Source organism: Catellatospora chokoriensis, from assembly GCF_011297315.1.
GTDB lineage: Bacteria > Actinomycetota > Actinomycetes > Mycobacteriales > Micromonosporaceae > Catellatospora > Catellatospora citrea.
The window spans coordinates 1-56915 of sequence record NZ_JAAOTI010000043.1 but is presented as its reverse complement, the minus strand read 5'-3'; the positions used below and the strand labels follow the sequence as shown (position 1 = coordinate 56915).

General features: G+C 72.0%; 54 protein-coding genes and 2 pseudogenes (1 of these 56 running past the window's edge). 48 read left to right on the top strand and 8 right to left on the bottom strand.

Annotated features, from left to right (window positions below; all coding sequences use genetic code 11):
• Positions 1-950, bottom strand: partial view of a sensor histidine kinase gene (locus HAV39_RS39360; RefSeq protein WP_191844188.1) — the 5' portion only. It extends 319 nt beyond the left edge of the window; only the first 950 of its 1269 coding nucleotides appear in the window; it begins with the start codon at positions 948-950; the stop codon falls past the left edge of the window.
• A 121-nt stretch (positions 951-1071) separates the two neighbouring features.
• Positions 1072-1740 (bottom strand): response regulator transcription factor, encoded by a 669-nt coding sequence (locus HAV39_RS39355; RefSeq protein ID WP_191844187.1) that lies wholly within the window; start codon positions 1738-1740, stop codon positions 1072-1074.
• 183 nt (positions 1741-1923) lie between these two features.
• On the opposite strand from HAV39_RS39355, the gene efp reads away from it, so the two are divergent.
• Entirely contained in the window at positions 1924-2481 is a 558-nt protein-coding gene (gene efp, locus HAV39_RS39350) for an elongation factor P (RefSeq protein ID WP_120320098.1), read from the top strand.
• Between the two features lie 54 nt (positions 2482-2535).
• Positions 2536-2949 carry a transcription antitermination factor NusB gene (gene nusB / locus HAV39_RS39345; protein WP_191844197.1) on the top strand — a complete coding sequence of 138 codons (414 nt, stop codon included), beginning with the start codon at positions 2536-2538 and terminating at the stop codon, positions 2947-2949.
• A gap of 72 nt (positions 2950-3021) precedes the next feature.
• Here nusB and bldD read toward each other — a convergent pair whose 3' ends face one another.
• Complete coding sequence (gene bldD / locus HAV39_RS39340; protein ID WP_120320100.1) at positions 3022-3510, bottom strand: transcriptional regulator BldD; 489 nt, start codon at positions 3508-3510, stop codon at positions 3022-3024.
• A gap of 346 nt (positions 3511-3856) precedes the next feature.
• Between bldD and pyrR the strand changes: the two genes are divergently transcribed.
• The 24 genes and pseudogenes from pyrR to HAV39_RS39220 all read left to right on the top strand — a co-directional run bounded on the left by pyrR (position 3857) and on the right by HAV39_RS39220 (position 30755).
• Positions 3857-4429, top strand: coding sequence for a bifunctional pyr operon transcriptional regulator/uracil phosphoribosyltransferase PyrR (gene pyrR / locus HAV39_RS39335; RefSeq protein WP_191844196.1), 573 nt, complete (start codon positions 3857-3859; stop codon positions 4427-4429).
• Positions 4426-5334: an aspartate carbamoyltransferase catalytic subunit gene (locus tag HAV39_RS39330; RefSeq protein WP_191844186.1), complete on the top strand. Its 909-nt coding sequence runs from the start codon at positions 4426-4428 to the stop codon at positions 5332-5334. The genes pyrR and HAV39_RS39330 overlap by 4 nt, the downstream gene beginning before the upstream one ends.
• Positions 5331-6656: a dihydroorotase gene (locus HAV39_RS39325; RefSeq protein ID WP_191844185.1), complete on the top strand. Its 1326-nt coding sequence runs from the start codon at positions 5331-5333 to the stop codon at positions 6654-6656. Before HAV39_RS39330 ends, HAV39_RS39325 begins: the two co-directional genes overlap by 4 nt.
• Positions 6653-7792, top strand: coding sequence for a glutamine-hydrolyzing carbamoyl-phosphate synthase small subunit (gene carA / locus HAV39_RS39320; protein WP_191844184.1), 1140 nt, complete (start codon positions 6653-6655; stop codon positions 7790-7792). Before HAV39_RS39325 ends, carA begins: the two co-directional genes overlap by 4 nt.
• A 1-nt stretch (position 7793) precedes the next feature.
• The gene (gene carB, locus HAV39_RS39315; protein ID WP_191844183.1) at positions 7794-11132 is read left to right on the top strand and encodes a carbamoyl-phosphate synthase large subunit; all 3339 of its coding nucleotides are present in this window, start codon (positions 7794-7796) and stop codon (positions 11130-11132) included.
• Positions 11133-11247: 115 nt separating this feature from the next.
• Positions 11248-12309, top strand: coding sequence for a quinone-dependent dihydroorotate dehydrogenase (locus HAV39_RS39310; protein WP_191844182.1), 1062 nt, complete (start codon positions 11248-11250; stop codon positions 12307-12309).
• Between the two features lie 68 nt (positions 12310-12377).
• Positions 12378-13637 (top strand): adenosylmethionine--8-amino-7-oxononanoate transaminase, encoded by a 1260-nt coding sequence (locus HAV39_RS39305; RefSeq protein WP_203736620.1) that lies wholly within the window; start codon positions 12378-12380, stop codon positions 13635-13637.
• Between the two features lie 67 nt (positions 13638-13704).
• Positions 13705-14550 (top strand): orotidine-5'-phosphate decarboxylase, encoded by an 846-nt coding sequence (gene pyrF, locus HAV39_RS39300; RefSeq protein ID WP_191844180.1) that lies wholly within the window; start codon positions 13705-13707, stop codon positions 14548-14550.
• Positions 14551-14762: 212 nt separating this feature from the next.
• Positions 14763-15077, top strand: coding sequence for an integration host factor, actinobacterial type (mihF, locus tag HAV39_RS39295; protein WP_120320109.1), 315 nt, complete (start codon positions 14763-14765; stop codon positions 15075-15077).
• Between the two features lie 323 nt (positions 15078-15400).
• Complete coding sequence (gmk, locus tag HAV39_RS39290; protein ID WP_191844179.1) at positions 15401-16015, top strand: guanylate kinase; 615 nt, start codon at positions 15401-15403, stop codon at positions 16013-16015.
• Between the two features lie 35 nt (positions 16016-16050).
• Positions 16051-16317 carry a DNA-directed RNA polymerase subunit omega gene (rpoZ, locus tag HAV39_RS39285; RefSeq protein WP_120320111.1) on the top strand — a complete coding sequence of 89 codons (267 nt, stop codon included), beginning with the start codon at positions 16051-16053 and terminating at the stop codon, positions 16315-16317.
• A gap of 10 nt (positions 16318-16327) precedes the next feature.
• Entirely contained in the window at positions 16328-17521 is a 1194-nt protein-coding gene (coaBC, locus tag HAV39_RS39280; RefSeq protein ID WP_191844178.1) for a bifunctional phosphopantothenoylcysteine decarboxylase/phosphopantothenate--cysteine ligase CoaBC, read from the top strand.
• Positions 17522-17655: 134 nt separating this feature from the next.
• Entirely contained in the window at positions 17656-18846 is a 1191-nt protein-coding gene (gene metK, locus HAV39_RS39275) for a methionine adenosyltransferase (protein ID WP_120320113.1), read from the top strand.
• A gap of 254 nt (positions 18847-19100) precedes the next feature.
• On the top strand, positions 19101-21002 hold the full coding sequence (locus HAV39_RS39270) for a primosomal protein N' (protein ID WP_191844195.1): 1902 nt from the start codon (positions 19101-19103) through the stop codon (positions 21000-21002).
• Between the two features lie 213 nt (positions 21003-21215).
• Positions 21216-21773, top strand: coding sequence for a peptide deformylase (gene def, locus HAV39_RS39265; protein ID WP_191844177.1), 558 nt, complete (start codon positions 21216-21218; stop codon positions 21771-21773).
• Between the two features lie 3 nt (positions 21774-21776).
• Positions 21777-22703: a methionyl-tRNA formyltransferase gene (gene fmt, locus HAV39_RS39260; protein WP_191844176.1), complete on the top strand. Its 927-nt coding sequence runs from the start codon at positions 21777-21779 to the stop codon at positions 22701-22703.
• The gene (locus HAV39_RS39255; RefSeq protein WP_239120905.1) at positions 22700-24157 is read left to right on the top strand and encodes an RsmB/NOP family class I SAM-dependent RNA methyltransferase; all 1458 of its coding nucleotides are present in this window, start codon (positions 22700-22702) and stop codon (positions 24155-24157) included. Before fmt ends, HAV39_RS39255 begins: the two co-directional genes overlap by 4 nt.
• A 234-nt stretch (positions 24158-24391) precedes the next feature.
• Positions 24392-25099, top strand: coding sequence for a ribulose-phosphate 3-epimerase (rpe, locus tag HAV39_RS39250; RefSeq protein WP_191844175.1), 708 nt, complete (start codon positions 24392-24394; stop codon positions 25097-25099).
• Positions 25100-25101: 2 nt separating this feature from the next.
• Positions 25102-26043, top strand: a pseudogene (locus tag HAV39_RS39245) (GGDEF domain-containing response regulator); the annotation flags it as partial.
• 254 nt (positions 26044-26297) lie between these two features.
• Positions 26298-27386, top strand: a complete 1089-nt coding sequence (gene ribD / locus HAV39_RS39240) for a bifunctional diaminohydroxyphosphoribosylaminopyrimidine deaminase/5-amino-6-(5-phosphoribosylamino)uracil reductase RibD (protein ID WP_191844174.1) — start codon at positions 26298-26300, stop codon at positions 27384-27386.
• 40 nt (positions 27387-27426) lie between these two features.
• Positions 27427-28029, top strand: a complete 603-nt coding sequence (locus HAV39_RS39235) for a riboflavin synthase (RefSeq protein WP_191844173.1) — start codon at positions 27427-27429, stop codon at positions 28027-28029.
• Between the two features lie 2 nt (positions 28030-28031).
• Complete coding sequence (locus HAV39_RS39230; protein WP_191844172.1) at positions 28032-29264, top strand: bifunctional 3,4-dihydroxy-2-butanone-4-phosphate synthase/GTP cyclohydrolase II; 1233 nt, start codon at positions 28032-28034, stop codon at positions 29262-29264.
• Positions 29264-29737 carry a 6,7-dimethyl-8-ribityllumazine synthase gene (gene ribH, locus HAV39_RS39225; protein WP_155389914.1) on the top strand — a complete coding sequence of 158 codons (474 nt, stop codon included), beginning with the start codon at positions 29264-29266 and terminating at the stop codon, positions 29735-29737. The genes HAV39_RS39230 and ribH overlap by 1 nt, the downstream gene beginning before the upstream one ends.
• Before the next feature lie 109 nt (positions 29738-29846).
• Complete coding sequence (locus HAV39_RS39220; RefSeq protein ID WP_191844171.1) at positions 29847-30755, top strand: GerMN domain-containing protein; 909 nt, start codon at positions 29847-29849, stop codon at positions 30753-30755.
• Positions 30756-30792: 37 nt separating this feature from the next.
• Here HAV39_RS39220 and HAV39_RS39215 read toward each other — a convergent pair whose 3' ends face one another.
• Positions 30793-31740 carry an NADP-dependent oxidoreductase gene (locus HAV39_RS39215; protein ID WP_191844170.1) on the bottom strand — a complete coding sequence of 316 codons (948 nt, stop codon included), beginning with the start codon at positions 31738-31740 and terminating at the stop codon, positions 30793-30795.
• A gap of 93 nt (positions 31741-31833) precedes the next feature.
• Here HAV39_RS39215 and HAV39_RS39210 point away from each other — a divergent pair, with 93 nt between their 5' ends.
• The 11 genes from HAV39_RS39210 (at position 31834) to HAV39_RS39160 (ending at position 41659) form a co-directional block, all read left to right on the top strand.
• Positions 31834-32097 (top strand): phosphoribosyl-ATP diphosphatase, encoded by a 264-nt coding sequence (locus tag HAV39_RS39210; RefSeq protein ID WP_120321946.1) that lies wholly within the window; start codon positions 31834-31836, stop codon positions 32095-32097.
• 113 nt (positions 32098-32210) lie between these two features.
• Positions 32211-33056, top strand: coding sequence for an ATP phosphoribosyltransferase (gene hisG, locus HAV39_RS39205; RefSeq protein WP_191844169.1), 846 nt, complete (start codon positions 32211-32213; stop codon positions 33054-33056).
• A 202-nt stretch (positions 33057-33258) separates the two neighbouring features.
• On the top strand, positions 33259-33702 hold the full coding sequence (locus tag HAV39_RS39200) for a PH domain-containing protein (protein ID WP_373311851.1): 444 nt from the start codon (positions 33259-33261) through the stop codon (positions 33700-33702).
• 345 nt (positions 33703-34047) lie between these two features.
• On the top strand, positions 34048-34623 hold the full coding sequence (gene infC / locus HAV39_RS39195; RefSeq protein ID WP_120321948.1) for a translation initiation factor IF-3: 576 nt from the start codon (positions 34048-34050) through the stop codon (positions 34621-34623).
• A 72-nt stretch (positions 34624-34695) separates the two neighbouring features.
• Positions 34696-34890: a 50S ribosomal protein L35 gene (gene rpmI / locus HAV39_RS39190; protein WP_120320124.1), complete on the top strand. Its 195-nt coding sequence runs from the start codon at positions 34696-34698 to the stop codon at positions 34888-34890.
• Between the two features lie 40 nt (positions 34891-34930).
• On the top strand, positions 34931-35302 hold the full coding sequence (gene rplT, locus HAV39_RS39185) for a 50S ribosomal protein L20 (protein ID WP_120320125.1): 372 nt from the start codon (positions 34931-34933) through the stop codon (positions 35300-35302).
• Between the two features lie 8 nt (positions 35303-35310).
• The gene (locus tag HAV39_RS39180) at positions 35311-36129 is read left to right on the top strand and encodes a TrmH family RNA methyltransferase (protein ID WP_239120904.1); all 819 of its coding nucleotides are present in this window, start codon (positions 35311-35313) and stop codon (positions 36127-36129) included.
• 342 nt (positions 36130-36471) lie between these two features.
• Positions 36472-37563: a phenylalanine--tRNA ligase subunit alpha gene (gene pheS / locus HAV39_RS39175; RefSeq protein WP_191844167.1), complete on the top strand. Its 1092-nt coding sequence runs from the start codon at positions 36472-36474 to the stop codon at positions 37561-37563.
• Between the two features lie 2 nt (positions 37564-37565).
• Complete coding sequence (pheT, locus tag HAV39_RS39170; RefSeq protein WP_191844166.1) at positions 37566-40046, top strand: phenylalanine--tRNA ligase subunit beta; 2481 nt, start codon at positions 37566-37568, stop codon at positions 40044-40046.
• On the top strand, positions 40046-40936 hold the full coding sequence (gene folP, locus HAV39_RS39165) for a dihydropteroate synthase (RefSeq protein ID WP_191844165.1): 891 nt from the start codon (positions 40046-40048) through the stop codon (positions 40934-40936). The genes pheT and folP overlap by 1 nt, the downstream gene beginning before the upstream one ends.
• 9 nt (positions 40937-40945) lie before the next feature.
• A complete protein-coding gene (locus tag HAV39_RS39160) occupies positions 40946-41659 on the top strand; it encodes a pyrimidine reductase family protein (protein ID WP_191844164.1) in 714 nt (237 codons plus the stop codon).
• A 222-nt stretch (positions 41660-41881) separates the two neighbouring features.
• Here the strand turns inward: HAV39_RS39160 and HAV39_RS39155 are convergent, their stop codons facing one another.
• Both HAV39_RS39155 and HAV39_RS39150 read right to left on the bottom strand, forming a co-directional pair.
• Entirely contained in the window at positions 41882-43147 is a 1266-nt protein-coding gene (locus HAV39_RS39155) for an MFS transporter (protein ID WP_191844163.1), read from the bottom strand.
• Positions 43144-43734 (bottom strand): ArsR/SmtB family transcription factor, encoded by a 591-nt coding sequence (locus tag HAV39_RS39150; protein WP_191844162.1) that lies wholly within the window; start codon positions 43732-43734, stop codon positions 43144-43146. The genes HAV39_RS39155 and HAV39_RS39150 overlap by 4 nt, the downstream gene beginning before the upstream one ends.
• A 109-nt stretch (positions 43735-43843) precedes the next feature.
• On the opposite strand from HAV39_RS39150, the gene HAV39_RS39145 reads away from it, so the two are divergent.
• The 9 genes and pseudogenes from HAV39_RS39145 to argH all read left to right on the top strand — a co-directional run bounded on the left by HAV39_RS39145 (position 43844) and on the right by argH (position 52340).
• Positions 43844-44524, top strand: coding sequence for a TNT domain-containing protein (locus HAV39_RS39145; protein ID WP_203736616.1), 681 nt, complete (start codon positions 43844-43846; stop codon positions 44522-44524).
• Positions 44521-44772 (top strand): hypothetical protein, encoded by a 252-nt coding sequence (locus HAV39_RS39140; protein ID WP_120320133.1) that lies wholly within the window; start codon positions 44521-44523, stop codon positions 44770-44772. The genes HAV39_RS39145 and HAV39_RS39140 overlap by 4 nt, the downstream gene beginning before the upstream one ends.
• Positions 44773-44859: 87 nt before the next feature.
• Positions 44860-45873 (top strand): N-acetyl-gamma-glutamyl-phosphate reductase, encoded by a 1014-nt coding sequence (gene argC / locus HAV39_RS39135; RefSeq protein WP_191844160.1) that lies wholly within the window; start codon positions 44860-44862, stop codon positions 45871-45873.
• A 73-nt stretch (positions 45874-45946) separates the two neighbouring features.
• On the top strand, positions 45947-47104 hold the full coding sequence (argJ, locus tag HAV39_RS39130) for a bifunctional glutamate N-acetyltransferase/amino-acid acetyltransferase ArgJ (protein ID WP_191844159.1): 1158 nt from the start codon (positions 45947-45949) through the stop codon (positions 47102-47104).
• The gene (argB, locus tag HAV39_RS39125) at positions 47101-47991 is read left to right on the top strand and encodes an acetylglutamate kinase (RefSeq protein ID WP_191844158.1); all 891 of its coding nucleotides are present in this window, start codon (positions 47101-47103) and stop codon (positions 47989-47991) included. Before argJ ends, argB begins: the two co-directional genes overlap by 4 nt.
• Positions 47988-49268: an acetylornithine transaminase gene (locus HAV39_RS39120; RefSeq protein ID WP_191844157.1), complete on the top strand. Its 1281-nt coding sequence runs from the start codon at positions 47988-47990 to the stop codon at positions 49266-49268. The genes argB and HAV39_RS39120 overlap by 4 nt, the downstream gene beginning before the upstream one ends.
• Positions 49265-50212, top strand: a complete 948-nt coding sequence (gene argF / locus HAV39_RS39115; protein ID WP_191844156.1) for an ornithine carbamoyltransferase — start codon at positions 49265-49267, stop codon at positions 50210-50212. Before HAV39_RS39120 ends, argF begins: the two co-directional genes overlap by 4 nt.
• A 55-nt stretch (positions 50213-50267) precedes the next feature.
• Positions 50268-50804 (top strand): annotated as a pseudogene (locus tag HAV39_RS39110) (arginine repressor); the annotation flags it as partial.
• A 123-nt stretch (positions 50805-50927) separates the two neighbouring features.
• Complete coding sequence (argH, locus tag HAV39_RS39105; RefSeq protein ID WP_191844154.1) at positions 50928-52340, top strand: argininosuccinate lyase; 1413 nt, start codon at positions 50928-50930, stop codon at positions 52338-52340.
• Positions 52341-52477: 137 nt separating this feature from the next.
• On the opposite strand, the gene HAV39_RS39100 is transcribed toward argH, so the two are convergent.
• Positions 52478-53395 carry a hypothetical protein gene (locus HAV39_RS39100; protein ID WP_191844153.1) on the bottom strand — a complete coding sequence of 306 codons (918 nt, stop codon included), beginning with the start codon at positions 53393-53395 and terminating at the stop codon, positions 52478-52480.
• Between the two features lie 72 nt (positions 53396-53467).
• Here HAV39_RS39100 and HAV39_RS39095 point away from each other — a divergent pair, with 72 nt between their 5' ends.
• A complete protein-coding gene (locus tag HAV39_RS39095; protein ID WP_239120903.1) occupies positions 53468-54127 on the top strand; it encodes a DNA-3-methyladenine glycosylase in 660 nt (219 codons plus the stop codon).
• 110 nt (positions 54128-54237) lie between these two features.
• Here the strand turns inward: HAV39_RS39095 and HAV39_RS39090 are convergent, their stop codons facing one another.
• Positions 54238-54888, bottom strand: a complete 651-nt coding sequence (locus HAV39_RS39090; protein ID WP_191844151.1) for a hypothetical protein — start codon at positions 54886-54888, stop codon at positions 54238-54240.
• A gap of 205 nt (positions 54889-55093) precedes the next feature.
• On the opposite strand from HAV39_RS39090, the gene tyrS reads away from it, so the two are divergent.
• A complete protein-coding gene (gene tyrS, locus HAV39_RS39085; protein WP_373311852.1) occupies positions 55094-56362 on the top strand; it encodes a tyrosine--tRNA ligase in 1269 nt (422 codons plus the stop codon).
• The last annotated feature ends 553 nt before the right edge of the window (positions 56363-56915 follow it).

Here is a 56915-nt window from a genome sequence, read left to right as displayed (position 1 = left end):
GCGACCGCGGGCCGGGTGTACGCCGTCGCGGTGTGCGGCGGCTGCACCGTGTCGGCCAGCACCTCCTCGGCGAGCTGGTCCAGCCGGAACCGCTGGCGCTCCAGGTGGCGCAGCCCGGCGACGAGCCGGGCCCGGGTGAGCAGCGCGGCGACCGCGTCGGTCAGCCGGTCGGTGGCCGCGATGACCCGGCGCAGCGCGTCCGGTTGCTGGGCGGGCAGGCTCAGCGCGGACTCCGACACCGCCCGGATCACCGTCAGCGGGGTGCGCAGCTCGTGCGCCGCGTCGGCGACGAAACGCTCCTGCTGGGTGAGCGCGTCGGCGATGGGCTGGGTGCCGCGGCGGGCCAGCAGGTAGCCGCCGAGGCAGGTCATCACCGTGAACGCGGTGCCGCCGACGACCAGCGCGACCGCCAGCCGCTGGTGCGCGGCCTGCCCCGGGCCCGGGTCGGCGACCGCGACGACGGTGCCCGCGATCGCCCCCGTGTCGGCATGCCGGAACGGCACCGCGAGCAGGTGCACGACCTCCTGTCGCTCGTCGCGGACCGCCTCGCTCAGCTCGCCGCCCGCGGCGCGCACCTGCCGCGCGGGTCCGAGCAGCGTCGGCGGGGCGATGACGGCCAGCCGCGCGGGGTGCGCGAACACCAGGGTGACATCGGTCCGGTCGGCCTCGTACACGTAGACCGCAGTGGAGCCCTGCGCTATGGCGTTGTCGTACAGCTTGTCCAGCAGCAGCGCACCCGAGTCGTAGTAAAGCAGCGCGACCGCGGTCCCCGCCGTGCGGTGCAGATCGGCCGCGACCGCCTCGCCCCGCTGCCGCTCGTCCACGACCAGCGCCACCGCCCCCATCCCCGCCAACCCGATGATGTTCAGCGCCAGCAACAACGCCGTCAACCGCATCCGCAGCCCCGCCAGCCGCTCCGCGGTCTGCAACTGCCGCGTCTCCCGCCTCACCCCTCCACCCCCGCCCCGCCCGCCAGCATGATCGCGACGATCTTGCGCGAACTGTTGCCGCTTTGCCCGATGTGAGTGTGTCGTACCCGCGGGCCACGCAAGATCGTCGCGATCATGGGGGTCATCGGCCGGCCAGGTCGACGCGGTAGCCGGTGCCGCGGACGGTGGTGATGAGGGGTGGGTCGCCTAACTTGCGGCGGAGTTGGCCTACTACGACGTCTACGACGTTTGAGGTGGGGTCGGCTTGTTCGTCCCAGCAGTGTTCGAAGAGGTCGGCTCGGGTCACGACTGCTGGGCGGCGGACCAGGAGCATCTCCAGGACGGAGAACTCCTTGGGGGTCAGGGTGAGCAGGATGCCGTCGCGGCGGACCTCGCGGCGGGCGGTGTCGACCTCGACGTCGCCGGCGCGCATCACCGGGGGGAGCGTGGTGCCGCGGCGGCGGCACAGGGCGCGGACACGGAGCACGAGTTCGGCGGCGACGAAGGGCTTGACCACGTAGTCGTCGGCGCCGGCCTCGAAGCCGGCGAGGCGGTCGGTGACGTCGTCGAGGGCGGTCAGCATGAGGGCGGGCACGCCGAGGCCGGCCTCGCGGCGGCGGCGCAGCTGCCCGGCGGAGTCGCCCTCGGGCAGGATGCGGTCCAGGACCAGGCAGTCGTAGTCGTTGACGCTCATGTTCACGTCGGCCTGGCTCCAGTCGGCCGCCTGGTCGACGGCGAACCCGACCGCGCGCAGGGCGGTCACGACCACCCCACGCACCTCAGGGTCATCCTCCACCACCAGCACCCGCACGGCGGCGAGGCTAGCAACCAAGATGCTCGCCCGGCTAGCGCGGCCGCTCGGGACGGGTCGCCGGGACGAGTGATCGTCACACCGTGTCCCCGGCCACCCGCGCGGCCGGGGACAGATCACGGGCCGGTAAAGTAGTCAGGTCTGTTCTTTGTCAAGTATCTGATCATGTACGGGAGCCAAGCTGTGGCTAGCACGAACGACCTCAAGAACGGCATGGTGCTCAACCTCGACAAGGAGCTCTGGGCCGTCGTCGAGTTCCAGCACGTGAAGCCCGGCAAGGGTCCGGCCTTCGTGCGGACGACCCTCAAGCACGTGCTCACGGGCAAGGTCGTCGACAAGACGTTCAACGCCGGCACCAAGGTCGAGACCGCGAACGTCGACAAGCGCACCATGCAGTACCTGTACGCCGACGGTGACGACTTCGTCTTCATGGACCTGGACACCTACGACCAGATCCACGTCAGCGGCGTGACCGTCGGCGACAACGTGAACTACCTGCTGCCCGAGGCCGAGGTGGTCGTCGCGACCCACGAGGGCGTGCCGCTGTACGTCGAGCTGCCGACCAGCGTGATGGTCAAGATCACCTACACCGAGCCGGGCCTGCAGGGCGACCGCTCGACCGGCGGCACCAAGCCGGCCACCATCGAGACCGGCGCGACCGTGCAGGTGCCGCTGTTCATCACCAACGGCGAGAAGATCAAGGTCGACACCCGCGACGGCCGTTACCTGGGCCGGTCTTGATGGGCCTGTCGCCCGTCCGGGGGACTGCTCGTGGCTGAGGGACCGAAGTCGCAGATGCCCGCCCGCCGCAAGGCGCGCAAGCGGGCACTCGACGTGCTTTACGAGGCGGATCTGCGCGACCTGCCGGTGCGCACGGTGCTGGCGGCATACCTGGAGCGCATGGAGTCGCCGCGCCCGGAGCACCTGCCGTACGCGATCTCGCTGGCCGAAGGCGTGAACGAGCACCTGGACACCATCGACGAGACGATCGCCACCTTCGCCGAGGGCTGGACGATCGACCGGATGCCGGTGGTGGACCGCAACCTCGCCCGCATCGCGGTGTACGAGCTGCTCTTCGTGCCCGAGATCGACGACCCGGTGGCCATCACCGAGGCCGTCGAGCTGGCCAAGGAGTTGTCCACCGACGATTCGCCGCGCTTCCTCAACGGCCTGCTCGGCCGCATCGCGGACTACGCGCCGCGCCACTGAGCGCGAACCATACGAAAGCGGCCTTTCACCCTTGCCGGGGTGAAAGGCCGCTTTCGTCGGTGCGGGAGGGTGTCAGCTCGCGAAGAACGCGCGCGGGTCGGCCACGAGCACGCCGTGGTCGGCCAGCCGCTCGATCAGCTCGGTGGGGGTGCAGTCGTAGAAGACCGCGAGCGCTTGCAGGTCGACGGCGCGGATGGACAGCACCCGGCCGTTGTAGTCGCCGCGCTGCTGCTGGATGGCACGCGCGTAGCGGGCGACCGACGCCAGATCCTCCTTGGCGCCGTCGTAGAGGCGCTCCAGGTCCAGGACGATCTTGCTCGTCGCCTCCTGGCGCGGGGCGGGGCCGTCGGGCAGGAGCTCGCCGACGGGCACGCGGTAGAAGTCGGCCAGTTCGGCCAGTCGGGACACCGTGACAGCACGGTCGCCGCGCTCGTACGAACCGACGACGACAGCCTTCCAACGCCCGTTCGACTTCTCCTCCACGCCCTGCAGGGACAGGCCCTGCTGCTGGCGGATGGAGCGCAGTCGCGCACCGAGGGACTTGGCGTAATCAGACGGCATTCCGACACTCCCAGCTATATGCCGGGGCGGGTTCCCCGACGATCGCTACGCAGCGTGACGGTACGGCGCGGAAGACACGCGGTCAAGTGCTCGTTGACCACAAGTTGAGACAACCTCATCCGACCAGCTTGATCAACTGAACTGATCCGCCAGTGTCAACGGTATGACCTGCGGATTGACTCACCCCCGCGCGTATAGGCCGCCGTCACACTGCTAAGTTTACTGATCAGATGGCCGTCGGCGACGGCGGCGATCATGACCTTGACATCCTTTAACGACCCGTCCGGTGAGGCGGGGAAGGAGGTCTGCCTTGGCGCGCCCAACGACAGACGAGTCGAACGCTCCAGTGCAGCAGCCGGCCGGGCCGGCTCCCACGAAGATCGTCATCTCCGCCGCGGACGTCTCCCGCGTGCTGGACCGCATCGCGCACCAGATCCTCGAGAAGACCTCCGGGGCCTCCGACGTGGTGCTGATGGGCATCGCCACCCGCGGGGTCCCGATCGCCCGCCGCCTGGCCGAGCGCATCCACGCCTTCGAGGGCGTGCAGGTGCCCGTCGGCATCCTCGACATCACGCTCTACCGCGACGACCTGCGCAGCAGCTCCGTACGCGCGGTCGGGCGCACCGAGGAGCCCGCGGGCGGCGTCGACGGCCGCAAGGTGATCCTCGTCGACGACGTGCTCTTCTCCGGCCGCACCATCCGGGCCGCCCTCGACGCCCTGTCCGACCTCGGCCGCCCCGCGGCCGTGCAGCTGGCCGTGCTCGTCGACCGGGGCCACCGGCAGCTGCCGATCCGCGCCGACTACGTCGGCAAGAACATCCCCACCGCCCTGTCCGAGCAGGTCAAGGTGAAGCTGGTGGAGATCGACGGGAACGACGAGGTGGTCCTGGCCACCAGCGCGAAGGGCGGCACCCGATGAAGCACCTGCTGTCGACGGCCGACCTGGACGCGGCCACCGCGACCGAGATCCTCGACATCGCCACCGAGATGGCCAACGTCTCCGGGCGCGAGATCAAGAAGCTGCCCACCCTGCGCGGCCGCACCGTGGTGAACCTCTTCTACGAGGACTCCACGCGGACCCGGATCTCGTTCGAGGCCGCCGCGAAGCGGCTGAGCGCCGACGTGATCAACTTCTCGGCCAAGGGCTCCAGCGTCGAGAAGGGCGAGAGCCTCAAGGACACCGCCTGGACGCTGCAGGCCATGGGCGCCGACGCGGTCGTCATCCGCCACCCCGCCTCCGGCGCGCCGCACCGGCTGGCCAACTGGGTCACCGGCAGCGTGCTCAACGCCGGCGACGGGACCCACGAGCACCCGACCCAGGCGCTGCTGGACGCGTACACGATCCGCTCGCGGATGGGCCGGATCGACGGCCTGCACGTGGCGATCGTCGGCGACGTGCTGCACAGCCGGGTGGCCCGCTCCAACGTGCTGCTGCTCAACACCCTGGGCGCGAAGGTGACCCTGGTCGGGCCGCCGACGCTGGTGCCCACCGACCTCAACGCCTCGGTCCAGGTCGCCTACGACCTCGACGCGGTGCTGCCGCAGGCCGACGTGGTGATGATGCTGCGGGTGCAGAAGGAGCGGATGACCGACTCCTACTTCCCCTCGGCCCGGGAGTACTCCCGCCGCTACGGCCTCGACGGGGCCCGGCTGCGCCGGATGCCCGCGCACGCGATCGTCATGCACCCCGGCCCGATGAACCGCGGCATGGAGATCACCCCCGAGGTGGCCGACTCGCCCCGCTCCACCATCGTCGAGCAGGTCACCAACGGCGTCTCCGTGCGCATGGCCTGCCTCTACCTCCTCCTGGGAGGAGCCCGATGACCGTCCGGAGGACGCCTGTGACCATCCTGATCCGCAACGCCCGCGTGCTGGGCGGCGAGCCGACCGACCTGCTGCTGCGCGACGGCGTGATCGCCGAGATCGGCGCGGGCCTGACCGCCGAGGGCGCGGAGGTCGTCGACGGCGCCGGCCTGGTGGCCCTGCCCGGCCTGGTCGACCTGCACACCCACCTGCGCGAGCCCGGCCGCGAGGACGCCGAGACGGTGTACACCGGCTCGCGCGCCGCGGCGCTGGGCGGCTACACCGCCGTCTGCGCGATGGCCAACACCTCGCCGGTGGCCGACACCGCGGGCGTGGTCGAGCAGGTTTACCGGCTGGGCCAGGAGGCCGGACTGGTCGACGTGCAGCCGATCGGCGCGGTCACCGTCGGGCTGGCCGGCGAGCGCCTGGCCGAGCTGGGCGCGATGGCCGACTCGGCGGCCCGGGTGCGGGTCTTCTCGGACGACGGCTTCTGCGTGGCCGACCCGCGGCTGATGCGCCGGGCGCTGGAGTACGTCAAGGCGTTCGACGGCGTCATCGCCCAGCACGCGGAGGAGCCCCGGCTCGCCCAGGGCGCGCAGATGCACGAGGGCGACGTCTCGGCCCGGCTCGGCCTGACCGGCTGGCCCGCGGTCGCCGAGGAGTCGATCATCGCGCGGGACGTGCTGCTGGCCGGTCACGTCGGCGCTCGCCTGCACGTGTGCCACGTGTCCACCGCGGGCAGCGTCGAGATCATCCGGATGGCCAAGGCCCGGGGCGTCCGCGTCACCGCCGAGGTCACCCCGCACCACCTGCTGCTCACGCACGAGAAGGCGGAGTCCTACGATCCCGTCTACAAGGTGAACCCGCCGCTGCGCACCGACGCCGACGTCGAGGCGCTGCGCGAGGGCCTGCGCGACGGCACGATCGACATCGTGGCCACCGACCACGCCCCGCACGCCGCGGAGGACAAGGAGTGCGAGTGGGCGTACGCCCGCCCCGGCATGCTCGGCCTGGAGACCGCGCTGCCGATCGTCCTCGACGTGCTGGGTGAGCAGAGCCTCGGCACGCCGGCGGAGCCGGCGATGTGGGCCGTCATCGCCGAGCGCATGTCGTACGCCCCCGCCCGCATCGCGGGCCTGGACGGGCACGGCAATGCGCTGACCGCGGGCGCGCCCGCGAACCTGACCCTGGTCGACCCCACGGTGCGGTGGAGCGTCGACCCGACCGGGCTGGCCAGTCTCAGCCACAACACGCCGTACGCCGGGATGACCGTGCCCGGCCGGATCGTCGCCACCTTCCTGCGGGGCGTGCCGACGGTGCTCGACGGAAAGGTGCAGAAGTGACCGACGCAATTCTGGTCCTGGAGGACGGCCGCGTCTTCCGCGGCGAGTCCTACGGGGCCGTCGGCGAGACCTTCGGCGAGGCGGTCTTCACCACCGGCATGACCGGTTACCAGGAGACCCTTACCGACCCGTCGTACCACCGCCAGGTCGTGGTGCAGACCGCGCCGCACATCGGCAACACCGGCGTCAACGACGAGGACGACGAGTCCGACCGCATCTGGGTCGCCGGCTACGTGGTCCGCGACCCGGCCCGGGTGCCGTCCAACTGGCGCTCGACCGAGGACCTCGGCACCCGGCTGGCCCGCTCCGGCGTGGTCGGCATCAGCGGCGTCGACACCCGCGCGCTGACCCGCCACCTGCGCGAGCGCGGCGCGATGCGCGTGGGCGTGTCCAGCGTCGAGCGCGACCCGCAGGCGCTGCTGGCCCGGGTGCTGGAGCAGCCGCAGATGACCGGGGCAAACCTGTCCCTGGAGGTCTCCACGCCCGAGGCGTACACCGTCGACGCGATCGGCGAGCACCGCTTCACCGTCGCGGCCCTCGACCTGGGCATCAAGCGCAACGTGCCGCGGCGGCTGGCCGCGCGCGGCGTGACCACGCACGTGCTGCCCGCGAACTCCACCCTCGGCGACCTGCTGTCGGTGGGCGCGGACGCGGTGTTCTTCTCGCCCGGCCCCGGCGACCCGGCCACCGCCGACCACGCGGTGTTGCTGGCGCAGGAGGTGATGAAGCGGAGCATGCCGCTGTTCGGCATCTGCTTCGGCAGCCAGATCCTGGGCCGCGCGCTCGGCTTCGGCACGTACAAGCTGGGTTATGGACACCGCGGCATCAACCAGCCGGTGATGGACCGCGGCACCGGCAAGGTCGAGGTCACCTCGCACAACCACGGCTTCGCGGTCGACGCGCCGCTCGAAGGCGTGGCCGACACCGGCTTCGGCCGGGTCGAGGTGTCCCACGTGTGCCTGAACGACAACGTGGTGGAGGGCCTGCGCGCGCTCGACGTGCCCGCTTTCACCGTGCAGTACCACCCGGAGGCGGCAGCGGGGCCGCACGACGCCGACTACCTGTTCGACCGGTTCGTGGAGCTCGTGGAACGCCCCGGCCAGGTCCGTAAGCAACTCATCAACGGAGGCAAGTGAGATGCCGAAGCGGACTGATCTCAAGCACGTGATGGTCATCGGCTCCGGGCCGATCGTCATCGGCCAGGCCTGCGAGTTCGACTACTCCGGCACCCAGGCCTGCCAGGTGCTGCGCAGCGAGGGCCTGCGGGTCAGCCTGGTCAACTCGAACCCGGCGACCATCATGACCGACCCCGAGTTCGCCGACGCCACCTACATCGAGCCGATCACGCCCGAGTTCGTGGAGAAGGTCATCGCGGCCGAGCGCCCCGACGCGCTGCTGCCCACCCTGGGCGGGCAGACCGCGCTGAACACCGCGGTCGCCCTGCACGAGTCCGGGGTGCTGGAGAAGTACGGCGTCGAGCTCATCGGCGCCGACATCGAGGCGATCCGGCGCGGGGAGGACCGGCAGCTGTTCAAGGACATCGTGGCCAAGGCCGGGGCCCGGCTCGGGCTGACCGGTGACCTGGTGCCGCGCAGCCGGGTCTGCCACTCCATGGACGAGGTCCGCGACACCGTCGCCGAGCTTGGCCTGCCGGTCGTCATCCGGCCGTCGTTCACCATGGGCGGCCTGGGCTCCGGCATGGCGCACACCCCGGAGCAGCTCGACCTGATCGCGGGCAGCGGCCTGGCCGCCTCGCCGGTCACCGAGGTGCTCATCGAGGAGAGCGTGCTCGGCTGGAAGGAGTACGAGCTCGAACTGATGCGCGACAAGCACGACAACGTCGTGGTCATCTGCTCGATCGAGAACATCGACCCGATGGGCGTGCACACCGGCGACTCGGTGACCGTGGCCCCCGCGATGACCCTGACCGACCGCGAGTACCAGGACATGCGGGATCTGGGCATCGCGGTGCTGCGCGAGGTCGGCGTCGACACCGGCGGCTGCAACATCCAGTTCGCGATCAACCCGGAGAACGGGCGCATCGTGGTGATCGAGATGAACCCGCGAGTGTCGCGCTCGTCGGCGCTGGCGTCCAAGGCCACCGGCTTCCCGATCGCGAAGATCGCGGCGAAGCTGGCCATCGGGTACACCCTCGACGAGATCCCGAACGACATCACGCTCAAGACGCCCGCCGCGTTCGAGCCGACGCTCGACTACGTCGTGGTGAAGATCCCGCGCTTCGCGTTCGAGAAGTTCCCCGGCGCGGACCCGGAGCTGACCACCACCATGAAGTCGGTCGGCGAGGCGATGAGCCTGGGCCGCAACTTCCCCGAGGCGCTGAACAAGGCGATGCGCTCGATGGAGACCAAGGCCGCCGGTTTCTGGACCGCGCCGGACCGCTTCGGCTCCGTCGAGGAGGCGCTGGACGCGCTGCGCACGCCGCACGACGGCCGCCTGTACGCCGTCGAGGAGGCGCTGCGCCACGGCGCGACCGTCGCCCAGGTCACCCAGGCCTCCGGCGGCATCGACCCGTGGTTCGTGGACCAGATCCTGGGCCTGGTCGAGCTGCGTGCCGAGATCCTCGACGCGCCGGTGGTCGACCTGCGGCTGCTGCGCAAGGCCAAGCGGGCCGGCCTGTCCGACCGGCAGCTCGCCGCGCTGCGGCCGGAGTTCGCGGGCGAGGACGGGGTGCGCATCCTGCGCCACCGCCTGGGCGTGCGGCCGGTCTACAAGACGGTCGACACCTGCGCCGCAGAGTTCGCCGCCGCCACGCCGTACCACTACTCGTCCTACGACGAGGAGACCGAGGTCGCCCCGAGCGCCCGGCCGAAGGTGCTGATCCTGGGCTCCGGTCCGAACCGCATCGGGCAGGGCATCGAGTTCGATTACTCGTGCGTGCACGCGGTCATGGCGCTCAAGGGTCGGTACGAGACCGTCATGGTCAACTGCAACCCGGAGACCGTCTCCACCGACTACGACACCGCCGACCGCCTGTACTTCGAGCCGCTCACCTTCGAGGACGTGCTCGAAGTCGTGCACGCCGAGCACAGCTCCGGCGTGGCCGCGGGCGGGCCCGGCGTGATCGGCGTCATCGTGCAGCTCGGCGGGCAGACCCCGCTGGGCCTGGCGCAGCGGCTCAAGAACGCCGGGGTGCCGATCGTGGGCACCAGCCCGGAGTCGATCCACCTCGCCGAGGAGCGGGGCGCGTTCGGCCGGGTGCTGGCCGAGGCCGGGCTGCGGGCTCCCGCGCACGGCACCGCCATCTCGTACGAGGACGCCAAGCGCATTGCCGACGAGGTCGGCTACCCGGTGCTGGTCCGGCCGTCGTACGTGCTCGGCGGGCGCGGCATGGAGATCGTCTACGACGACGCCACGCTGCGCGACTACATCGGCCGCGCCACCGACATCTCGCCGGAGCACCCGGTGCTGGTGGACCGGTTCCTCGACGACGCCATCGAGATCGACGTTGACGCGCTCTGCGACGCCGACGGCAACGTCTACATCGGCGGCGTGATGGAGCACATCGAGGAGGCCGGCATCCACTCCGGCGACTCGGCTTGCGCGCTGCCACCGATCACCCTCGGCGGGCGGCACCTCGACGTGGTGCGCGAGTACACCGAGGCGATCGCCCGCGGGGTCGGCGTGCAGGGCCTGCTGAACGTGCAGTACGCGCTCAAGGACGACATGCTCTACGTGCTGGAGGCCAACCCGCGCGCCTCGCGCACCGTGCCGTTCGTCTCCAAGGCGACCGCGGTGCCGCTGGCCAAGGCGGCCGCCCGGATCATGCTCGGCGCGACGATCGCCGAGCTGCGCGCCGAGGGCATGCTGCTGGCCGAAGGCGACGGCGGGCTGCTGCCGGAGAACTCGCCGGTCGCGGTCAAGGAGGCGGTGCTGCCGTTCAAGCGCTTCCGCACGCCGGCCGGCAAGGGCGTCGACACCCTGCTGTCGCCGGAGATGAAGTCCACCGGCGAGGTCATGGGCATCGACATGGCGTTCGGGCACTCCTTCGCCAAGTCCCAGGCCGCGGCGTACGGCATGCTCCCCACCAGCGGCAAGATCTTCGTCTCGGTGGCCAACCGCGACAAGCGCGGCATGATCTTCCCGATCAAGCGCCTGGCCGACCTCGGCTTCGAGATCGTGGCCACCGTCGGCACCGGCGAGGTGCTGCGCCGCCACGGCATCGTCTGCGAGGTGGTCGGCAAGCACAGCGACGACGCCGACCGCGACGCGGTCTCCCTGATCGCCTCCGGCGAGGTGAAGATGGTCATCAACACCCCCCAGGGCTCCGGCGCCAAGGCCCGCTCCGACGGCTACGAGATCCGCTCCGCCGCAGTCGCCGCGGACATCCCCTGCTGCACCACGGTCCCCGGCGCCGCCGCGGCCGTAATGGGCATCGAGGCCCTCATCCGCGGCGACATGACCGTCCGCCCCCTACAGCACCTCCACGCCGTCATCCGCCCGGAGCTGTCCGCGTGACCGCCCCTCTCCCCGCGACGATCTTGCGTGGACTGTGGGTGCGACACACTCATATCGCCCACAAAGGCAACAGTTCGCGCAAGATCGTCGCGATCATGACGGGTGGGGGTGCGGGGTGACGGTGTTCGAGAAGGTGGTTCGGCCGCGGTTGTTCCGGATCGGGGGCGGGGATGCCGAGCATGCGCACGAGTGGACGTTGCGGCGGCTGGCGGGGATTTCGCGGCAGCCGGCGGTGTTGAGTCTGCTCAGGCGGCGTTATGCAGTCGAGCGGCCGGTGGACGTGTTCGGGGTGCGGTTCCCGAACGCGGTCGGGCTGGCGGCGGGGATGGACAAGAACGGGGTCGCGCTGAAGGCGTGGCCCGCGCTCGGGTTCGGGTTCGTCGAGGTCGGCACGGTCACCGCACTGGCGCAGCCGGGCAACGACCGGCCGCGGCTGTTCCGGCTGCCGGACAGCCGGGCGATCATCAACCGGATGGGCTTCAACAACGAGGGCGCGGACGCGCTGGCGCGGCGGCTGGCCGCGCTCGGACCGCTGGGCGTGCCGCTGGGCATCTCGCTGGGCAAGTCCAAGGTGACCCCGCTGGAGGAGGCGGTCGCGGACTACCGGGCGTCCTACGACGCGCTGAAGTCCTACGGCGACTACTTCGCCGTCAACGTCTCCTCGCCCAACACCCCCGGCCTGCGCAGCCTGCAGGATCGCGACCAGTTGGACGCGATCCTGGCCGCGCTGACCGAGCCACGGGCGACCGGACAGGACGCGGCGGGCACCGGGGCGGCCAAGCCCGTCCTGGTGAAGATCGCACCGGATCTGACCGACCATGCCGTCGCCGAGCTGCTCGAAGTGTGCCTGGCCCGGGGCGTGGCCGGTCTGATCGCGACCAACACCACGCTCAGCCGGAACGGGGTCGCGCCGGCCGACCAGGCCACGGCGGCGCAGGCGGGCGGGCTGTCCGGCGCGCCGCTGACCGAGCGGGCGCACAAGGTGGTGTCGTTCGTGCACAGCGAGACGAACGGCCGCCTGCCGATCATCGGCGTGGGCGGCCTGATGAGCGCCGACGACGCGGCTCGCATGTTCGACGCGGGCGCGAGCCTGGTGCAGCTCTACACCGGATTCATCTACCACGGCCCCGCCCTCGTCCGCGCCGCCGCAGCACGCGCCCCGGAGGCCACACGGTGACCGAAGAGGTTGAGCAGGGCACCTTCCACAACGGAAACCGTGGGGAAGGTGCCCTTCCTTTCACTGAGCTGGTGGAGCTGGACCGGGCGCACGTGTGGCACCCGTACGGGCCGATGCCGGGGCGCGTAGAGCCGCTGGTGGTGCAGAGCGCCGAAGGCGTCCGGCTGCGCCTGGCCGACGGGCGCGAGCTGGTCGACGGGATGTCGAGCTGGTGGGCGGCGATCCACGGCTACCGGCACCCGGTGCTGGACGCCGCGGTCACCGACCAGTTGGGGCGGATGAGCCACGTCATGTTCGGCGGGCTCACCCACGAACCCGCGGTGCGCCTGGCCAAGACCCTGGTCGACATCACGCCGGACGGGCTGGAGCACGTGTTCCTGGCCGACTCCGGCTCGGTGAGCGTCGAGGTCGCGGTCAAGATGTGCCTGCAGTACCAGGTGTCGCGGGGCCGCCCGGCCAAGCGGCGGCTGGCGACCTGGCGCGGCGGCTACCACGGCGACACGTGGCAGCCGATGAGCGTCTGCGATCCCGAGGGCGGCATGCACTCCCTCTGGGGCGACGCGCTGCCCCGGCAGGTGTTCGTGGACATGCCCCCGGCGGCGTACGACGAGTCCTATGTGACCGGGCTCAAGCAGGCGCTCGCCACGCACGCGCACGAGCTGGCCGCGGTCATCGTCGAGCCGGTGGTGCAGGGTGCGGGCGGCATGCGCTTCCACGACCCGCGTTACCTGCGCGCGCTGCGCGACCTGTGCGACGAGTTCGACGTGCTGCTGGTGTTCGACGAGATCGCCACCGGATTCGGGCGCACGGGCGAGTTGTTCGCCGCCGACCACGCCGGGGTGACACCCGATGTGATGTGCGTCGGCAAGGCGCTGACCGGCGGATATCTGACACTGGCCGCGGCGCTGTGCACGGCCGGGGTGGCCCGGGGCATCTCCGAGGGCGCGGTGCCGGTGCTGGCGCACGGGCCCACGTTCATGGGCAACCCGCTGGCCTGTGCGGTCGCCAGCGCGAGCATCGAGCTGCTGCTGTCGGGTGACTGGCGGGGCGACGTGCGCCGGATCGAGTCGGGACTGCGCGCGGGGCTCGCGCCGGTGCGCGGCATGCCCGGCGTCGCCGACGTGCGGGTGCTGGGCGCGATCGGCGTGGTGCAGCTCGACCACGAGGTGGACATGGCGGCCGCCACGGCCGCCGCGGTGGAGCACGGCGTGTGGCTGCGCCCGTTCCGCGACCTGATCTACACGATGCCGCCGTTCGTCAGCTCCGATGAGGATGTGTCGGCGATCACGAAGGCGATGCGCGCGGCCGCTGCCGCCTGTTCGTCGTGACGGGATGCCCGCGCGGCCGCAGTGCCGGCCGGGTGGGCGCGGTCACGCCCGAGAGTGAGGAGATTTCATGGAACCGTTCGGTGCGCGCCTGGCGCGGGCGATGGACGAGCGCGGCCCGCTGTGTGTCGGCGTGGACCCGCACAGCTCCCTGTTGAAGGCCTGGGGCCTGCCCGACGACGCGGACGGGGTGGCCTCGTTCTGCCAGACGGTGGTCGACGCGCTGGCCGACAGGGTCGCCGTCTTCAAGCCGCAGTCGGCTTTTTTCGAGCGATTCGGGGCCCGCGGAGCCCAGATTCTAGAGTCAACTATCCGACAGTTGCGCGAGGCCGGAGCCCTTGTGCTTTTGGACGCGAAGCGTGGTGACATCGGCTCGACCGTCGCCGCGTACGCCGACGCGTATCTGAACCCATCGAGGCCCATGTATGTAGACGCGATCACCGCGAGTCCGTTCCTCGGCCTCGGATCGCTCGCGCCGATGTTCGACATGGCGGCTGAGCACGGCGGGGGCGTCTTCGTTCTGGCTCTCACGTCCAACCCGGAGGGTCCGGCCGTGCAGCACGCTCGGGGTATCGACGGCCGTACCGTCGCGCAGACGATCATCGACGAGATTTCCCAGCTCAACAAGGGTGTGGAGCCGATCGGAAGCCTCGGACTCGTGGTCGGCGCGACCATCGGCGAGGCCGGTCACGACCTCTCCCAGGTGAACGGCCCGTTCCTCGTTCCGGGGCTCGGCGCGCAGGGCGGAACGGCCGACGATCTTCGCCGGATCTTCGCCGGCAACCTCGGCGCGGTGCTGCCCTCGTCGTCGCGGGAGGTGCTGGGCGCGGGTCCCGACGTGCAGTCGCTGCGGGACGCGGCATCTCGGACTCTCGATGCCTGCCGGGACGCATTGGGACGTCCGGGCCGGTCGTGACCTTTCCGTGATCATGCGCGGTGACGTTGCCGAAAACGCCGTCGACCGCTAGGTTTCCCGGCGCTGGCCTGATCTGCTCGCGTGGCCCACCAGTCACGCGGGTTGTCACCAGCAACGGGTGCCGAAGGTCAGCCACCGAGTCCGGTGTCCGGCCCGACGCACCACACGCCGGCGATCCCGTCGGCGTGACCGAGAGGACCTGAGGAGAACTGGTGCCGCTCCCGTCACTGACCCCAGAGCAGCGCGCTGCCGCGCTGGAGAAGGCCGCGGAGGTCCGCAAGGCTCGGGCTGAGCTCAAGGAGCAGCTCAAGCAGGGCAAGACCACCCTGGCCGCCGTGCTTGACCGCGCCGAGGGCGACGATGTCGTCGGCAAGCTCAAGGTTTCGGCCGTGCTGCAGGCGCTCCCCGGCATCGGCAAGATCCGGGCCACGCAGATCATGGAGAAGCTGAAGATCGCCGACTCCCGCCGCCTGCGCGGGCTGGGCGACCAGCAGCGCAAGGCGCTGCTGGCCGAGTTCGCGGCCTGAGCCGACGAACCTCGTCAGCAGAACTACCTCGCCGCGGGCGGACGCCCCGTCCGCGGCGAACGGGCAGCGGTGTGCCGAGGCTCCACCGCCTGCCCACCGCAACGGGCCGCCAGCCGGCGTGAGTGAGACTCACACCATCGGGTGAGCGGGGCGTTGCGCAGATCGTCGCCCGGCGGCGCTGTCGTTTCGGCAGCGCCGCTGGTTCGTTTCTGAGGGCAGGAAGGCCCCGTCCGGGCCGGAACCCCCTGTTAAGTCTTGGTGACGTACTGCTCAAACAGGGGCCCGGCTGCCACCGCCGCTCCTTGATTGGGTAGAACTTGAGAATGGAAGACGACGTACCGCTCGCCGCCAGAGCGGCCGCGCCCGCCCGCCTTACCGTGCTCTCCGGTCCCTCCGGTGTCGGCAAGGATGCCGTCATCGAGGTCATCCGCAAGCGTTCACCCTGGGTATGGCTGTCCGTCTCGGTCACGACGCGCAAGAAGCGCGACTACGAGATCGACGGCAAGCACTACACGTTCGTCAACCGCACCGAGTTCGAGCGCCTGGCCGACACCGGCATGCTGCTGGAGTGGGCCGAGTTCGCCGGCAACCTCTACGGCACGCCGCGCGCCGCGGTGGAGGGCCGGCTCGCCGCCGGCATCCCGGCGCTGCTGAAGATCGACCTGCAGGGCGCCCGCCAGGTCCGCGAGACCTGGCCGGACGCCCAGCTCGTCTTCCTCGCTCCGCCCAGCCGGGAGGAGCTGCGCCGCCGGCTCATCGGCCGGGGCACCGAGAGCCCGGACACCATCCGCCGCCGCCTGGCCCACGCCGACGAGGAACTGGCCGCGGAGTCCGAGTTCGACGTGACTGTCGTGAACGACTACCTCGAGCGCGCCGCGGACGAGTTGGTAGGATTGCTCGGTTCGCCGGCGCTCGCCGCTGCACGCCCGCGCGTGTAAGCGCCCCGGCACTCTCTTAGACAAGGACTGGACACGTGGCTGGAACCGTCGCCCACCCCGAAGGCATCACCAACCCGCCCATCGACGAGCTGCTCGAGAAGACGTCGTCGAAGTACGCGCTGGTGATCTTCGCGGCCAAGCGCGCACGGCAGATCAACGCCTACTACAGCCAGCTCGGCGAGGGCCTGCTCGAGTACGTCGGCCCGCTGGTCGAGACCACTCCGCAGGAGAAGGCTCTGTCGATCTCCATGCGGGAGATCAACGCCGGGCTGCTCACCGCTGAGCCGACCAACGAGGCCTGAGCCTCCCGACATGGCTCGCGTCGTCCTGGGTGTAGGCGGCGGCATCGCCGCCTACAAGGCCTGCGAGCTGCTGCGCCTGCTCACCGAGTCCGGCCACTCGGTGCGCGTGGTGCCGACCGCCTCCGCGCTGCGTTTCGTCGGCGCGCCGACCTGGGAGGCGCTGTCCGGCCAGCCGGCCGCGACCGAGGTCTGGTCGGACGTGCCGCAGGTGCCGCACGTCAAGCTGGGGCAGACCGCCGACCTGGTGCTGGTCGTGCCCGCGACGGCCGATCTGCTGGCCAAGGCGGCCCACGGCATGGCCGACGACCTGCTGACCAACACCCTGCTCACCGCGCGCTGCCCGGTGCTGTTCGCGCCGGCGATGCACACCGAGATGTGGGAGCACCCGGCCACCGCTGACAACGTCGCGACCCTGCGCCGCCGCGGCGCGCTGGTGATCGAGCCCGCCGTCGGTCGGCTCACCGGCAAGGACACCGGCAAGGGCCGGCTGCCCGACCCGGAGCAGATCTTCGAGGTGGCGCTCCGCGTGCTGGCCCGCGGTGTCGCACCGCGCGCCGACCTGGCCGGCCGGCACGTCGTGGTCACCGCCGGCGGCACCCGCGAGCCGCTCGACCCGGTGCGTTTCCTGGGCAACCGGTCCTCGGGCAAGCAGGGGTACGCCTTCGCGCGCACCGCGATCGCCCGGGGCGCCCGGGTGACGCTCGTCGCCGCCAACGTATCGCTGCCCACGCCCGCCGGCGTCGACCTGGTCCGCGTCGGCACCACGGCCGAGCTGCGCGACGCCGTGATCGGCGCGGCCAAGGAGGCCGACGCCGTGGTGATGGCTGCGGCCCCGGCCGACTTCCGCCCGGTGGCGTACGCCGACCAGAAGATCAAGAAGTCTGCCGACGGCGAAGCGCCGGTCATCGAGCTGGCCCTGAATCCGGACATCGCGGCCGAAGTCGGCGCGGGCAAACGCCCCGGCCAGGTGCTGGTGGCCTTCGCTGCCGAGACCCACGACGCACTGGAGCACGCCCGCGGCAAGCTGGTGCGCAAACGCGCCGACCTGATCGTGGTCAATGAGGTCGGCGTGGATAAGGTCTTCGGGGCCGACCACAACGAGGCGGTCGTGCTCGGCGCGGACGGTTCGCGCCGCGAGCTGCCCTCCCGGAGCAAGGACGATCTCGCCGACGCGGTCTGGGACCAGGTTGTCACGCTGCTGTGATCACCGTCCCGTCCTGCGGACTCTCGGGCAGGGCTTGCGCCGCCGCGGTGTTGTAGGGAACTAGACTTTTGCCAGGACGCCGATGGGCCTTAGGGTCCAATTCATCGTCATCATGCGCTGTATTGGAGATACGAGTGGCACGTCGCCTCTTCACCTCGGAGTCGGTCACCGAGGGTCACCCGGACAAGATCGCTGACCAGATCAGCGACGGCATCCTGGACGCGCTGCTGGCCCAGGACGCCCGGAGCCGCGTCGCGGTCGAGACGCTGATCACGACGGGGCAGGTGCACGTCGCGGGCGAGGTGACCACCAAGGCGTACGCCGACATCCCGGCCATCGTGCGTGACACGATCCTCGGCATCGGTTACGACTCCTCCAAGAAGGGCTTCGACGGCGCGTCCTGCGGCGTGAGCGTGTCGATCGGCTCGCAGTCGCCCGACATCGCGCAGGGCGTCGACAGCGCGCTGGAGCAGCGCTCGGGCGAGGGCGCCGACACGCTCGACGCGCAGGGCGCGGGCGACCAGGGCATGATGTTCGGCTTCGCCTGCTCGGAGACGCCCGAGCTGATGCCGCTGCCGATCGCGCTGGCGCACCGGCTGGCCCGCCGCCTGACCGCGGCCCGCAAGGACGGCGCGATTCCCTACCTGCGCCCCGACGGCAAGACCCAGGTCACCATCGAGTACGACGGCTTCAAGCCGGTGCGGCTCAACACGGTCGTGGTGTCGTCGCAGCACGCGCCCGACATCTCGCTGGAGTCGCTGCTCACCCCGGACGTCCGCGAGCACGTGATCACGCCCGAGCTGGACGGCCTGGGCCTGGATACCGAGGGCTACCGGCTGCTGGTCAACCCGACCGGCCGCTTCGAGATCGGCGGCCCGATGGGCGACGCCGGCCTCACCGGCCGCAAGATCATCGTCGACACCTACGGCGGCTACGCCCGCCACGGCGGCGGCGCGTTCTCCGGCAAGGACCCGTCGAAGGTCGACCGCTCGGCGGCGTACGCGATGCGCTGGGTGGCCAAGAACGTCGTGGCGGCCGGTCTGGCCGAGCGCTGCGAGGTGCAGGTGGCGTACGCCATCGGCAAGGCCAAGCCGGTGAGCCTGTTCGTGGAGACGTTCGGCACCGAGACGGTGTCGGTCGAGCGCATCGAGCGCGCGATCGGCGAGGTCTTCGACCTGCGTCCCGCCGCGATCATCCGCGACCTGGACCTGCTGCGCCCGATCTACCAGCAGACCGCCGCCTACGGCCACTTCGGCCGCGAGCTGCCGGACCTGACCTGGGAGCGCACCGACCGCGTCGCCGACCTCAAGTCCGCCGTCAGCTGACCCGCCGCGCACCCGCGATCACCGCGTGGCGCGCCCCGCCCGCGCATGCCATAGACGTTGGCCTATCACATCGAATTCGGTTCACGAATTCTCGACGTGATAGGTCAACGTCTATGTGGGCCGGAGTGTGGAGCGCGGCAGCGCGGGGCGGTGAGGGTGGGGGAGTCGGAGGGGTCTGCTAAGACTTCCTGGTGACTCCGCGCCCGAAACGTGATCGTGAGCCGGCCGAGCGCCTGCCCGTGGCGCGGGTGTGCGTGGACGTGCCGCTGCCGCACCTGGACCGCACCTTCGACTACCGCGTGCCGTCCGACCTCGACGTCAAGGCGTGGCCGGGCACCCGGGTGAAGGTCCGTTTCAGCGGGCAGCTCGTCGACGGGTGGCTGCTGGACCGGGTCGAGGACACCGCGCACGAGGGCCGGCTGTCCTGGCTGGAGAAGGTCGTCTCGGCCGAGCCGGTGCTCGACCCGCAGGTGCTGCGCGCCGCCCGCGAGATCGCCGACCGGTACGCGGGCGGCCTCGCCGACGTGCTGCGCCTGGCCGTGCCGCCCCGGCAGGCGAAGGTCGAGGCCGAACCGGCCCCGCCCGCCCCCGAGGGGCTCGTTCCGGAGCCGCCGCACGAGGGCTGGCAGCGTTATCCGGCGGGGGAGGCGTTCCTGCGGGCGCTGGGCGGGGGCCGGGCGCCGCGGGCGGTGTGGTCGGCGCTGCCGGGGGAGCAGTGGCCGGACCGGATCGCCGAGGCGGTCGCCGCGACGCTGCACGCGAGCCGGGGCGCGGTGGTCGTCGTGCCCGACGCCCGCGACCTGGAGCGCCTGGACACCGCCCTGACCGCGCTGCTGGGACCGGACCGGCACGTGGCGCTGGCGGCGGCGCTGGGGCCCACCGAGCGCTATCGCCGCTTCCTGCGCGCCCGGCGCGGCCAGGTCGCCGCCGTCGTGGGCACCCGGTCGGCAGCGTTCGCCCCGGTGGCGGACCTGGGCCTGGTGGTGATCTGGGACGACGGCGACGACCTGCACGCCGAGCCGCGCTCGCCGTATCCGCACGCCCGGCAGGTGCTGCTCACCCGAGCGCAGCAGCAGGACGCCGCGGTGCTGGTGGGCGGGTTCGCACGGACCGCCGAGGCGCAGCTGCTGCTGGCCACCGGCTGGGCCAAGGAGATCGCCGCGAACCGTGACCAGCTGCGCCGGTACGCGCCGGTGGTGCAGCCCGCCGACGACAACCAGCTGGCCCGGGACCCGGCCGCGGCGTCGGCCCGGCTGCCCAGCGCCGCGTGGCTGGCCGCCCGGGACGCGCTGACCGCCGGCGCGCCGGTGCTGGTGCAGGTGCCGCGGCGGGGATACGTGCCGGCGGTGTCCTGCCAGGAGTGCCGGGAGCGGGCCCGCTGTGCCCACTGCGCCGGTCCGCTGGCGCTGGGCAGCGCCAACGGGGTGGCCACGTGCCGCTGGTGTGCCCGGCCCGCCGCGGGGTGGGCGTGCCCGGCGTGCGGCGGGCGGCGGCTGCGGGCCGCGGTGACGGGCGTGCGGCGCACCGCGGAGGAACTCGGCCGGGCCCTGCCCGGTGTGCCGGTGCGGACGTCGGGTCGCGACGCCGTGCTGGCCTCGGTGCCCGCGGAGGCGGCGCTGGTGCTAGCCACGCCGGGCGCGGAGCCGGTGGCCGAGGGCGGCTACGGGGCGGTGCTGCTGCTGGACGCCTGGGCGCTGCTGACCAGGGCCGATCTGCGGGCCACCGAGGAGGCGGCCCGGCGCTGGTTCAACGCCGCCGCGCTGGCCCGCCCGGCGGGGCGGGGCGGCAAGGTCGTCGTGGTGGCCGACAGCGGCCTGGCCACGGTGCAGGCGCTGGTCCGCTGGGACCCGGCCTGGCTGGCCGAGCGGGAGTTGGGCGAGCGCCGCGAGCTGGGCTTCCCGCCGGCGGCCCGGATGGCGACGCTGACCGGCCAGGCCGACGCCGTCAACGACCTGCTGGACCTCGCCAAGCTGCCGGAGGGTGTGCAGGTGCTCGGCCCGCTGCCGGTCGGTGAGGACGAGGAGCGCATGCTGCTGCGCACCGGCCGCGCCGGCGGCCTGGCCCTGGCCAAGGCTCTGCACGACGCCGCAGGCGTGCGCAGCCTCCGCAAGGCCGCCCACCCCGTCCGCATCCAACTCGACCCCCACGAACTCTGACCCCGCGCGGCGGCGGCGCCGCGATCGTCGTTTCCTGTCGGAAGGCGCGGTCCTGCGCCATCTTCCGGCACGAAACAGTGATCTCGCCCCCGGTCGGCGGCGTCGAGAACAGGACAAAGCCCTCGCCGCGCGACCGATCGTGCAGGCGGGCACGGGGCACTCCGTAGACTGATCAGCACTGCCCTTCGTACGACTGCCGAGGAGACGACCCCTGTGACCGTCCAGCCCATCCGACTCTTCGGCGATCCGGTGCTGCGCACCGCCGCCGACGAGGTGGTCACCTTCGACAAGGAACTGCGCGGGCTCGTGCGCGACCTGACCGAGACCATGCGCGACGCCGGAGGCGTGGGACTGGCCGCGCCGCAGATCGGCGTCGGGCTGCGGGTGTTCAGCTTCGACGTGGACGACGTGGTCGGCCACCTGATCAACCCGGTGCTGCACTTCCCCGACGAGGAGGAGATGGACGGCGACGAGGGCTGCCTGTCCGTGCCGGGGCTGTACTACGACACCAAGCGCCGCAAGAACGTCATCGCCAAGGGCTTCAACGAGTCCGGCGACGCGCTGCAGATCGTCGGCACCGACCTGATGTCGCGGTGCATCCAGCACGAGACCGACCACCTCGACGGCATCATCTTCATCGAGCGGCTGGACATGGCGGCGCGCAAGGCCGCGCTGCGCGACATCCGCCGGGCCGAGTGGTACGACCCGGCGAAGACCGTCGTCAAGGTCTCCCCGCACGCCGCCCCGAGCCCGTTCGGCCTGGGGAGGTAGCCCGTGCGCCTGGTCTTCGCCGGCACGCCCGAGGTGGCGCTGCCCTCCCTGGACGCCATCGCCAAGTCCGGCCACGAGCTGCTGGCCGTGGTCACCCGCCCCGACGCGCCCTCGGGCCGCGGGCGGCGGATGGTGCGCTCGCACGTGGCCGCCTGGGCCGACGAGCGCGGCATCGAGGTGCTCACCCCGGCCCGCCCGCGTGAGCCCGAGTTCCTGGACCGGCTGCGCGAGCTGGCCCCCGACTGCGTGCCGGTCGTCGCGTACGGCGCGCTGGTGCCCCAGGCGGCCCTGGACATCCCGGCGCAGGGCTGGGTGAACCTGCACTTCTCGCTGCTGCCCGCGTGGCGCGGCGCGGCCCCGGTGCAGCACTCGGTCTGGCACGGCGACGAGTTCACCGGCGCCTCGGTGTTCCAGCTGGAGGCGGGCCTGGACACCGGCCCGGTGTTCGGCACGCTGACCGAGACGATCCGTCCCCGCGACACCTCCGGCGACCTGCTGGAGCGGCTCGCCGTGGACGGCGCGGGCCTGCTGGTGACGGTGCTCGACGCGATCGGCGCGGGTGCCGCGCGGGCCGTGCCGCAGCCCGCCGACGGCGTCACCCTGGCCCCGAAGATCACCGTCGAGGACGCCGAGGTGCGCTGGGACGAGCCCGCGTTCGCCGTCGACCGGCGGGTGCGGGCCACCACGCCCGGACCGGGCGCCTGGACGACGTTCCGCGGCGAGCGGGTCAAGCTCGGCCCGGTGCTGCCGGTCGCCGACGGCCCCGCGCTCAAGCCCGGCGATCTGCTCGTCGAGAAGCGCCGGGTGCTGGTCGGCACCGCCACCGGTCCGGTGGAGCTGGGTGAGGTACGTGCCGCGGGCAAGAAGCCCATGTCGGCGGTGGACTGGGCCCGTGGGGTCCGCGTCGAGGGTGAGGACAGCTTCTCGTGACATCGTTCCGCGGGGGCAGCAGCTCCGGTGCGGCCAAGCCGCGCCAGCACGACCGCGACGCCCGGGGCGGGCGCGGGCCACGCGCCGGCCGACCGGCCCACGACCCGGCCCGGATGGCGGCGTACCAGGCCCTGCTGGCGGTGCACCGCGACGACGCGTACGCGAACCTGGTGCTGCCGGGGCTGCTCCGCGAGGCGGGCCTGTTCGGCCGCGACGCGGCGTTCGCCACCGAGCTGACCTACGGCACGCTGCGCGCCCGGGGCACCCTCGACATGATCATCGCGTCGGCGGCGGACCGGGACATCTCGCGCATCGACCCGCCGGCGCGTGACGCCCTGCGCCTGGGCGCGTACCAGGTGCTGCACACCCGGGTGCCGTCGCACGCCGCCGTCGCCTCCACGGTCGACCTGGTGCACTCGGTCGCGCCCGGCGCGGCCGGCTTCGCCAACGCGGTCATGCGCCGGATCGCCGAACGCGACCTGGACGCCTGGCTGGCCCAGGTGGCACCGTCCGCGCAGGACGACCCGGTCGGCCACCTCGCGGTCACCGAGAACCATCCGGAGTGGATCGTCCGGGCGTTCCGGGAGGCCCTCGGCGGCGATCTCGCCGAGACCGCCCAGCTGCTCGGCGCGGACAACGATCGGCCCGAGGTGCACCTGTGCGCCCGGCCCGGCCGCGCCGACGCGGTCGAACTCGCCGACGCCGTCGGCGGCCAGCCCGGCGCGTTCTCCCCGTACGCGGTCTACCTCGGCGGCGGCTCGCCGGGCGAGCTGGTCGAGATCAAGACCGGCCGGGCGCACGTGCAGGACGAGGGCAGCCAGCTGGTGGCCAGCGCCCTGATCGACGCCCCGCTGGAGGGCCAGGACGAGCGCTGGCTCGACCTGTGCGCCGGACCCGGCGGCAAGGCGGGCCTGCTGGCCGCGTTGGCCGCCCAGCGCGGCGCGCACCTGACCGCGGTCGAGGTCACCGAGCACCGGGCGAACATGGTCGCCAACGCGGTGCGCGGCCTGCCCGCCACCGTCGTCTGCACCGACGGGCGCAGCGTCGGTGCAGACCGGGACCTGCCCGAGGGCGGGTTCGACCGGGTGCTGGTGGACGCGCCGTGCACGGGCCTGGGCTCGCTGCGGCGGCGGCCGGAGTCGCGCTGGCGGCGGCAGCCGTCGGACCTCCCGCCGCTGACCAAGCTGCAGCGTGAGCTGATCACCGCCGCGCTGCGGGCCGTGCGCCCGGGTGGGCTGGTGGCGTACGTGACCTGCTCCCCGCACCTGGTGGAGACGCAGGTCAGCGTGACCGAGGCGGTGCGACGGTCCGGAATGGACGTCGAGTTCGTCGACGCTCGGCAGTCGCTGCCCGCCGGAATGCCGGGCCTGGGCGACGGCCCGACCGTGCAGCTGTGGCCGCACCGGCACGGCACCGACGCGATGTTCCTGGCCCTGCTGCGCCGCAAGGCCTGAGTGCCAGTCCGGGGGCCTCGGCTCGGCCGGGACCGGGGTGGCCGCCGCGGACCGGCGCGGCCGCCTGGACCGTGCCCGGCATCTCGGGCCAGAGTGCTGCCGGACCTGGCCGGCGGCGAGGGTGTGGAGCCCGCTGTCGCAACGGCCGAATGACTGAGAAGCCCCTCCCGTCGTGTGACGGCGGGAGGGGGACGCGGCGAGCGAAACTCGCTTCACGCTCCGTAAGCTGATCGTGTGACACCGGACATCATCATCGCCCCCAGCATCCTCGCCGCGGACTTCGCGAATCTCGCCGCCGAGGCGCGAGCGGTCGAGGGAGCCGCGGACTGGCTGCACGTCGACGTGATGGACAACCACTTCGTGCCGAACCTGACCATCGGCCCGCCCGTGGTGGCCAGCCTGCGCCAGTCCACCGGCATCCCGTTCGACTGCCATCTGATGATCGAGGACCCGAAACGCTGGGCTCCGGCGTACGCGCAGCTCGGCGCGTACAACGTGACGTTCCACGCGGAGGCCTGCGCCGATCCGGTGGCGCTGGCCAAGGATCTGCGCGCGGCCGGCACCCTGGCCGGGCTCGCGGTGGACCGCGACACCCCGATCGAGCCGTACCTGGAACTGCTGCCGCACTTCGACACGATCCTGGTGATGACCATCAAGGCGGGCTTCGGCGGCCAGGCCTTCATGCCCGAGATGCTGGACAAGGTGCGCACCGCGCGGCGGCACGTGAACGCGGGCCACCTGGACATCCGGATCGAGGTCGACGGCGGCATCGCGGCCGACACCATCGAGGCCGCGGCGCTCGCGGGCGCCGACGCGTTCGTCGCGGGAACCGCGGTGTACGGAGCCGACGATCCGGCGCAGGCCTGTCGTAAACTGCGTGCTCTGGCGGAGGCGGCCCGCGTTCGTCAGACCACATCGGACAGTGGGGGCAGGACAGTTTGACCATCGAGCCGCAGGCAGCCGGCCAGGCCGAATTGATCCTGGTCGTCGACGACGATCCGGACATCGTGCGCGTGGTCGAGGTCAACCTGCGCCTGCACGGGTTCGACGTGATGAGCGCGCACAGCGGCCCGGAGGCGCTGGCGCTGCTGGAGCATCGCCGCCCCGATCTGGCCCTGGTCGACCTGATGATGCCCGAAATGGACGGACTGGAGCTGACCCGGCGGCTGCGCGCCGACCCGATGGTCACCGCGCTGCCGATCATCGTGCTCACCGCCAAGGCGCTCACCTCCGACAAGGTCGCCGGGCTGGCCGCGGGCGCGGACGACTACATCGTCAAGCCGTTCGACACCTCGGAGCTGATCGCCCGGGTGCGCGCCACGCTGCGCCGCAACCAGGAGGCGCGGGAGGTCTCCCCGCTGACCGGGCTGGCGGGCAACACCCGCATCCTGCGCGAGATCGCCGACCGGCTGAAGACGGGCGACGACTACGCCGTCTGCTACGTCGACATCGACCGGTTCAAGAGCGTCAACGACGTGTACGGCTTCGGTCGCGGCGACCAGTTCATCAGCGCGCTGGCCCGGTCGATGCGACGCGCCACGGTGTCGGTGGGCCTGCCGCCCGCCTTCCTGGGCCACGTCGGCGGCGACGACTTCGTGGTGGTCTGCCACCCCTCCCAGGTGCAGGAGATCACCAGCTACGCGATCTACGACTTCCAGCGGGCCTCCGACGCGCTGTACGACCCGATCGACTCGGCCCGCGGCTACCTCGAGGTGGTCGACCGGCGCGGCGTCGTCTTCGAGGTCAACCTCGTCACCCTGTCCATCGGGGTGGCCCTGTCCACCAGCCGCGTGTTCGGCCACCCGGGGGAGGTCGTCGCGGTCGCGTCCGAGATGAAGGCGGCGGCGAAGAAGAACAAGGGCAACTACGTCGCCCTGGACCAGCGCTCGGACCGCCCGCCCGCGCCCGCGGACCCGGCCGGACCGCTGCCCCGGCGGCGACCCGCCGAGGATCACCCGCCGGCGCTGCCACAGCAGCGCGTCACAGAGAGCGACACCGCCGCCGAAACCGGCCCGCACGCGTGACACACTGGCGTGCCGGTCAGGCACACACCGCCTGCTGGAGCGGCCGCTGGGTGCCATCCCGCAACGACGCGGAGGACGGCACCGGCCGAGCATGACACGCAGGGAGGTTTGAGCGGATGGGGCAGTTACCCACGGTCAGCCCGGCCGAGGACAAGGCCATGGCCCGGGCGATCGAGCTCGCCGCGCGCGGACTGGGCACCACCAGCCCGAACCCGGTCGTCGGCTGCGTGCTGCTGGACTCCGCCGGGCACGTCGTCGGCGAGGGCTTCCACGCGTACGCGGGCGGCCCGCACGCCGAGATCGTGGCGCTGGCCCAGGCGGGCGAGAAGGCCCGCGGCGGCACCGCCGTGGTCACCCTGGAGCCGTGCAACCACACCGGCCGCACCGGCCCCTGCGTCCAGGCGCTGATCCGCGCGGGCGTGTCCCGGGTCGTGATCGCCGTGGACGACCCCAACCCCCTCGCGGCGGGCGGCGAGGCGACCCTGCGTGACGCCGGCGTCGAGGTCCTGACGGGGGTGCGCACCGCCGAGGCGGAGGACGGCAACATCGCCTGGCTCACCTCGGTGCGCCGGGGCCGGCCGTACGTGATCTGGAAGACCGCCTCCACGCTCGACGGGCGTTCCGCGGCGGCCGACGGCACCAGCATGTGGATCACCTCCGAGGCGGCCCGCATGGACGTGCACCGGCTGCGTGGCACCGTCGACGCGATCATGGTCGGCGTCGGCACCGTGCTCGCCGACGACCCCCGGCTGACCACCCGTGACCTGCGCACCGGCAGCCTGGCCATCCGGCAGCCGCTGCGCGTGGTGATCGACTCGCACGGGCGTACGCCCGCCGGCGCCCGGGTGCGCGACGGCGCCGCGCCGACGCTGATCGCCACCACCGCGCTGCTCGGCGGGGACGACGAGGGCCGGGTGGATCTGCGCGCGGTGCTGAGTGAATTGCACCACCGGGGCATCCGCAGCGTGCTGCTCGAAGGCGGGCCCCGACTGGCCGGTGCGTTCCTGGCCGCGGGCCTCGTCGACCTGATCATCTCGTACGTCGCGCCGAAGCTGCTCGGCGACGGACCGGCCGCACTCGTCGGTGCCGGGGTGACGACCATCACGGACGCCATCGATCTCGAGGTGCTAGATGTTGACCGTGTCGGGCCGGATCTGCGCCTGACCGCCCGTCCGCGCGTGAGCGCGGACAGCGGCACTTTGTGACACGGCCGGACGCCAGTCGCCGGCACGCGAGGAGGAACGAGTGTTCACCGGCATCGTGGAAGAGCTCGGCGAGATCGTCAGCCTCGCCTGGGAGGGCGACGGGGCGACGGTCACGGTGCGCGGCCCGCTGGTCGTCACCGACGCCAAGCACGGGGACTCGATCGCGGTCAACGGCGTCTGCCTGACCGTCATCTCCACCGCGGGCGACACCTTCGAGACCGAGGTCATGAAGGAGACGTTCGACCGCAGCTCGCTCGGTTCCATCGCCCCCGGTGAGCGGGTGAACCTGGAGCGCGCGGTCACCGCGGCCACCCGCCTGGGCGGGCACATCGTGCAGGGCCACGTGGACGGCGTGGGCACGATCGCCTCGAAGAACCCCGGCGGCGGCTGGGAAGATGTCCGGATCCTGCTCCCGGAGGGCATGTCCCGGTACATCGTGGAGAAGGGGTCGATCACCGTGGACGGCATCTCGCTGACCGTGGTCGCGGTCGACGACGAGTCCTTCACGGTGAGCCTGATCCCGACCACGCTGGAGCTCACCACGCTCGGCCGCAAGCAGCCCGGCGCGCTGGTGAACCTGGAGGTCGATGTGATCGCCAAGTACGTCGAGAAGCTGGTCGCAGCGCAGCGGGGAGCGAAGTGAACATGGGACTCAACACGATCGAAGACGCGATTGCGGCGATCAAGGCGGGCAAACCGGTCATCGTGGTCGATGACGAGGACCGCGAGAACGAGGGCGATCTGATCTTCGCCGCCGAGCTGGCGACGCCGGAGCTGGTCGCCTTCACCGTGCGCTACACCTCGGGCTACATCTGCGTGGCGATCACCGAGGAGGAGGCCGACCGCCTCGAACTGCCGCCGATGTACTACACCAACCAGGACCGCCGCGGCACCGCGTACTGCGTGACCGTCGACGCCCGCGAGGGCGTGTCCACCGGCATCTCCGCCGCGGACCGCGCGCGCACCCTGCGCCTGCTCGGTGAGGCGGCCACCAAGCCCACCGACCTGGCCCGGCCGGGCCACGTGGTGCCGCTGCGCGCCAAGACCGGCGGCGTGCTGCGCCGCCCCGGGCACACCGAGTCCGGCGTCGACCTCGCCCAGCTGGCGGGCCTGCACCCGGCCGCCGCGATGTGCGAGATGGTCAACGACGACGGCACCATGATGCGCCTGCCCGACCTGCAGCGCTTCGCCGAGGAACACGAGCTGGTGCTGATCAGCATCGCCGACCTCATCGCCTACCGCCGCCGCACCGAGCAGCTGGTCAGCCGGGTCGTCGAGGCCCGCCTGCCCACCGAGTACGGCGACTTCACCGCCGTCGGCTACCACGCCACCCACGACAACGCCGAGCACGTGGCGCTGGTCTACGGCGAGGTCGGCGACGGCCAGGACGTGCTGGTCCGGGTGCACTCCGAGTGCCTGACCGGCGACGTGTTCGGCTCGGTGCGCTGCGACTGCGGCCCGCAGCTGCAGGCGGCGCTGCGCAAGGTGGCCGAGGAGGGCCGCGGCGTGGTGCTCTACGTGCGCGGGCACGAGGGCCGCGGCATCGGCCTGCTGCACAAGCTGCAGGCCTACCAGCTGCAGGACGCCGGCCGCGACACCGTCGACGCCAACCTCGACCTGGGCCTGCCCGCCGACGCCCGCGACTACGGCACCGGCGCGCAGATCCTCTACGACCTGGGCGTGCGCACGATGCGCCTGCTCACCAACAACCCGGCCAAGCGCGCCGGGCTGGACGGGTACGGGCTGAAGGTGGTGGGCCGCGAGGCGCTGCCGATCCGGCCGCATCCGGAGAACCTGCGCTACCTGCGTACCAAGCGCGACCGGATGGGCCACGACCTGGACCTGTCCGAGCTGGACGACCTGGAAGGGCTGAGCTGATGGCCGGTCACGGCGCCCCCGAACTGTCGACCGTGGACGCGACCGGGCTCAGCCTCGGCATCGTCGCCACCCGCTGGCATGCCGACCTGGTCGAGCAGATGCTCGACCGGGCGCAGGCCGCGGCCAAGGCGTGCGGCGTGGCCGACGTGCAGGTCGCCCACGTGGCCGGCTCGGTCGAGCTGCCCGTGGTCGCCCAGGCCCTGGCCCGCCGGCACGACGCCGTGGTGGCCCTCGGCGTGGTGATCCGCGGCGAGACCGCCCACTTCGAGTACGTCAGCTCCTCGGTGACCGAGGGCCTGACCCGCATCGCGCTGGACGAGTCCACCCCGGTCGCGCACGGCGTGCTCACCGTGGACACGGTGGAGCAGGCTCGTGATCGCGCCGGGCTGCCGGAGTCCAGCGAGGACAAAGGGTGGGGCGCGGTGGTCGCCGCCCTCGACGCCGCCGTCACGCTCCGCGCCCTGCAGCGCTGACCTACTGCAAGGAAGGGCACCTTCTTAACGGACGTCCGTTAAGAAGGTGCCCTTCCTTGCACCTGAACGGCGGGTGGTGACCTTCCGCAGGCCGACGTACACCTGAGGTATGTCTGCGCTGAGGTTCCGCGTGCTGCTGCCGGTGGCGCTCGTCGCGCTGTCGGCCGCGTGCACCCCCACCACACCCGCACCGGACCCCACGGGGTCAGCGGCGCCGTCGGCCTCGGCCGCGCCGGGCACCACCGCGCCCTCGCCCAGCGCGCCGGGCTCCACCGAAGAACCCGCCCCGCCCGCGAACACTGCCGGGTCGCTGGCCGTCTACTACCTGGCCAACGACCGCGGCGAACCGAAGCTGGTCCGCGAGTTCCACCGGCTGTCCACCGGCGACGGCTCGGCCGCGGCCAAGGTGAAGGCCGCGGTCGCCGAGATGCTCGACGGCCGCACCGCGTACGACTCCGACTACTCCAGCATGTGGCCGGCCAGCGCCCGGGTCCGCGGGGTGACCGTCGCGGGCGACACCGTGACCGTCGACCTGGCCGGGTCGCGGATCAACGGCGACGCCGGTTCCTTCGCCGCCCACCAGGCGGTGCAGCAGCTGGTGTGGACGGCGACCGCAGTCAGCGGCAAGCCGAAGGTGCGCATCCACCTCGACGGCAAGCCCGTCGACGAGCTGTGGGGCCACGTCGGCACCAAGGAGGCGCTGCGCCGCGCCCCCGCGGTGGACACGCTGCTGCCGGTGTGGCTCATCGACCCGCAGGAGGGCACGACCGTGCCCAAGGACTTCACCCTGCACGTGGCGGGCATGGTCTTCGAGGCCACCATGAACTACGAGGTCAGGCGGGGGACCACGGTGGTCCGGGAGGGATTCATCACGCTGGACGCGGGCGGCCCGGCCCAGGGCGAGGCGAAGCTGCGGCTGTCGCTGCCCACCGGCACGTACGTGATCGAGGTCTTCGACATCTCGGAGAACGACGGCACGAGGATGTTCGTCGACAACCACACCGTCACCGTGAAGTGAACGAGGGCGGGGCCGCGCCGGGGTGCGGCCCCACCGCTCAGTCGACCGTGAGCACGATCTTGCCGGAGGTCTGGCCGGTCTCGCCCAGCTCGTGCGCCCGCCCGGCCTCCGCGAGCGGGAACGTCGCCGCCACCAGCGGGCGCAACTCGCCCGCCTCGATCAGCGCGGCGACCTCCTCCAGCCCCGTGTGATCGGGTTCGACGAGCATGCCGGTGCCGCGTACGCCCAGGGCCTGCGCCTTGCGGGCGGTCTCGGCGGCAGTGCCCGCGTTCAGAATGCCGACCAGGATGCCGTCGGGGCGCAGCGTGTGCAGTGAGCGGTCCTCGTACTCCCCGCCGACCGTGTCCAGCACCACGTCGACATCCGTGGCGACCTGGACGAAGTCGTACGAGGTGTAGTCGATCGGCTCGTCCACGCCCAGCTCGCGCAGTAGTTCGTGTTTCGAGGCGCGGGCCGTGCCGAGCACGTACGCGCCCCTGGCCTTGGCGATCTGCACCGCGAGGTGCCCCACCCCGCCCGCGGCGGCGTGCACGAGCACCCGCTGCCCCGCGCTGACCTGCGCCGTGTCGACCAGGGCCTGCCAGGCGGTGAGCGCGGCCAGCGGCAGTGCCGCAGCGTGCACGTGGTCCAGCCCGGCGGGCTTGCGGGCCAGGTGGCGCGACGGCGAGGTGACGTACTGCGCGTAGGCGCTCGCGGCCTGCGGGAAGCGCGGCATGCCGAACACCTCGTCGCCGACCGCGAACCGGGTCACCCCCGCGCCGATCTCGGCGACCTCGCCGGAGACGTCCCAGCCCACCGTGAAGGGCGGGTTGCCGAAGGATCCGCCGCGGGTGCGCACCTTCCAGTCCACCGGGTTGACTCCGGCGGCGCGCACCCGCACCAGCACCTCGGTCGGGCCCGGGGACGGGCGGTCCACCTCGGCCAGCCGGAGCACCTCGGGCCCGCCCAGGCTGTCCTGGCGTATGGCCAGCATGCGTTCGGTCATACCCCCATGATCCTCGTTCGGGGCGTGTCCCAGCATGTGCCGCGCGGCCGGGTGATGCGGGCACCCCGGCCGGGATCGGGCAGAATGGCCCGCGTGAAGACGTTCGAGGAGCTGTTCGAGGAGCTGCAGGCCAAGGTGGCCGCGGGTGACCCGGCCTCCGGCACCGTCAAGGCGGTCACCGCCGGGGTGCACGCGGTCGGCAAGAAGGTGGTCGAGGAAGCGGCGGAGTCCTGGATGGCGGCCGAGCACGAGGGCCCCGAGCGGGCCGCCGAAGAGATCTCCCAGCTCCTCTACCAGACCCAGGTCCTGATGCTGGCCGCAAACCTCACCCTCAAGGACGTCTACCGACATCTGTGATCCCGCCCCGGCCCTCCTCCCGGGTTGATCATGAACTTATGGCCGTGTTCGACGGTGTGTCGCTGCCCTAACTTCATGATCAACTAAAGTTGATCACAGAGACGAGTCGAGAAATGCTTCGCATTGCCGTGCCCAACAAGGGCACCCTGTCCAAACCTGCCTCCGACATGCTGCGCGAGGCGGGCTACCGCCAGCGCGGCGACGACCGCGACCTGGTGTGCGTCGACGCCGACAACGGGGTCGAGTTCTTCTACCTGCGGCCGCGCGACATTGCGGTGTACGTCGGCTCCGGCGACCTCGACCTGGGCATCACCGGGCAGGACCTGCTGGTCGACTCCGGCGCCCCGGTCGGCGAGCTGCTGCCGCTGGGCTTCGCGCCGGCCACGTTCCGCTTCGCGGCGCCCCCGGAGACCGTTCGCGACCTGCCCGACCTCGCCGGTCGCCGGATCGCGACCGCGTATCCCGGCGTCGTCGAGCGCTTCCTCGCCGACCACGAGATCAAGGCCGACGTCGTCAAGCTCGACGGCGCGGTGGAGAACGCGGTGCGCCTCGGCGTCGCCGACGTGATCGCCGACGTCGTGGCCACCGGCGGCACGCTGCGCCAGGCCGGGCTGGTCCCGGTCGGCGAGCCGATCCTGGTCTCCGAGGCGGTGCTGGTCGGCCGCCCCGAGGGGCCGCGCAACGGCGCGGTCACCCAGCTGCTGCGCCGGCTGCAGGGCGTGCTGGTGGCCCGGCGGTACGTGATGCTCGCGTACGACGTGCGCGCCGACCGGCTGGAGGGCGCGGTGGCGCTGACCCCGGGCATCGAGTCGCCGACGGTGTCGCCGCTGCACCGCGAAGGCTGGGTCGCGGTGCAGGCGATGGTCATGCGCACCGAGGTGCACCGGATCATGGACGAGCTGTACGACCTGGGCGCCCGCGCCATCCTGGTCACCGACATCCACGCCTGCCGCCTGTGACCGCGGCCCGGTCGAGGTGACCCGGTCAGCCGCCCGGGCCGCCAGGCCGGCCCCTCGCCATGCATGGACGCTGGCCTATCACGTCGAGTTTGATCTACAAATATTCGATGTGATAGGCCAACGTCTATTAAAAACCGTGGCGGTGGCGGCCGTCGGCGGAGCGCGTGGCAGACTCGGCGAGGTGAGCAGTGAGGGACAGCGTGTGAGTTTCCGGCCCCAGCGCACCCGGAAGGTGTGCATCGCGGCCGCGGTCGTCGTCGTGGTGCTGTTCGCCGTGATCGGCACCGCGCTGACCGAGGTCGGCGAGGGTGTGTTCCGCAAGGGCGACCAGTACGCCATGATCGGTCTTGGGGTGGTCTTCGCCCTGGGCATCATGGCCGTGGCCCGGCCCCGGGTCGAGGCCGACGCCGACGGCGTGCGGGTCCGCAACATCATCGGTGGGTACGAGCTGCCCTGGGGCGCCGTGCGCGCGATCAACATCGAGCGCAACCAGCCCTGGATGAGCCTGGAGCTGGAGAACGACGACACCGTCTCGGTGCTCGCCGTGCAGGCGGTGGACCGGGCGTACGCGCTGGAGGCCGTGCAGGCGCTGCGGGCGCTGCGGACCGCGGCCCGCGCCGAGGAGCCCGCTGCGGCCGTGAGCTGAGCCATAGCGTCCCCGGCCCGGGGATGCAATCCCGGGTTGTGGTAATCTTTGCGAGTCGACCTTTCCGGTTGCCCGTGATCGTGCCTTGTGCCTGGTCCGGCAACCCGGAGGCAAGCGGAGCGCCTGCTCCCACCCGAACGCCTTTGAGCGGTCCGGGTCCGGTCACCTGGTGAAGGACTACTCTGTCCTGATCTCAGGTCGTGCACTTGGCGTGCACCCAGACCGGTCGAGCGGGCCCAGGCTGTCGCCTGGGCCTTCTGCTTTCGGTCAGACGCCAAGCGCATCGCCGCGAACACGGCGGTGCGGAACACGATTGAGGGAGGCCACATCAGCGTCGAGCCACGCATCAACGATCAGATCAGGGCACGTGAGGTCCGGCTGGTCGGCCCCGAGGGCGAGCAGGTGGGCATCGTCCCGCTGGAGCGCGCCCTGCAGTTGGCCGCCGATGTCGATCTGGATCTGGTCGAGGTTGCGCCCATGGCACGCCCGCCGGTCTGCAAGCTCATGGACTTCGGCAAGTTCAAGTACGAGAGCGCGCTCAAGGCCAGGGAAGCCCGGCGTAACCAGCAGCAGACGGTCATCAAGGAGATGAAGCTCCGGCCGAAGATCGACTCGCACGACTACGAGACCAAGAAGGGTCACGTCGTGCGGTTCCTGAAGGCCGGGGACAAAGTCAAGGTGACGATCATGTTCCGCGGTCGCGAGCAGAGCCGCCCGGAGCTTGGCTTCCGCCTCCTGCGCAAGCTGGAGGAAGAGGTCGCGGAGGTCGGTTTCGTCGAGTCGTCGGCGAAGCAGGACGGGCGAAACATGATCATGGTGCTCGCGCCGCACCGCAGCGTGAAGCTCGCCGGCCGCAAGGGCGACGAGGGAACCGGTGCGGAGGCCGAGGAGGCCCTGGCCGAGCCCTCGGCACAGGCCTGACGACGCTCGATAGGGCACCTGCCGCACAGCCCCCGCTGTGCGGCGAGATTCTGCAACAGGGGAGAACTTCCTATGCCGAAGATGAAGAAGCACAGCGGCATGGCCAAGCGGGTCAAGGTGACCGGCTCTGGCAAGATCATGCGCGAGCAGACTGGTCTGCGCCACCGCCTGGAGGTCAAGTCCTCCAAGGAGACCCGGAGCCTGAGCGGCACGGTCCCGGTGGCCAAGGCCGACGAGAAGCGCATCAAGAAGATGCTCGGCCGCTGACGCGCGCCTTTTAGACGGAAACCTTTAAGGAGAAGCTGATATGGCACGCGTCAAGCGGGCGGTCAACGCCCAGAAGAAGCGCCGTACCCTGCTCGAGGCCGCCAGCGGTTACCGCGGCCAGCGCTCCCGCCTGTACCGCAAGGCGAAGGAGCAGATCCTCCACTCGATGCAGTACGCCTACCGCGACCGCAAGGACCGCAAGGGCGACTTCCGGCAGCTGTGGATCACCCGCATCAACGCGGGCGCTCGTGCCAACGGCATGACGTACAACCGCCTCATCCAGGGCCTCAAGCTCGCGGGTGTCGAGGTGGACCGCAAGATCCTGGCCGACCTGGCCGTCAACGACGAGGCCGCGTTCGCCGGCATCGTCGCGGTGGCCAAGAAGGCCGTCGCCGAGGCTCAGGCCGCCTGAGCCCGTCGGTGACGCAGCACTTCCAGCGACCCGGGGACCCGCTGTTCACGCAGCGGACTCCCCGGGTCGTTGCCGCTGTCAAGCTGCACCGCCGGCGCGAGCGGGACAAGGCCGGGCGCTTCCTGGCCGAGGGACCGCAGGCGGTCCGCGAAGCCCTCGAAGCCGGCGCGGTGCGCGAGATCTTCGTGACCGAGGACGGCCACGCCCGCCACCGCACGCTGCTGCGCGGCGCGAACTTCTCCGTGGTGACCGACGAGGCGATGGCCTCGCTGGCCGACACGGTCACCCCGCAGGGCGTGATCGCCGTCTGCGACCTGCTCGACGTGCCCCTCGACGCCGCGCTGGCCCGTGTGCCCCGGCTGGTCGCGGTCGCCGTCGAGATCCGCGACCCCGGCAACGCCGGCACGGTGCTGCGCACCGCCGACGCCGCGGGCGCCACCGCCGTGATCTTCGCCGGCGACGCCGTGGACCCCTTCAACCCCAAGTGTGTACGCGCCTCCGCCGGCAGCCTGTTCCACCTCGACGTGGTCCGCGCCCCCGACGCCGCCGCGACCCTGGCCGCGCTGCGCGAAGCGGGCCTGCGCACCCTGGCCACCTCCGGCTACGGCGCGACCGACCTCGACGACCTCGCCGACGACGGCTCCCTGGCGCGGCCCACCGCGTGGCTGTTCGGCTCCGAGGCGCACGGGCTGCCCGACGAGCTGCGCGACGCCGCCGACGCGGCGGTGCGCGTGCCGATCCACGGCCGCGCCGAGAGCCTCAACCTCGCCGCCGCCGCCGCGGTCTGCCTCTACGCCTCCGCCCGCGCCCAGCGCCGCCCGGCCTGACTCGCGCACCGCGTCGCCACCCGCTCCGCTTTTCACAGACGTTGGCCTATGACATCGAGTTTGATCTACAAATAATCGATGTAATAGGCCGACGTCTATGCGGGGGGCAGGTAACGGGGGCGCGGGGCCGGACGGTGGGGCGGTATGCTCCTGGGCGAGAACCGTGGAGAGGGAAGAACTGTCATGAAGCGCCGTTCCTTTAGTCAGCCCGCCGGTGGCGGGCGGCGGAACTGACTGCGCTCAGCTCTTCCTCTCAGGTCGCACCGGTGGGCGGCGGCGAAGCCGCGCGTGCCCGTCCTGGCCCTACGCCTAGACTGATCCGGTTGCCGATCTGGAGTTCTGATGACATACCGTCACGATCCGTACGACCCCAAGCAGGCCGCGATGCTCGATCCGGCCGCCCTCGACGACGCCGTCGCCGCGGCGGACAAGGCCTTCGCGGACGCCAACGACCTTGACGCGCTGGCCGTGCAGAAGGCCGCGCACCTGGGCGACCGCTCGGCGGTGTCGCTGGCCCGCCGCGAGATCGGCGCGCTGCCGCCCGCCGCGAAGTCCGACGCCGGCAAGCGCGTCAACGAGGCCCGCACCGCGATCCAGGCCGCGTACGACGCGCGCCACGTGATCCTGGAGGCCGAGCAGGCCCAGCGCGTGCTGGAGACCGAGGCCGTCGACGTCACCCTGCCCTGGGACCGCCGCCCCCGCGGCGCCCGCCACCCGCTGACCACGCTGATGGAGCGGGTCGGCGACCTGTTCATCGGCATGGGTTACGAGATCGCCGAGGGTCCCGAGGTCGAGCTGGAGTGGGCGAACTTCGACGCGCTCAACATCTCGCCCGACCACCCGGCCCGCGGCCTGATGGACACGTTCTGGGTGAAGGCCGCCGAGTCGGCCACCGGGGCGACGGAGTCCGGCCTCGTGCTGCGTACCCACACCTCGCCCGTGCAGGCCCGCACCATGCTCAGCCGCAAGCCGCCGATCTACGTCGTGGTGCCCGGCCGGGTCTACCGCACCGACGAGCTCGACGCGACCCACGCGCCGGTCTTCCACCAGGTCGAGGGCCTGGTCGTGGACAAGGGCATCACCATGGCGCACCTCAAGGGCACGCTGGACCACTTCGCCCGCGCGATGTTCGGCCCGGACGCGCGCACCCGCTGGCGGCCGCACTACTTCCCGTTCACCGAGCCGTCGGCCGAGTTCGACGTCTGGTTCGCCGAGCACCGCGACGGCCCGCGCTGGGTCGAGTGGGGCGGCTGCGGGATGGTCAACCCGAACGTGCTGCGGGCCTGCGGCATCGACCCGGAGGTGTACTCCGGCTTCGCGTTCGGCATGGGCATCGAGCGGACCCTGATGTTCCGCAACGGCCTGAGCGACATGCGGGAAATGATCGAAGGCGATGTGCGGTTCACCCGCGCGTTCGGCATGGAGGTGCACTGACCATGAAGGTCGGACTGTCATGGCTGCGTGAGCATGTCGAGCTGCCCGCGGACCTCTCCGAGGCCGATCTCGACCTCGCGCTCAACGACCTCGGCATCGAGGTCGAGGAGATCGCCGACCAGCGCCACTCGGTGCAGGGCGCGCTGGTGGTCGGCAAGGTGCTGACCATCGAGGAGCTGACCGAGTTCAAGAAGCCGATCCGCTTCTGCACCGTGGACGTGGGCCAGGCCAACGGCACCGGCGCACCGCAGGAGATCGTCTGCGGCGCGCGCAACTTCGCCGAGGGCGACCGCGTCGTGGTGATCCTGCCTGGCGGCGTGCTGCCCGGCGGCTTCGCCATCGGCGCGCGCAAGACGTACGGCCGCAACTCGCACGGCATGATCTGCTCCGCGGCGGAGCTGGGCCTGTCCGGCGACCACGACGGCATCATCGTGCTGCCCGAGTCGGTGACCGCGCAGCCGGGCGACGACGCGCGCCCGGTGGTCGGCCTCGACGACATCGAGGTGCACGTCACGGTCACGCCCGACCGCGGATACCAGATGTCGGTGCGCGGCCTGGCCCGCGAGCTGGGCCACTCGTTCAAGGCCCGGTTCACCGACCCCGGTCTCGCGCCCGCCCCCGGCGGCACGGCGGCCCCGGCCTGGCCGGTGACCATCCAGGACACCCAGGGCTGCGACCGCTTCGCGGCCCGGCTGGTACGCGGGGTCGACCCGACCGCGCCGACCCCGGACTGGATGGCCAAGCGGCTGCTCACCGCCGGTGTGCGTACGCTCGGCCTGGCCATCGACATCACCAACTACGTGATGCTCGAACTCGGCCAGCCCATGCACGCCTTCGACGCCGACCGGATCACCGGCGGGCTCGTCGTGCGCCGGGCGACCGAGGGAGAGAAGCTCACCACCCTGGACGGCCAGGCGCGCGTGCTGTCCGCCGAGGACATGGTGATCTGCGACGACACCGGCCCGATCTCACTGGCCGCCGTGATGGGCGGGCAGACCTCCGAGGTCGTCGACGGCACGGTGAACGTGCTGTTCGAGGCAGCGCACTGGGACCCGACCATGGTCGGGCGCACGGCGCGGCGGCACAAGCTGTTCAGCGAGGCCGCCAAGCGCTGGGAGCGCGGCGTCGACCGGCAGCTGTGCCTGGTCGCCATCGAGCGGGCGGTGCAGCTGCTGGTCGAGCACGGCGGCGGCACGGCGGGCGCGGAGATCCTCGACCTGAACCACCCCGGCGACCCGACCATGATCTCCATGGCGGCGACCGAGCCCAGCCGGCTGATCGGCGTGGACTACTCCGTCGACCGCATCGGTGACCTGCTCACCGAGGTCGGCTGCGACGTGGCGGTGTACGACGACCGGGTCGACGTGATCACCCCGTCCTGGCGGCCCGACCTGCGCCAGCCCGCGGACCTCGTCGAGGAGGTCGTCCGGCTAGACGGCTTCGAGAACGTGCCCAGCGTGCTGCCCGTCGCCCCGCCCGGCAACGGCCTGACCGCGTCGCAGCGCCGCAAGCGCTCGGTGGGCCGGGCGCTGGCCGAGCAGGGCTACGTCGAGGTGCTGTCGTTCCCGTTCGTGTCGGCCGCGGCGCTGTCGGCGCTCGGGCTGCCCATCGACGCGGTGCGGCTGGCCAACCCGCTGTCCGACGAGGAACCGCTGATGCGGACCAGCCTGCTGCCGCCGCTGCTGACCGCGCTCAAGCGCAACGTCGGCCGGGGCCAGCGCGACGTCGCGCTGTTCGAGCAGGGCCTGGTGTTCCTGCCCGACCTGTCCGCCGGCGTGCCGCCGGTGATGGGCGTGGCGGGCCGTCCCGACCCGGCGCTGTGGGAGAAGGCCAACGCCTCCGTCCCGGCGCAGCCGTGGCACGTGGCCGTGGTGCTGGCCGGCGAGTTCGAGCGTTCCGGCTGGTGGGGCCCCGGCCGGGCGGCGTCCTGGTCGGACGCCGTGCAGGCGGCACGCGAGGTGCTGTCGGCCGCGGCCGTGCCGGACGCGTCGATCGGCGTCGCCGCCGTCCAGCAGGCGCCCTGGCACCCGGGCCGGTGCGCCGCGATCTCCGTCGACGGCGTCGTCGTCGGGCACGCGGGCGAGCTGCACCCGGCCGTCTGCACCGCGCTGGACCTGCCCAAGCGCACCTGCGCGATGGAGCTGAACCTGGACGCGGTGCCGCTGCCGGGGCCGACCCCGCCGCCGGTGTTCTCGACGTTCCCGCCCGCGCTGATCGACGTGGCCCTGGTGCTGGCGTCGGAGGTGCCCGCGGCGCAGGTCGAGGCGGCCCTGACCGAGGGCGCGGGTCCGCTGCTGGAGTCGGTGCGGCTGTTCGACGTGTACACGTCCGAGCAGCTCGGCGCCGGTCAGCGCTCGCTGGCGTACAAGCTGACGTTCCGCGCGCCGGACCGGACGCTGACCGTCGAGGAGGCGGTCGCGGCCCGGGACGCGGCGGTGGCCGTCACGGCGCGGCGCTTCGGCGCGGTCCTGCGCGGCGCCTGATGTTCGTCCCCGACATCGCCGCAGCGTCGCGGGTCATCGCCGGACGCGAGTTCGACTTCGACCGCCAGGTCGCGGTGATGGCGGTGGTGAACCGGACCCCCGACTCGTTCTACGACAAGGGGGCCACGTACGCGCTCGACGCGGCGGTCGCGGCAGTGGATGCCGCGGCCGCCGCGGGGGCGGACTGGGTCGACATCGGCGGGGTGAAGTTCTCGCCCGAGGGCGGCGACGTGCCCGCCGAGGTCGAGCTGGAGCGGGTGCTGCCGGTGGTGCTGGCCACCGTCGCGCGGCACCCGCACCTGGTGATCAGCGTGGACACGTTCCGGGCCGACGTCGCGCGGGCGTGCCTGGACGCGGGCGCGCACGTCGTCAACGACACCACCGGCCTGCACGACCTCGCGCTGGCCGACCTGGTCGCGTCGCACCCGCACACCCAGCTGATCGTCACGCACAGCCGGGCGAAACCGCGTACCCACTTCCCCCGGCCGCAGTATGCCGACGTGGCGGGGGAGATCGCGGAGTTCCTGCGGTCGAGGGTCGCGGTCGCGCTGGAGCGGGGCGTACGCCCGGAGCAGATCGTCATCGACCCGGGCCATGACCTGAACAAGAACACGTTCCACACCCTGGAGCTGACCCGGCGGCTGCCGGAGATCGCCGCGGTCGGCTACCCGATGCTGGCCGCGGTCTCCAACAAGGACTTCGTCGGCGAGACGCTGAACCGCCCGCAGGGGGAGCGGCTGTCCGGCAGCCTCGCCGCCGCGGTGGCCTCGATCATGCTCGGGGCCCGGATCGTGCGCATGCACAACGTGCGCGAGTCCGTGGACGCGGTGCGCATGACCGAGGCGATCCTGGGCTGGCGGCAGCCCGCCTACACCGTGCACAACATGTGAGGTCAGCGTATGCGCAGGCTGTGGCCCGAACCGGCCGGTGAGCTGTCCGACGGCGAGCTGCTCGCCGCCTATCCGCGCGCGGACGGGCCGCTGCTGCGGGTCAACATGATCACGTCACTGGACGGGGCGGCCACCCTCGAAGGCCGCTCCGGGTCGCTGGGCGGCCCCGCCGACCAGGACCTGATGAAGCGGCTGCGGACGCAGGCCGACGTGGTCGTGGTCGGCGCGGGCACGATCCGGGTCGAGGGCTACGGCGCGACGCTGCTCGACGAGCAGGCCCAGGCCTGGCGGGTGGCGCACGGGCTCACCCCGCACCCGCGGTTCGCGGTGGTGACCCGCGGCGGCGACGTCCCGGAGAGGTTCTTCGCGGACCCGCCCGCCCGGCCGATCGTCATCACGTACGCCTCCGCGCCGCACGCGTACCCCGACGCCGCCGAGGTGATCGACTGCGGCGACTCCTCGGTCGACCCGGCGGTCATGGTGGCCGAGCTCGCCGCCCGCGGCCTGTCCCAGATCCTCTGCGAAGGCGGCCCCCACCTGCTGGGCAGCCTGGTCGCCGCCGACCTGGTCGACGAACTGTGCCTCACCGTAAGCCCGACCCTGGCCGGACCCGGCTCCGTCCGCATCGTCGCCGGCCCGCCCGCCGCCCCCCACCGCATGACCCCCGCCCACGTCCTCACCGACGGCACCCACCTCTTCCTCCGCCACACCCGCACCCGCTGACCCGTCGCGGCTCGCACACTTCGGGCCCGCGTCCCGCGCGCCGCCGGGTTGGTCAAGATCGTCGGATTTGTCGGGCACCTGTGCGTATCTTGAGCTCGGATTCGCCCACCTGCCGGGCAAGTCCATGGATCTCGCGCGGAAGATCGCCGTCTGGTGTCGTGATCTGCGGTGGGAGCCGAGGATCTGACACCAGACGGCGATCTTCGCGGCGCGGCGCGGCGGTCAGGCGGCGACCGCGGTGGGTTCGGGGGTGGTGGCGGGGGTGACGGGGGTGTCGGCGCGCAGGTGGCGTACGCCGTGGTTGGCGAGCATGCCGACGACGCCGAGGGCCATCACGGCCGCCGCGCAGAGCAGGGCGTTCTCGGTGCCGATCCATCCGTCGAGCGGACCGGCGAGCACCTGGCCGACCGGGATGGCCAGGAACGAGCCGAGCATGTCGTAGGAGTACACCCGGGCGAGCCGGTCGGCGGGCACGTGCCGCTGCAGCGACGAGTCCCAGGCGATGGCGAACTGCTCGACGGCGATCCCGGCCAGGAAGCCGCAGACCATGAGCACCGGCAGCGTCGGCGACTCGGCCAGCGCCACCGTCGGCAGCACGAAGACGATCAGGGACGCGCAGCCGACCAGCAGCGGCCGCCGTACGCGCAACCGCAGCGCCAGCACCGCCCCGGCGACCATCCCGGCGGTCTCCACCGCCAGCACGACACCCCAGCCGGAGCGCTCGATGGTCCGGTCGGCGACGGTGGGTCCGAGCACGCCCATCGCGCCGGAGTGCGCCGCGTTGATGAACATGACGGCCAGTACGACGGTCCAGACCCAGCTGCGGGAGACGAACTCGGTCCAGCCCACGCGCAGCTCGTGCAGGGTGCTCTGGCGCGGGGCGGTGCGGTCGCGCACCTCGGGTACGCGTACCAGCGCGAACGCGACCGCGCCCAGCCCGAAGGTGGCGGCGTCGACGGCCAGGCCCCAGCCGGGGCCGACGGCGGCGACCAGCACGCCGCCCAGCGCCGCTCCGGCGATCATGGCGGTGTTGCCGCCGAGGCGGTTGAGCGCGTTGGCGGGCGTGAGCTGGTCGCCGGGCACGGTCTGCGGCAGCAGTGCCGCGGTGGCCGGCATGGCGATCGCGCTGACCACGCCGTTGACCGCGCTCAGGCCGATGAGCAGCGGGACCGTCGCGGTGCCGGTGAGCACCAGCGCGGCGACCGCAGCCTGGGTGAGCGCGGCCAGCACGCTGGAGCCGACCATGACCAGGTGCCGGGGGAGCCGGTCGGCGAGGACGCCGCCGAACAGCACGAACAGCACGTTGGTCAGGGACCGGGCCCCGACGACCAGGCCGAGGGCGACGGGGGAGTCGGTCAGGTCCAGCACGGCGAAAGCCAGCGCGATGGGCGCCACGGCGTTGCCGAGCAGGCTGATCACCCGGCCGGTCACCAGGTGGCGGTAGGGCGCGTGGCGCAGCGGCGCCAGCGATTCGCGCAAGGTGCTCATTGCTGCTCCTGGGGGGTGGGGGCGGCGTCTCGCATGCGGAACAGCGCGATGGAGGCGCTGACGCGTACCGTGCCGGGGCTGTGCGGGCGCTGGGCGATGCGGTGCAGGTGCTCGCTGGCCTGCGCGACCCGGTCGCGGATCTGCTTCCACTCGTCGAGGTCGACCCAGAGTTCGGCGTCGGTCAAGGTGCCGACGGCCTCGGGGCCGGTGACGATCTCGCGGGCGCGGCGCTGGAGTTCGGCGGCGAGCGCGGCGTAGACGATCTGGACGTCGTCGGGCTGGGGGTGCGCCCGGTCGGGGGGCGGGGTGAACGCCTTGCTGACGTCGTACCGGTAGCGCTTGGCCTGACCGCCGCGGATCCTTTCCTCCCCGGCGACCTCGATCGAGTCGGCGTTGAGCAGCAGCCGCAGGTGGTAGCTGGCGTTGGCGTGGGTGATGCGGAGCTCGCGGGCGACCTCGGCGGCGGTCATCTCCGCACCGGTGAGCAGGGACAGGATGCGCAGCCGGATCGGGTGGGCCAGGGCGCGCAGGTCGCCGGTGACCGTGCGGCCGGACGGTGCCGGGTCGGGCTCGTCTCCCAAAGACATGTTGGGGAGTCTAGACCACCCAACGTTTATTGGGGAGTGCCTCCGTAGCAACTCCGCGGCCCGTCCGCCCGTTAGTGATCATGCCTATTGCTTCACTAACGGGGGTTTTGTGAAAATCCGTCTCCTGCTCGCCACGCTTGCCGCGGCACTGCTCGTCCCGCTCGCCCCGGCCGCCGACGCGTCCGCCGCGCTCGGCTACGGCCGCGGCGAATGCCGCCCCGGCACACCGGCGCTCGCCCCGGCGACCCAGCGGTTCTACGACCCGGCCCAGCCGGAACTGGGCCCGAAGCCGCTGCCCCGCTCCGGGGCGGTCGGCCCGCTGCTGCACGGCTACCAGCGCTTCGGCACGCTGGCCGAGGCCGACTTCGTCGCGCAGTTCCGCGACGGGGCCAGCTGGGTCTACCCGCCGAACGACGGCTTCATGACCCACGGCGACATGGTCGACCGCAACCCGCTGGAGCTCGCCGTGGGCGCCCGGCTCGACCGCTTCGGCTTCGCGGGCGGCTCCTTCCTGGCCCCGGTGCGCACCCCGTACGCCGACCGGGCGCTGCCGCCGCAGAACCTGAACACCCCGCAGGACGCGCCCCAGGCCAACTACCACGTCTACTGCGTGGCCAGGGCGTTCACCGTGGACGCGGGCATGACCGCGCCCTGGTTCGGCCAGCCCGGCCTGGGTATGCAGTACAAGCTGATGCCGGGTTACCTGCCCGAGGCGGGCACGCGGCTGAGCGTGACCTGGCTGCTGTCCAACGGCTACCTGGTCGAGGAGCTGCCGGCGGTGCGCGGGTGATCCCGGATCGGCACGTGCTCGTCACCGCGCTGCTCGAAGCGGGGCAGCCCTCGGAGTCGTTCCAGGTGCCGGGCGTGCACGAGCACGTGCCGATCCCCACCGACTTCTGGTTCCTGCGTCCGGCCGGCGACGGCTGGGAGATCGGCTCCTACGAGCGCGGCGTGTACGACGTCCGCGAGGTCCTCGACACCGAGGCTGCCGCGTGCACCCGGTTCTACGAGGTGCTGACCGGGTTTCCTGACGAATGACACAGTCCGGATGAGTGACGCGGGCCTCATTTGCATGAACATGCACCGGGCCGTATGCTCATGGCGAATGTTTATGCGGAGGTAGGTATGGGAATCCGGATCGGCGTCGCCGGGGCCAGCGGGTACGCGGGCGGCGAGCTGCTGCGCCTCATCGCCGGGCACCCCGAGTTCGAGCTCGTCGCGGCCACGGCGCACAGCCAGGCCGGCAAACCGGTCGCGGCGGTGCACCCGCACCTGACGGGGCTGGACCTCATTCTGACCGAGACCACTGCCGACGTCTTCGCCGACACCGACCTCGTCTTCCTGGCCCTGCCGCACGGCGAGTCGGGCGCGGTGGCGGCCTCCCTGCCCGCCACCGCGAAGGTCGTCGACCTCGGCGCGGACCACCGGCTGCACGACGCGGCCGCGTGGACCCGCTACTACGGCGGCGAGCACGCCGGGGCGTGGACCTACGGCCTGCCCGAGCTGCCCGGCCAGCGCGAGCTGATCGCGGGCTCGGCCCGGGTCGCCGCGACCGGCTGCTACGCCGTGGCCACCACGCTCGCGCTCGCGCCGCTGCTGCACAGCGGGCTGGCCGAGCCGAAGGACGTGGTCGTGGTCGCCGCCTCCGGCACCTCCGGTGCGGGCAAGTCGGCCAAGCTCCACCTGCTGGGCAGCGAGGTGATGGGGGACCTCAGCCCGTACAAGGTGGGGGCGCACCAGCACGTGCCGGAGATCAAGCAGGCCACCGGCGCGGCGAGCCTGTCGTTCACCCCGGTGCTCGCGCCGATGCCGCGGGGCATCCTGGCCACGGTCACCGCCAAGCCCACCAACTGCGACATCACCGCGGGCGTGGTGCGCGCGGTGCTCGCCGAGGCGTACGGCGACGAGCCGCTCGTGCACCTGCTGCCCGAAGGGGCCTGGCCGCACACCGCCGCCACCCTGGGTTCGGCTTCCGCACACCTGCAGGCCACCGTGGATGTCGACAGCGGCCGGATCATCGTGGTCAGCGCGATCGACAACCTCGGCAAGGGCGCCGCGGCGCAGGCCGTGCAGTGCGCCAACATCATGTTCGACCTGCCGGAGACCTCCGGCCTGTCCGTTTTCGGAGTGGCACCGTGAGCGAGCGAAGCGAACGAACCATGTTGCAGGCCTTCAACGGTCAGGCCGACGGCGAGCGTAGCGAGGTGTCGGCATGACCGTCACCTCCCCCAAGGGCTTTCGGGCCGCCGGTGTCGCCGCCGGGCTGAAGAGCACCGGTGCGCTGGACCTGGCGCTCGTCGTCAACGACGGCCCCGACGCCACCGCCGCGGGCGTGTTCACCGCCAACCGGGTCAAGGCCGCCCCGGTCCTCTGGTCGCAGCAGGTGATCAAGGGTCGTGCGGTCAAGGTCGTCGTGCTCAACTCCGGCGGCGCGAACGCCTGCACCGGTCCGGGCGGCTTCCAGGACACCCACTCCACCGCCGAGTACGTCGCCTCCCGGCTGGGCGGCATGGGCGCGGGCCAGGTCGCGGTCTGCTCGACCGGGCTGATCGGCGAGCGGCTGCCCATGCCCAAGCTGCTGGCGGGCGTCGACGGAGCGACCAAGGCGCTGGCCAAGGCTGGTGGCTTCGCCGCGGCGGAGGCCATCATGACCACCGACACCCGGCCCAAGGTGGTCGAGGTGGTGACCGGCGACGGCTGGACCGTCGGCGGCATGGCCAAGGGCGCGGGTATGCTCGCCCCGTCGCTGGCGACGATGCTGTGCGTGCTGACGACCGACGCGATGGCCGGCGGCGACGCCCTCGACGAGGCGCTGCGCGAGGCCTGCCGGGTCACCTTCGACCGGCTCGACTCCGACGGCTGCATGTCGACCAACGACACGGTGCTGCTGCTGGCCTCCGGCGCGTCCGGCGTCGAGCCGACGCAGGAGGAGCTGACCGCCGCCGTCACCCGGGCCTGCCACGACCTCGCCCAGCAACTGCTGGCCGACGCCGAGGGGCACACCAAGCAGATCGCCATCGAGGTCGTCAACGCTGACTCCGAGGACGACGCGGTGATCGTGGGCCGGGAGATCGCCCGCAACAACCTGGTCAAGACCGCCCTGTTCGGCAAGGACCCCAACTGGGGCCGGATCCTGGCCGCGGTCGGCTGCACCGACGCCGTCTTCGAGTCCGACGAGCTGAACGTGGCCATCAACGACGTGTGGATCTGCCGGGCCGGCGCGGCGGCCGAGGACCGCGGCAAGGTGGACCTGTCCGGGGTCGAGGTGCGCATCACCGTGGACCTCAACGCCGGTGACCACAGCGCCACCGTGTGGACCAACGACCTGTCCCACGCATACGTGCACGAGAACTCGGCGTACTCGTCATGAGCGAGCGGAGCGAGCTGGACCCGGCCGTGCTGGTCGCGACGTTGCCGTGGCTGACGAAGCTGCACGGGGAGACGATCGTGGTCAAGTACGGCGGCCACGCGATGACCACGCCCGAGCTGCGCGCGTCGTTCGCGGCGGACATGGCCTACCTGCGCGCGGTCGGGCTGCGGCCGGTCGTGGTGCACGGCGGCGGCCCGCAGATCTCGGCCATGCTGGACCGGGTGGGCATCGCCTCGGAGTTCAAGGGCGGCCTGCGGGTCACCACCGCCGAGGCGATGAGCGTCGTGCGCATGGTGCTGCTGTCGGTCGGCAAGGACCTGGTCACCGAGATCAACGGCCACGGCCCGCACGCGGTGGGCCTGTCCGGCGACGACGCGGGCCTGTTCACCGCGGTACGCCGCCACGCCGTCATCGACGGCGAGCCCGTCGACATCGGCCAGGTCGGCGACGTGCTCGACGTCGACACCGCGCTGATCGACGCCCTGCTGGCCGCCGGGCACATCCCGGTGGTGTCCACGGTCGCCCCCGACGCGCACGGCGTGCCGCACAACCTCAACGCCGACACCGCCGCCGCCGCGCTCGCCATCGCGCTCGGCGCGCGCAAGCTGATCGTGCTCACCGACGTGCCCGGCGTGTACGCGAACTGGCCCGACACCGACAGCCTCATCTCGAGGATGACGGCCAAGGAGCTGGAGGTGCTGCTGCCGAGCCTGTCCGCCGGCATGGTGCCGAAGATGGAGGCGTGCCTGCGCGCGGTGCGGGGCGGCGTGCCCGCCGCGGCCGTGGTCGACGGCCGGGTGCCGCACTCCACCCTGCTCGAGATCTTCACCGATGAGGGGTTCGGCACCATGGTCGTCCCCGATGACCTGGACGGAACGGCATCATGACGCTCACGCAGCGGTGGCAGCAGTCGCTGATGGACAACTACGGCACCCCGCCGCTGGCGCTGGTCAGCGGGGCGGGCTCGGTCGTCGTGGACGACGCGGGCCGCTCCTACGTCGACCTGCTGTCCGGGATCGCGGTCAACGCGCTCGGCCACGGCCACCCGGCCGTCGTCGCCGCGGTCACCAAGCAGATCTCCCAGCTCGGGCACGTGTCCAACCTGTTCGTCGCCGAGCCGCCGGTGGCCCTGGCCGAGCTGCTGCTCGCGCTGACCGGCCGCCCCGGCAGGGTGTTCTTCGCCAACTCCGGCGCGGAGGCCAACGAGGCCGCCTTCAAGCTCGCCCGGCGCACCGGGCGCACCCACGTCGTCGCCTGCGAGCAGGCGTTCCACGGCCGCACCATGGGCGCGCTGGCGCTGACCGGCCAGCCCGCCAAGGCCGACCCGTTCCGGCCGCTGCCGGGCGATGTCACGCACATCCCCTACGGCGACGTCGAGGCCCTGGCCGCGGCGGTCAGCGACCAGACCGCCATGGTGATCCTGGAGCCGATCATGGGAGAGGCGGGCGTCGTGCCGGCCCCGCCCGGCTTCCTCGCCGCGGCCCGGGAGATCACCGCCCGGCACGGCGCGCTGCTGGTGCTCGACGAGGTGCAGACCGGCGTCGGCCGCACCGGGCACTGGTTCGCCCACCAGGCCGAGGGCGTCACCCCCGACGTGATCACCCTGGCCAAGGGACTCGGCGGCGGCCTGCCCATCGGCGCGACCATCGCGTTCGCCGACGGCGCGTTCGCCCAGCGCCACCCGGGTGGCGCGGCGGCGCTGTTCACCCCCGGCCAGCACGGCACCACGTTCGGCGGCAACCCGGTGGCCTGCGCGGCGGCGCTCGCGGTGCTGCGCACCATCGCCGCCGATGGCCTGCTCGACCACGTCAAGCGGGTCGGCGAGCAGCTCCGGCGCGGCGTCGAGGCGCTGCGCCACCCGCTGGTCGACGGCGTACGCGGCGCCGGCCTGCTGCTCGGCGTCGTGCTCACCGCGCCGGTCGCCCCCGCGGTGCAGAAGGCGCTGCTCGACGCCGGTTTCATCGTCAACGCCGCGCAGCCGGACGTGATCCGGCTCGCCCCGCCGCTGATCCTCACCAGCGCCCAGGCCGACGCGTTCCTGGCCGCCCTCGGCGCGGCCCTCGACCTGGCCCAGCCCGAGACCCCCGCCCAGCCCGCGACGGCCGCGCAGCCCGCGATCGTCGCGCAGGCCGGATCCCCCACCGAGACCGGAGCCTCCGCATGACCGGGCACGCAGCCACGCCGACCAGACGGCACTTCCTGCGCGACGACGACCTGACCTCGGCCGAGCAGGACCAGGTCCTCACGCTTGCCCAGGAGTACGCCGAGAACCGGCGCGGGCACCGCAAGGCCCTCGAGGGCAAGTCGATCGCCGTGCTGTTCGAGAAGCCGTCGCTGCGCACCCGGGTGTCGTTCGAGGTCGGCATCTCCGAGCTCGGCGCGCACGCGGTGCTGATCGACGCCACGAACACGCACTTCGGCCGGGGCGAGACCATGTCCGACGCGGCGAAGGTGCTGTCCCGGTACGTCGACGCGATCGTGATCCGGACCTTCGAGGACACCCGGATCGAGGAGCTGGCCGCCGCGGCGACCGTGCCCGTGATCAACGCGCTCACCAACCACTTCCACCCCTGCCAGGTGCTGGCCGACCTGCAGACGGTCCGGCAGCGCCTCGGCCACACGCAGGGGCGCACGCTGACCTACGTCGGCGACGCGGCCAACAACATGGCGCACTCGTACCTGCTCGGCGGGGCGGTGGCGGGCATGCACGTGCGCATCGCGGGGCCGTTCGGGTTCACCCCCGACCGGGAGATCATGGCGCAGGCGGCCGAGGTCGCCGCCCGCACCGGCGGTTCGGTCACCGAGTACACCGAGGCCAAGGACGCCGTGTCCGGGGCCGACGTGATCGCCACGGACACCTGGACCTCGATGGGCCACGAGGGGGACGGGCTGGACCGGATCACCCCGTTCCTGCCGTACCAGATCAATGCCGCGCTGCTGGCCCACGCCGACCCGGACGCGATCGTGCTGCACTGCCTGCCCGCGCACCGCGGCGAGGAGATCACGGACGAGGTGATGGACGGGGCGGCCAGCGCGGTGTTCGACCAGGCCGAGAACAGGCTGCATGCGCAGAAGGCACTGCTGACGTTCCTCATGGAGCAGGCGTGACCGGCCGAACCATGTCCTACGGTGCTCTTGTGGGAGTGAAGCGAAGCGAGGTACGGGCATGACCGCGCCGATGACTCGCACCGCCCGCCACGCCCGGATCGAGGAGCTGATCCGCAGCGGCGCGGTGACGTCGCAGACCCAGCTCGCCGAGCTGCTCGCGGCGGACGGGGTGCAGGTGACGCAGGCGACCCTCTCCCGTGACCTGGAGGAGCTGGGCGCGGTCAAGGTGCGCGGCCGCGACGGCGCGCCCGCCGTCTATCTGATCCCCGAGGACGGCCACCCGGCCCTGCGCCCTGCCGCGATCGGCCCGGCCCGCCTGATCCGCCTGCTCCGCGAGGTCCTCAACGGCACCGACCACAGCGGCAACCTCGCCGTCCTGCGCACCCCGCCCGGCGCGGCGCACTACCTGGCCAGCGCCATCGACCGCAGTGGCCTGCCCGACCTGGTCGGCACCATCGCCGGCGACGACACCATCTTCGTCGTCGCCCGCGATCCCGCCGGCGGCGAAGCCCTCGCCGCCAAGTTCGCCACCTGGGCCGGCCTCGACACCGCCCCCGACGACCTCATCCTCCTCGACGACGACCCCTCCTGACGCCCTCACATCGTTGATCATGAACTTAAGGACGTGTTCGACGGCGTGTCCCTACCCTGGGACCGTGATCAACTTGCCCGAACCACCGGCCGCGGCCATGCGGTCAGACAGGAAGGACCAGCAATGACCCGGCTCTGGGGAGGGCGGTTCGCGGACGGACCCGCCGAGGCGCTGGCACGGCTGTCAGTGAGCGTGCACTTCGACTGGCGGCTCGCGCCGTACGACCTCGCCGGCTCGCGCGCCCACGCCCGCGTGCTGGCCGCGGCCGGCCTGCTCGACCCCGACGAGCTCGGGAAGATGCTCGCCGCCATCGACGACCTCGACGCCGCGGTCGCGACCGGCACGTTCCGGCCCACCATCGAGGACGAGGACGTGCACACCGCGCTCGAACGCGGCCTGCTGGAGCGCCTCGGCGCCCTCGGCGGCAAGCTGCGCGCCGGCCGGTCCCGCAACGACCAGGTCGCCACCGACCTGCGCCTCTACCTCCGCGACCACGCCCGCGACCTGGCCGCCCGCATCGCCGAGCTGGCCGACGCGCTCACCGAGCAGGCGGGCCGCCACGTCGACACGCCCGCCCCCGGCCTGACCCACGTGCAGCACGCCCAGCCGGTCACCTTCGGCCACTGGCTGCTGGCGCACGTACAGCCGCTGCTGCGCGACCTCGACCGGCTGCGCGACTGGGACGAGCGCACCTCGGTCAGCCCGCTCGGCGCCGGCGCGCTGGCCGGGTCGGGCCTGCCGCTGGACCCGGGCGCGGTCTCCAAGGAACTGGGCTTCCGCACCTCGTTCGCGAACTCCATGGACGCCGTCAGCGACCGCGACTTCGTCGCCGAGTTCCTGTTCATCACCGCGCTGCTCGGGGTGCACCTGTCGCGGCTCGGCGAGGAGGTGGTGCTCTGGACGTCGTACGAGTTCGGCTGGGTCGAGGTGGACGACGCCTTCGCCACCGGCTCGTCGATCATGCCGCAGAAGAAGAACGCCGACATCGCCGAGCTGGCCCGGGGCAAGGCCGGTCGGCTCATCGGCGGGCTGGTCAACGTGCTGACCATGCTCAAAGGCCTGCCGCTGACGTACGACCGCGACATGCAGGAGGACAAGGAGCCCGTCTTCGACGCCGTCGACACGCTCAGCCTGGTGCTGCCCGCGCTCGCCGGCATGATCTCCACCATGACGGTACGGGTGGACCGCCTCGCCGCGTCGGCGCCCGTCGGCTTCTCGCTGGCCACCGAGGTGGCGGACTGGCTGGTCCGCAAGGGCGTGCCGTTCCGCGACGCGCACGAGATCACCGGCAAGCTGGTGGCCCTGTGCTCGGTGCGCGAATGCGAGCTGCACGAGGTCAGTGACAGTGATCTCGCCACCGTCAGCGAGCACCTGGACCCGTCGGTGCGCGACGTGCTGACCGTGAAGTCGGCCCTGGCCGCACGGACCACGCCCGGCTCGACGGGCCCCGGCCCGGTCGCCGACCAGCTCGCCTCGGTCATCGAGCAGCTCAAGACCTGGCACGCCTGGTCCGACGAGACCGTCGTCCCCCGCTGACCGGCGTCCCCGACCGGTCTCGCTGACCGGCCACGATCGGTGTTTGCGGTCATGATCCGCGTTCCAGCCGCAGATCATGACCGCAAACGCCGATCCAGGTCCGGTCGACCGGGGCGGCGGCCGAAGAAGGGCTGGCGTCAGAGGCGGCCGTAGGCGCGGAGGGTGCGGAGGCGGTCGACGGCGACCATGCCCTTGGCGGCCCGTTCGGCCAGCGGCCAGGCCTGCGCGTCGACCTCCGCCCAGCTCCAGGTCAGCGGCCACGACCCGTCCGGAAGCTGCTTGCTCAGCACGTAGTCGAGGTTCGCCTCGATCGAGGCGGAATCCACCGCCGGGAACAGCGGCGAGTCCGGCGACTGGGCCACGTCCAGCGGCTGCAGCAGGTACTCCGTCCACGCCTCCGGCCGGTTCTCCACGAGCCTCGCCGCGGCGCGTCGCATCGCGGCGAGCGCCCGCAGCCGGGCCGCGTCCGGCAGGTTCCGCGCCTGGACGAACAGCTCCGCGGCGGTCAGATCGCCGCGATCGAGCCCGCCCGCCCCGCCGGCCCAGCCCTCCAGGCGGGTCAGCACCGTCTCGGTCAGCTCGGCCAGCAGCGCGGCCGGCACCAGGTCCCGGTACTCCCACAGCGCCCCGGCCAGCCCCGCCGTCGGGTTGAGCACGCAGTCGCCGAACGTGCGGCCGATGTCGGCATACGTCCACCACGGGGCGCGGGGGGCGTCCTCCGTCTCCGGCGGCACGATCCACCAGCGGCGGCCGGCCGCGTCATAGGTGTCCAGCAGGTAGCCGACGGCACGGCGCACCAGCGGCTCCTCGGCGCCCGCACCGACCTCGTGCAGCACCGTGCACGCGCACCAGGTCGCCACCGCCGAAGACACGGGGGTACGCAGATCCGGCTCCAGCGCGTGCCCGAAGCCGCCGTCGTCGTTCTGGTATGCGGCCAGCTCGTCCAACACCGCCCGCGCCGATCCGGACTCGAAGTGCAACAGCAGCCGGGCCCGCTCCAGCGGCCGTCCCTGCGCGAACACGAACTCCCTGGCGCGGGTGAAGACAGTCGACATCCGCCGATGTTCGCCGATGGGTACGACAGCATGGATTTTGTATTCGGGCCTCGGCCGAGGTTCCCTGGTGGCGTGGCCGATCCCGTGGACTACTCGCTGCTCGACGCCCCCGCCTCGCACGTGGTCGACACCGCGCGGGGCCTGCTGGGGTGGCAGCTGGAGGCCAACGGGGTGCGGGTGGCCATCACCGAGGTCGAGGCGTACGCGGGCGTCGGCGAGGACCCCGCCTCGCACAGCCACCGCGGTCCCACCGAACGCAGCTCGGTCATGTTCGGTCCGGCCGGGGTCCTGTACGTGTACTTCGTGTTCGGCATGCACTGGTGCATGAACGTGACCGCGGGCCACGAGGGTGAGGCGGCCGCGGTGCTGCTGCGTGCGGGCAAGGTGATCGGGGGAGTGGAGCTGGCCCGGTCCCGGCGCGGGCCGGTCGCCGACCGCGAGCTGGCCCGGGGACCGGCCAGGCTGTCGGTCGCGCTGGGCATCGACGGGTCCGCCAACCGCACCTCGCTGCTCGACGGGACCGGCCCGGCCCGGCTCATCCCGGCGGCGGCCGTGCCGCCGGCCACGATCAGGTCGGGCCCGCGGGTGGGCGTGGCCGCCGCGCACGACGTGCCCTGGCGCTTCTGGCTGGACGGCGAACCGTCGGTGAGCGCCTACCGCCGCCACACCCCCCGCCGCCGCACCGGCACCCCCGGCACCTCGGACACCCCCGGCACCCGCCGCACGTCGTAGCACCCCGCCCGTCATAGACGTTGGCCTATTACATCGAGTTCGATCTCCTCCCAGTCGGTGCAATAGGCCAACGTCTATGAAATCGTGGTTCGTGGCGTGTCTGGTCGGGGCTAGGCCGCGTCGGGGCGGAGGACCGCGCCGACGCCCTCGTCGAGCCGCACCTCGCCCGCGTTGACGATGATCAGCTCGGCGTCGTTGAGCACCGCGGCACGGACCAGTGCGTCCTCGGCGCGTACCGGATGAGCCCGGGACGCCCCCAGCTGCCGCAGCCGCTCCTCGCTCGCGGACAGGTCCGCGGGCGAGTCGCCGATCCACACCCGGGCCTTCGCGAGCGCGGCCGGGTCCAGCAGCAGCGCCTCGACCTGCCGGTTCTCGAACGCCGCCAGGGTGTCGGCGACGCCGCACGCGGTCGGCTCGGCGGCACCGCCGGGCAGCGGCTCGCCGTCACGCCGGGCCAGCAGCGGCGTCACGTGCGGCAGCGGCGCCATCTCGGCGCTGTCGGTGCACAGCGGCTCCGGCATCGCCTCGGCGTAGTGCACCCGGCCCTGCGCGGCGAAGACGGCCAGGCCGTGCCGCTTGCGCGGGCGGCGGTACTGGGCGAGCGCCCCCTCCAGCGCCAGCAGCGTGGGCTCGTCGATGCCCTCGTCGAGCAGCGTCTCCCTGGCGGCCCGCCAGCGCAGCTTCAGGGCCGCGGCGGTCGCCTCGGTGTGATCGGTCCCGTCGATGTACAGCGACGCCCACGGACCGGGGATGTCATACATGGCGCGAAGAAACGACAGTTCCATGACCGCGCTATGCCCGCGCCCCGACCGACGCAACCGCCTGATCATGCCAGGTTCGACCGCCCGGGTACGCGGTCCGCGCGGTCCCGGCGCTGAGCTGTGGCGACGGCTGCGGAGAGGCTGGGCACGCCGGTTCGGGCGGCAGGGGAAACCGGCTGTCAGCCGGTCTGCCCGATGCGCGACAATCGACGGCGTGACGGACATCCTCGATGATCTGCAGTGGCGTGGCCTGCTGCAGGACTCCACCGACCTGGACGAGCTGCGCAAGCACCTGGCCGAGGGGCCGGTGACGTTCTATGTCGGGTTCGACCCGACCGCGCCCAGCCTTCAGGTCGGCAACCTGGTGCAGGTGCTCACCGCGCGCCGGCTCCAGCAGGCGGGGAACATCCCGGTGCTGCTCGTGGGTGGTGCGACCGGCCTGATCGGCGACCCGAAGGCCGAGGGCGAGCGCTCGCTGAACTCGGAGGAGACCGTCGCCGGCTGGGTCGACAAGATCCGTCGGCAGGTGGAGCCGTTCTTCGAGTTCGAGGGCGCCAACGCGGCTCGCATGGTCAACAACCTGGACTGGACCTCGCCGCTGTCGGCGATCGAGTTCCTGCGCGACGTCGGCAAGCACTTCCCGGTCAACCAGATGCTGGCGCGGGAGGTGGTGAAGGCGCGGCTGGAGAGCGGCATCAGCTTCACCGAGTTCGCGTACCAGATCCTGCAGTCGCATGACTTCTACCAGCTGCACGAGCGCTACGGCGTGACGTTGCAGCACGGCGGCTCGGACCAGTGGGGCAACATCATCGCCGGCGTCGACTTCAACCGGCGCAAGGGCGTGCGCGGCGTGCACGCGTTCACCACCCCGCTGATCACGCGTGCCGACGGCACCAAGTTCGGCAAGAGCGCCGAGGGCATGTCGGTGTGGATGGACGCCGCCATGACCAGCCCGTACGCGTTCTACCAGTTCTGGTTCAACGCGGCCGACGCCGACATCGTGAACTACCTGAAGGTGTTCAGCTTCCGGTCCCGTGCCGAGATCGAGGAGCTGGCCCGGGAGACCGCGGAGCGACCGTTCGCGCGGGCCGCGCAGCGGGCGCTGGCCGAGGAGCTGACCACGCTGCTGCACGGCAAGGACGAGTGCGAGCAGGTCATCACGGCCTCGCAGGCCCTGTTCGGCCGCGGCGCGCTCACCGACCTGGCGCCGGGCACGCTGCGTTCGGCGCTGGCCGAGGCGGGCCTGGTCGAGGTCGACGAGCTGCCGAGCGTGGCGGTGCTGTTCAAGGAGTCCGGCCTGGCGGCGAGCCTCGGCGAGGCTCGCCGCGCGGTCGCCGAGGGCGGCGCGTACGTCAACAACGAGCGGATGACCGACGCGGACGCTCCGGTGTCCGCGGACCTGCTGCTGCACGGCAAGTACCTGGTGCTGCGCCGTGGCAAGAAGACCATCGCCGGTGCTGAGCTGCGGAAATAGGCAGTTGACCATGATGTGACGCGGGACGCGTCCCCTCGATTTGCGAGTGGCGGCGCGTCCCGCGTAATGTTCTCTCTGCCAGCGCGGAACGGACAAAACAGCCGAGACCGGAAGGTCGGAGCAAACAGGCCGGAGCGCACCGGGTGGGGCCGATTTGATCGGCCGAAACCAACCGGGTATGGTAATCGAGCCGGTGACGAGCCGGGCGGATGAGCTCGCCGAGAATCTTCTCGGAGGAAGCCGTCGGCCGGGTCGCTGGTTCCCCTCGAAACTCGCACGGACCTCAGCGGTTCAGCGGTTCAGCGTGTTCGGGGTGTCCAAACGGACGAGCCGGACACATCCGAAAATTCGGATTTGACACGGAACGGCCGAGTGGGTAGGCTGGATGAGTTGCCCCGGAGACGGGCCAGGGAGACCTGGACGTCGCGGTGTGTGCTTGTTCTTTGAGAACTCAACAGGGTGCTATTTAAGCCAAGTGCCAATTATTGATCATCCTCTGGATGATTCCTTTGGTGATGGACAGATCTGGACATTTTATTATGTCGGGGTTTGA

Excerpts from the sequence above, each read along its gene's own strand:
- hisG (WP_191844169.1), top strand. The coding sequence starts at position 32,211 with ATGCTTCGCATTGCCGTGCCCAACAAGGGCACCCTGTCCAAACCTGCC.
- argH (WP_191844154.1), top strand. The coding sequence starts at position 50,928 with ATGACCCGGCTCTGGGGAGGGCGGTTCGCGGACGGACCCGCCGAGGCG.
- pheT (WP_191844166.1), top strand. The coding sequence starts at position 37,566 with ATGAAGGTCGGACTGTCATGGCTGCGTGAGCATGTCGAGCTGCCCGCG.
- HAV39_RS39150 (WP_191844162.1), bottom strand. The coding sequence starts at position 43,734 with ATGTCTTTGGGAGACGAGCCCGACCCGGCACCGTCCGGCCGCACGGTC.
- HAV39_RS39215 (WP_191844170.1), bottom strand. The coding sequence starts at position 31,740 with ATGACCGAACGCATGCTGGCCATACGCCAGGACAGCCTGGGCGGGCCC.
- bldD (WP_120320100.1), bottom strand. The coding sequence starts at position 3,510 with ATGCCGTCTGATTACGCCAAGTCCCTCGGTGCGCGACTGCGCTCCATC.
- argB (WP_191844158.1), top strand. The coding sequence starts at position 47,101 with ATGAGCGAGCGGAGCGAGCTGGACCCGGCCGTGCTGGTCGCGACGTTG.
- HAV39_RS39160 (WP_191844164.1), top strand. The coding sequence starts at position 40,946 with ATGCGCAGGCTGTGGCCCGAACCGGCCGGTGAGCTGTCCGACGGCGAG.
- argF (WP_191844156.1), top strand. The coding sequence starts at position 49,265 with ATGACCGGGCACGCAGCCACGCCGACCAGACGGCACTTCCTGCGCGAC.
- HAV39_RS39100 (WP_191844153.1), bottom strand. The coding sequence starts at position 53,395 with ATGTCGACTGTCTTCACCCGCGCCAGGGAGTTCGTGTTCGCGCAGGGA.
- ribH (WP_155389914.1), top strand. The coding sequence starts at position 29,264 with ATGGCCGGTCACGGCGCCCCCGAACTGTCGACCGTGGACGCGACCGGG.
- HAV39_RS39230 (WP_191844172.1), top strand. The coding sequence starts at position 28,032 with ATGGGACTCAACACGATCGAAGACGCGATTGCGGCGATCAAGGCGGGC.
- coaBC (WP_191844178.1), top strand. The coding sequence starts at position 16,328 with ATGGCTCGCGTCGTCCTGGGTGTAGGCGGCGGCATCGCCGCCTACAAG.
- pheS (WP_191844167.1), top strand. The coding sequence starts at position 36,472 with ATGACATACCGTCACGATCCGTACGACCCCAAGCAGGCCGCGATGCTC.
- HAV39_RS39220 (WP_191844171.1), top strand. The coding sequence starts at position 29,847 with ATGTCTGCGCTGAGGTTCCGCGTGCTGCTGCCGGTGGCGCTCGTCGCG.
- HAV39_RS39330 (WP_191844186.1), top strand. The coding sequence starts at position 4,426 with ATGAAGCACCTGCTGTCGACGGCCGACCTGGACGCGGCCACCGCGACC.
- HAV39_RS39090 (WP_191844151.1), bottom strand. The coding sequence starts at position 54,888 with ATGTATGACATCCCCGGTCCGTGGGCGTCGCTGTACATCGACGGGACC.
- rplT (WP_120320125.1), top strand. The coding sequence starts at position 34,931 with ATGGCACGCGTCAAGCGGGCGGTCAACGCCCAGAAGAAGCGCCGTACC.
- carB (WP_191844183.1), top strand. The coding sequence starts at position 7,794 with ATGCCGAAGCGGACTGATCTCAAGCACGTGATGGTCATCGGCTCCGGG.
- pyrF (WP_191844180.1), top strand. The coding sequence starts at position 13,705 with ATGGAACCGTTCGGTGCGCGCCTGGCGCGGGCGATGGACGAGCGCGGC.
- HAV39_RS39325 (WP_191844185.1), top strand. The coding sequence starts at position 5,331 with ATGACCGTCCGGAGGACGCCTGTGACCATCCTGATCCGCAACGCCCGC.
- gmk (WP_191844179.1), top strand. The coding sequence starts at position 15,401 with ATGGAAGACGACGTACCGCTCGCCGCCAGAGCGGCCGCGCCCGCCCGC.
- ribD (WP_191844174.1), top strand. The coding sequence starts at position 26,298 with ATGGGGCAGTTACCCACGGTCAGCCCGGCCGAGGACAAGGCCATGGCC.
- argC (WP_191844160.1), top strand. The coding sequence starts at position 44,860 with ATGGGAATCCGGATCGGCGTCGCCGGGGCCAGCGGGTACGCGGGCGGC.
- folP (WP_191844165.1), top strand. The coding sequence starts at position 40,046 with ATGTTCGTCCCCGACATCGCCGCAGCGTCGCGGGTCATCGCCGGACGC.
- HAV39_RS39120 (WP_191844157.1), top strand. The coding sequence starts at position 47,988 with ATGACGCTCACGCAGCGGTGGCAGCAGTCGCTGATGGACAACTACGGC.
- HAV39_RS39155 (WP_191844163.1), bottom strand. The coding sequence starts at position 43,147 with ATGAGCACCTTGCGCGAATCGCTGGCGCCGCTGCGCCACGCGCCCTAC.
- nusB (WP_191844197.1), top strand. The coding sequence starts at position 2,536 with ATGCCCGCCCGCCGCAAGGCGCGCAAGCGGGCACTCGACGTGCTTTAC.
- rpmI (WP_120320124.1), top strand. The coding sequence starts at position 34,696 with ATGCCGAAGATGAAGAAGCACAGCGGCATGGCCAAGCGGGTCAAGGTG.
- argJ (WP_191844159.1), top strand. The coding sequence starts at position 45,947 with ATGACCGTCACCTCCCCCAAGGGCTTTCGGGCCGCCGGTGTCGCCGCC.